We start from the raw sequence: 57,671 nt of genomic DNA on the forward strand, positions 1-57,671 counted from the left end.
GCAGAATCGTTCAATGCAAAAATAAAAGCTTTTAGGGCACAGTTCAGGGGTGTGAAAAATGTAGAATTCTTCCTTTATAGACTAACTACAATCTTTGCATAAACACAACAATTGGTCTTGATCCCTTGAAATGCCGATTAGTGGGCATTTTCAAGGTAACATTTCAGCAAATTATTCCTTTCACCATCCAGGGTTTTGGGTAAGGTTCGGATTTAATATCAACTCATCTTGAGGAATGGAGGACAGATAATCTTGATTCTCCCTGAACCCATAACCGTTAGGCAATTCATTTTGGAAAAAATCAATTAAACCATTACTATCTACTGGGGTATTATAATTGGGAAACTCCGATTGCAAAAAAGGATATCCCAGAGACCTTTTTCCTTTAAACAAAGCATGTGCTGCCCAACGTTTATAGTCATCAATTCGTTGGCCTTCCAATGCAAGTTCCACCCGTCTTTCATTCCGAATGGCATACAAGGCATCGTCTATGGCGTAACCATAGTCTAAAAGATTTGCACCGTAATTAGCCTGTGGTGTAACAGAGAATATTGGCATGCCAACTCGCTCCCTTAATAAGTTAAGTTGAGCAGAAGCTAAAGTACCATCCAATTCATACTTTGCCTCAGCATAATTCAATAAAACCTCACCATACCTAAATAATATATAGCCAGTTTCACTTCGTCCGCCAAAATCGGCACCTGCTGCCGGTGAATTAGGATTTGAAAACTTTTTCAATTGAAAGCCCGTTACCGCCGATTCCTCTACCCCACCATCTACAAATGGTTTGTTAAATAATTGATTTGCGCTGGCTACCCTAAGGTCACCTGGTATCCAAATTGTAGCGCTTAATCTAGGATCCACATCATCAGCTATTGTGGTAAGGAAGTCATTACCTTTCGTAGTTGCAGCCAACCCTAAATAATCATAGGCATTTCCATCCTTCCCCAAATAAGAAGATACCAACGACCATGTTAGGCTCATATCTCTTGTCCTTCTTGTTGTATAAAACTGTAGTTCGTGACCCATTTGTTCAGCGGCACTTGCAATTCTATAAAATAGGACTTCATCAATATTGGACATATTATCCATTCCAAACAAATTATAATAGTCCATATCAGGATTACCCGTATTGAAAATACCTTTTGTGTAGTTCCCATTTATCAACTCCTCTCCGGCGAATACCGCTTTTTGAAAATAGCTATTCGCATTCGCTCCAGGAGTTCCAAATACATCTCCTTCATGATACTTCTGCCAAGTACCCTCAAAAAGTGCTACGCGTAATTTAAAGGCAAGAGCCGTTTCTTTATTAAGCCTGGAATTTCCAGTACTGGATCGAAGCCCCAGGTTTTCATTGGCCTTATCCAAATCGGAGAGAATAAAGTCTACAACCTCCGTTCTAGGATTTCTTGGGTCCAACAATTTCTCATCATCAGGAAATAGTTGGGTATCGTATATGGGTAAATCCCCGTATGTTGTTAAAAGATTAAAATATAACCATGCCCTAAAAAAATGTGCTTCCCCTAAAAATTGTTGGTAGGAACTAAACTCATCACTGACATTATCTAAATTATCAAATAGAATATTAATACTCCTAATATCATCCCATGCATTAATCCACTGTCCGTTACTAGGTGCCCTAGTACCATTTAGTACTTGATTTGGGATACGTTGTATTAAGTTGTCAGAATTGTCCTCAGAGAGAGGTAAATTTGCACTACCATGGCTTGGGAATGAAGCATAATACTTTTTTACATAATTTTCTATGTCGTTGGAGGTCTTAAAGAACTCATTCACTGAAATTTGGTCTTCGGGTGGATTGTCAATAAAATCCTCACACGATATGTTGATGGCAATAACCAAAAGAATGCCTAATATATATATTATATTTTTCATGATTTTTTAGATTATATATTTGTCCCGTCCTGAAATAGTGATACACTAAAAACTTAGTGTAATGAAAACATCAGAAAATGTGGGGTATACCAGGCGTACCCAAAAAGATTACTCCATTTCTTTTAAGCTTCAATTAGTTGAAGAAATTGAGCAAGGACTTCTTACCAAAGCTCAAGCAAAGGCCAAATATGGTATTCAAGGAGACTCAACGGTGACCAAATGGCTGAAGAAATATGGTAACTTTGATTGGGAACATCGACCTTATTATGCTATGGCCAAAACACCTGAACAAAAAATACTTGAGTTAGAAGCAAAGGTAAGATTGCTCGAGAAACAGAAAGCTCGGGCAGAACACCTTGCCGAGCGAGCGGACAAGAAGGCTATCATCTTCGATATGCTCGTTGATATGGCAGAAAAAGAGTATGACATCCAAATCAGAAAAAATTACACACCCGGGTTATCGACCACTACAAAGAAAAATACAAAGAAACGTTAGTTTCTACCTGTGATTTACTCGGGGCGAACAGACAGGTTTACTACAGATCGATCAAATCAAGGGCCCACAAGCAATCTATTGCCCAAAAGGTTATAGTACTGGTGCGTAATATACGCGGGCTCATGCCTAAATTAGGTACAAGAAAGTTATACTACCTACTCAAGGAGGAACTCTCGATTCTAAATATAGGCAGGGATAAACTCTTTAGGATATTACGGGCCAACCATATGTTGATAAAACCAAAGCGGAGCTATCACATTACAACAGACTCCCATCACCGTTTTAGAAAACACAAGAACCTTGTCACAAATGTTGAAATAGAAAGGCCGGAAGCCATCTGGGTCAGTGATATAACTTATATAGGAAATAGAACCAACCCATCCTACCTGGCCTTGATCACAGATGCGTATTCAAAGAAAATAGTGGGCTATAACGTATCTAGCTCCTTAGGTCTAGAAGGTTCGCTGAAAGCCTTGGAAATGGCATTTACAAACAGGGTTCATAAAAACCGACTATTGATACACCATTCCGACAGGGGATTGCAATATTGCAGCAATGAATATCAACAACTCTTGAAAAACAACAATATAAGGTCAAGTATGACTGAAAAATACGACCCATACGAAAATGCCATCGCCGAAAGGGTCAACGGAATATTGAAACAAGAATTTGGAGTGGCAAAAAATATAAAGAACATAAAATTGAAAAAAGCACTGATTAAGAATGCCATAGAAATCTATAATGATCAAAGACCGCATTTATCCAACCATATGCTCACGCCAATACAAATGCACGCACAAAACAAATTGAAAAGAAAACAGTACAAATCAAAAAAGCTGAACAATGTTATCATTGTTCAGCCTTAATATTTAAATTTAATCCTTCAATAATCTGTATCGATTATTTAGGATGAGACAATTTGTTGTAAGAAATCAATTCCTATTTCCTAATAACGCTATTATTTCAACGCTACCTTCTCTGGATTTCCAGCAGTTTTTATCTCCAATTTCAGGCTTGCTTCCTCTTTGGTAGAAAAAGTACAGTTGACCTTTATTTTATGATCTCCACTACCAATAGCCAATATCTCTGAATCCACCTGGATGCCCTTTATTCTGTTCCAGGATTTGTCATATAGCACCGCCTCATTGCCGCCATCGTATTTAAGATTCTCGCCCTTATCAATGGATATGTCCAAGTCGATTTTTTTGAAATCATCAATCTCAATGGTTATTCCTGAAACCTTGGTGTTCTTGGTGGTTAAAATGAATTGCATCGGTTGTGTGGAAAAATTGTTTTTATACTGGAATAAGGACCAAACCGGTTCTCCAGGCTGCCTAATTTTCAACTCGTGCTCAAAACGTTGTACTGCATATGGGATTAAATTCCAACTATTCTCAGACACTTTTTCCAAGGAAAATTCATCCTTAATATTTTCCATCCTTTTCTTTTGTTCTACAGAAAAGGCTCCCCCTAATCTTGCTTTTTCCCATTCTTTTATTTTCTCCAAAATTTCATCTCCAAAGCCATTTTTATTCACTAAATCCACAGAGGTGACCAAGGCATAACCAGCATCAAATGCGGCACTTCTGGCCAACATCCATTCTATATCCTCCAAACTGGTATTGTCGCGCATACTGAACCATCCCAGCATGCAAGGAATGAAATTTCTTCGAAAATAATCCTGATTCAATAATCTATAGGAGGTCTGGCTCTCCCTGAATCCGGCATACCAAGGTTCACCCCAATTCATACGGGTAAACATATGCCAAAAATAATGGCCTGGCTTACTGGCATCCATAATATAATCGTTCTTTACTTCTGGTAATAAATTATTATACCAGGCATCTACAAATAATAATTCTCCATAACTACCCATTCCCGCTGAAGCATTTCCTTCCAGACCATCAAAGGATATTTGTCTTAAACCCGTCTTGTTATATAGATCCGCTATTAGTGTAGACATTTCCACACTCAGTTCCGTATTGGTTAAAAAGGTTTTGTAGGCATGGTCTGCCAATTTAGATATTTTATCTTCCTTTTTATGACTACTAGCTTGTGTCCCGAAGGCACCGCGTTGCGAATTAATCAAAATCCATGGGGCAGTTTCGGTAACACTTTCATACCTAATTATTTCATTACCGATTACAACCGCATGCAGACTATTGTTTCCCATTTGGTTAAAATAGGTCGGGTCTTTTATTTCAATATTTTTTTCTTGATCATTAATATCATTTACCAGTACGCTGGACCCTACCTTAGCCAGTCTTTCATCTGGAACAGGTGATACATATGGATCATTTGTAGTTATAAAGTTAGATAAGGTATGAGCTCCTAATTTAATCCCTTCCTGTTCGGCCTTGTCCACACATTCTTTCATGCTATCCCAATTCTCAGGAAACGCATCCTTATGCAAATCGAAATGGCCCCAATTTACAAAAGGCCCGGAATGATACAGGTATTGCAATCCTGCTTTTTTGGTCAACGCTATGGCATCATCTATGGTAGACGTTCCAAAATCCTGAATTAAGTATGCCGCGGTTGCGGTTGTGGCCCGTTTGCTCCATACCCCATCTATGGTAGGATGTGGGAGACCCTCTGAAAGTTCTAATTCTTCAAGCGTATTCAAAACTTCTTCCGGAGCGCAACCAAATAAGGCTATTTTAGAGCCTACTATTCCCTCGTCCTTAAATGCTGGGGCCACATAATGTTCATGGCCCATGGTCGCAATGACCCTTTCTTTATTCCTATTCCTTGTGTATGCCTGCAATGAACTCCCATAATCCTTGGGCAATGCGGTATGACCTCTATAAAGAATATTCAAAGAATCTGAAATATCTACCAAACTGGTAGTTCCAAATATATCGTACGAGGGTGTAGAATCATCTTCGTTGGTAGGATATCCCCCCAACGTTCTTTTGTTCAATGCCTGAATGCCTATAGAAAAATCCTTGTTGCGAACCACCCCTACAGTTTCTCCAATGGTTTCCTTAATATTGGTCTCGAATGGTCCCCACAACACCAATTCAATATCATTTTCTTTAGTAATCGAAGTTAGCTCAAAAGTAAGATATCGTTCCTTTTTATTGACTTTAACCTCGGCCTGGACCTCATTTTTTGGATAGCTTAACAAAATAACTTCCTTCCCTTCCTTAATTTCAAAAGCTGAAGGATATTCAATTTCCCCTTTAACCTTGATGGCCATAATGGATTTGGAATCTTTGTTCCCGTACAAATATTCTATATTATTCTTGCTGTCGGTCAAGGTTGTAAGTTGCCCTTGCTGGTCAAATCCAATATTTAGGTTTCCGGCAGAATAGATATTCTCATTACTATTTGTACATGACGAGAATACCACTAGTACATTTATTAATACAATTTTAAGATTTCTAACGATCATAGATGTTTTAAGAGGTTAAATAGGTTTGTCCTGTTTTATTTTTAATGTGCTTACGTACAAACATGCGAAATTTTCAAGTTAACCGACTTTAACATCTCCAACTCAAATACCGCATTATTTAAACTTAGGCGGTAACTGGTTCAATACCCTATTGTTCACATTTAAGTAATATTAAGCATTTCCAGCCTAAATTAACAAATAGTCAATAAATTTTACCACAAAAAATATAGACTCTTATACTATATTGGCAAAATTCAATACCTATTCCCCACCATTTTTTATACCGGAGCAAATGGCATTACATTAAATGACAAATATCATATTCTCCTAAAAATAACAGCGTGACTTTTGCTCCAATAATCAATCCAAGCTATTATGAAACTTAAGAACCACATAGGACTACTTTTTTTTACCCTCCTTATAATGCAAGTACAGGCACAGTTTACACTAGATGCCGAATTGCGCCCAAGGTTTGAATATAGACATGGTTATAAGACACTGTTCCCTGATAATGTAGACCCTGCTGCCTTTGTTTCACAACGGACCAGACTGAATACCGCTTATGAAATTGAAAAACTGTCTTTTTACCTAAGCTTACAGGATGTCCGGACTTGGGGCGATGTACCACAACTCAACACTGCCGATAAAAATGGATTTGGAATACATCAGGCCTGGGGGGAAATTCAGCTAGATCCACATTTCTTCCTGAAGGTAGGGCGACAGGAAATTATTTATGACGACCATCGAATTTTCGGAAATGTAGGTTGGGCCCAGCAAGCGAGAAGTCATGATGCGCTCTTAATAAATTACCAGGATTCGGAATACGCCATAAACCTTGGATTCGCCTTTAACCAAAATGAGGAAAATTTAACTGGCACTACCTTAACCACGCCTGGAACTTATAAGAGTATTCAATATTTGTGGACCCATAAGGAATGGAACAAATTATCGGCAAGTCTTCTTTTCTTAAACAATGGTCTGCAGTTTATTAATAATATCAATTCCAATAACAACGAAACCAGATATAGCCAAACCCTTGGAACCCATTTAAATTATAAGGCTAATAATCTGAAGTTGACCTCAAATCTTTATTACCAATTTGGAAAGGATATTGCCAACAATGATTTAAGTGCATATCTCCTATCCCTAGAGGGAAACTATACGGTTACAACCAAATCCACATTGGGACTTGGGGTAGAACTACTTAGCGGTAATGACAACGGATTAACTTCCAACCAAAAAAACAAGGCTTTTACCCCACTTTATGGCACTAATCATAAGTTTAACGGACTCATGGATTATTTCTATGTTGGCAACCATGCAAACAACGTAGGCCTATTAGATATATTTGCCAATGCCAAGGTAGGTTTAAATGAGAAATCTAATCTAAATTTTGCTATCCACAACTTCTCGGCGGCAGCAGAAATAGGCCCAGACAGCGAAAAGCAATTAGGGACAGAGCTTGATATCGTATATGGTTATAAGCTTCAAAAAGAAATTGGCATCAGTGCCGGATATTCGCATCTTTTTGCCTCCCAAGGCATGGAAACTATAAAAGGAAACTCCGACGGCAACACCAATAACTGGGGATGGATAATGATCACTATAAACCCAGTATTGTTTACATCCAGTAATTAATCATTAGGAGACCTTAACCCAAGTTCTAGGTTTCCTTGCAAAAATGGCCCAATTTCTACCAAGTTCAGCAATATGACAGTTGTCATGTTTTTATAGGATTTTCAAGACTATTTTTGCCCAATAAAGGACCAAAACATCCTTTATTTTTTCATTATGCAACCAAAACAAATCATTATGAATTCAAAATTGACAAAAAAAATATTCCTCTCCCTACTTATGGTAGCGGGAATAAGCAGCCTTATCCTCTCATGTGCTGAAAAAGAAAAGATCGTTTATGAAAGCACCGCGGATATACCTGCGAATCGCGAAATGACAGCAGAATTAACATCCCCGCCAAATGTACCCACACCTGTTGGCAAAAGAAAGGCCAAAAAACTTAAGGTAGATATGGAAATTTTGGAACAAGAAGGAGAAATGACCAACGGGGTACGATATATATATTGGACCTTCGGGGGTACGGTTCCTGGAAGTTTTATTAGGACAAGGGTTGGAGATGAGGTTGAATTTCACCTTAAAAATCACCCTGAAAATAAATTGCCCCACAATATTGACCTGCATGCCGTTACAGGTCCCGGTGGTGGTGCGGAGTCTTCTTTTGTAGCTCCTGGACACGAGAAAGTATTCTCCTTTAAAACCCTTAACCCAGGGCTGTATGTTTACCACTGTGCAACAGCACCAGTAGGGATGCATATTGCCAATGGCATGTATGGTTTAATTTTGGTAGAACCCGAAGGAGGATTGCCATTGGTGGATAAAGAATATTACATTATGCAGGGCGATTTTTACACCAAAGGAGCCAACGGAGAAAGAGGTTTGCAACCTTTTGACATGCAAAAAGCCGTGGATGAACGCGCCGACTACGTTGTTTTTAACGGTAAGATGGGTGCCTTAACCGGCGACAATGCCATAACTGCGAACGTTGGCGAAACAGTACGCCTGTTTGTTGGCAATGGCGGACCAAACCTGGTATCTTCCTTTCATGTTATTGGTGAAATCTTCGACAAGGTGCATGTAGAAGGTGGAGATTTGATCAATGAAAACGTTCAAACTACCCTTATCCCTGCTGGAGGGGCGGCCATAGTAGAATTTAAGGTAGATGTTCCCGGAACTTTTATCCTAGTAGACCATTCCATTTTTAGAGCATTTAACAAAGGGGCGTTGGGAATGTTGAAGGTCCAGGGTGAAAAAAATAAGACCATTTATTCCGGAGAATTGGAAGATGGTATCTACTTGCCTGAAGGAAGTGGTATTCAAAAAATGCCTTCAACTAATGATATTGTGGAAGCTGACATTCCCGCTAAATCTATGGCGGAAAAGATGGAATTCGGAAAGGCCGCCTATATGCAGACTTGTTTTGCTTGTCACCAAGCAGAGGGCCAAGGTATTGCCAATGCATTTCCCCCTTTGGCCAAATCTGACTATCTAAATGCCGATGTTAATCGTGCCATAGATATTATACTGCACGGAAAAACAGGTGAAATAACCGTAAACGGACAAAAATACAATAGTGTTATGACCGCGCAGACCTTAACCGACGAAGAGGTGGCCAATGTACTTACCTATGTGTACAATAGTTGGGGCAATTCCAAAAAGGACGTAACTCCAGCTATGGTTAAAAGTGTAAGAAATAAATAGAATCGGTACAAAACAAAAAAATGATATTAAGTCCCTCTTTTAAAATAGCCCTAACACTGATCGGCATCATTACCGTAAATATTGCTTCTGCCCAATCAGGAAATATGGCCGCCGTTAAAGGAGGGACTTATATTCCCCTATATGGGGTTGATTCAACTGCGGTTACCGTAGATCCTTTTACAATGGACGTTTACCCGGTAACCAATAAGGAGTATTTAAAGTTTGTACAGGAATATCCTGAATGGAAAAAAAGCAAGGTTAAACGATTATTTGCAGACGGTAATTATTTGGTTAATTGGGAGAGCGATGAATCCTATGGAAATTTATTAGGGGCCCAAGAAGCCGTTACCAACGTTTCTTGGTTTGCCGCCAAAAAATATTGTGAATGTCAAGGAAAAAGATTGCCCTCCGTTGATGAGTGGGAATATGCGGCAATGGCGGATGGTAATGATCCCGATGCCCGCAAAAAGGAATCCTACAATCAGCTTATTCTGGACTGGTACGAAGCGCCAAAAACATTTAACAATAGCATTGGCTCTACCTTCAAGAATTATTGGGGAATCTACGACCTCCACGGGCTTGTATGGGAGTGGACAATGGACTTTAATTCCGTTTTAATCTCCGGTGAATCCAGAAAGGATGTAGATAAGGATAGCAACCTTTTTTGCGGCAGTGCAGCGGTTGGAGCATCGGACTTAATGAATTATGCCGCCTTTATGCGCTACGCTTTTAGAGGTAGTCTTAAAGCGAATTATGCCATAAGGACTTTAGGGTTTAGGTGTGCACAGTCAAATGGATCAAATAATAAAAATCTAACCTATTAAGACAATGAAAAGAATTCTAAATGCCGGATTGTTATGCTTTTTAGTAATCAATCTTATAGGATGCAATACAAAAAAATCAAACAAAACAACCGCAGAAAAATACGAATGTCCCATGCACTGTGAAGGTGATAAGACCTATGACCAACCTGGCAATTGCGACATCTGTAAAATGGACCTGCAGCTACTGGCCCTAAACAACAAGAAAGAGGGCGAAATATCTGAGCTGTCCATCTATAATCTCCCCTCCAAATGGACCAATCAGAACAATGAGGAAATTCAACTAAAAGTTTTGAAAGGGGATGTATTGGTCATGGTTATGATCTACACCTCTTGTCAAACGGCATGCCCTAGATTGGTTGCAGACATGCGCGGTATAGAAGAGCAAATCCCCCTCGATAAGAAAGACAAGGTTACTTTTGTTTTTGTTAGCATAGACCCTGAAACCGATACACCACAGCGACTAAAAGAATTTGCAAAAGAAAACCAAATGGATTCGGAAAAATGGGTATTTCTAAGAGGTTCGGAAGGAGACACCCGTGAATTTTCAGCAGTATTGGCGGTCAACTACAAAAAAATATCCCCTATGGATTTTTCACACTCCAACATCATAAGCGTTTTTGACCAAGAAGGGGAATTGGCTTATCAGCAAGAAGGGCTCGGAGTCAACAATAGTGAAACGGTATCAAAAATTATAGAATTGGTTAATTAGACCAGATTGATTTTTTAAATCCCAACCATTCTTTGTAAAAAGAATTATCAAGGTTTATATTTGCAATAAAATTTACGGTTGACAAAATCTTCGATGTTACAACTGTTCGCACAGTCTCCCCAACTAGGGAAACTGAGGTCTCTTATTGCCGATTTTCAGGATAGCACCAATGCGACCATAACAAAAACCAATATTAAGGGTCTAACAGGATCCTCTTTATCCTTTGTAATAGCTGAAATATTTCACAAATCCGAATCGCCATTCCTGTTCATTTTAAATGACAAAGAAGAAGCTGCTTATTATTTGAACGACTTGGAGCAGCTGATTGGTGATAGCGACGTACTTTTTTACCCAGGAAGTTATAGAAGGCCCTACCAGATAGAGGAAACGGATAATGCCAATGTGCTTTTGCGCGCCGAAGTACTAAACCGTATAAATTCCAGAAAAAAACCTGCCATTATAGTTACCTATGCAGATGCCCTTTTTGAAAAAGTGGTAACCAGGAAGGAACTGGAGAAAAACACCCTAAAAATTAAACTGGAGGATACCCTTTCGATCGACTTTTTAAATGAGGTTTTGTTCGAATATAAATTTAAAAGGGTCGATTTTGTTACCGAACCAGGAGAATTTTCGGTTCGCGGCGGCATCATGGACGTATTTTCCTTTTCCCACGATGAACCTTACCGAATTGAATTTTTTGGAGACGAAGTGGAGAGTATCAGAACTTTTGACGTAGAAACACAGTTGTCCACACTAAAGGTTAAAAAGATTACCATCATCCCCAATGTAGAAAATAAATTTTTGGATGAGAACCGGGAAAGTTTCCTGAAATACATATCACCCAACACCCTTATTTTTAGCAAGACCCTAAGTTTGCTATATGCCAGATTGGATTCATTTTTTGAAAAGGCCGAAGAGGCCTTTACTAAATTGTCCAACGAAATACAGCATGCCAAACCCCAGGAACTGTTCACTACTTCCGAATTATTAAAACATCAGTTGGCTGATTTTGGTTTGATAGAGATCGATGGAGGCACAAAAGCTTCTAGTGATCCGGAAACCATCGTGTTCAATACAAAACCACAACCTTCCTTTAACAAAAAGTTCGATTTATTAATCGAAAACCTTAACGATAATTATAAAAATGGCTATACCAATTACCTGTTTTGTGCCACGGAGCAGCAGGCCAAGCGTTTCCATGATATTTTTGATGAGGTAGGAAAGGAAGTCCATTATAAAACCATTGTACTCCCGCTTTATCAAGGTTTTATAGACCAAGATTTAAAAATAGTCTGTTATACGGACCATCAAATCTTTGAACGATATCTGAAATTCCATTTAAAAAATGGCTATGCCAAAAAGCAGGCCATTACCCTAAAGGACCTGAACAAACTGGAAATTGGGGATTACGTGACCCATATAGACCATGGTATTGGAAAATTTGGCGGACTACAAAAAATCGATGTTGAAGGAAAGAAACAGGAAGCTATAAAGCTAATGTATGGGGAAAGGGACATCCTATACGTAAGCATTCATTCCTTGCACAAAATCTCCAAATTTAATGGGAAGGACGGGGCTCCCCCAAAAATATATAAACTGGGTTCTGGAGCTTGGAAAAAGATTAAGGACAAGGCCAAATCCCGTGTTAAAAAAATTGCTTTCGACCTTATACAGCTCTATGCCAAGCGCAGGCTGGAAAAAGGATTTCAATACGGCCCGGATAGCTATCTACAGCACGAGTTGGAGGCTTCCTTTATTTATGAGGATACTCCTGACCAAAGTAAATCTACCGAAGACATAAAGAAAGACATGGAAAGTGAAAGACCCATGGACCGACTTGTTTGCGGGGATGTTGGTTTTGGAAAAACGGAAGTGGCCATAAGGGCCGCCTTTAAGGCCGTAGACAACGGGAAACAGGTTGCCGTTTTGGTCCCTACTACTATTTTGGCCTTTCAACACCATAGGACTTTTACAGAACGGTTGAAAGAAATGCCAGTAACCGTAGATTATGTAAACCGTTTTAGGACTGCCAAGGAGAAAAAGGAAACCTTGGAAAATCTGGCCAGTGGCAAAGTAGATATCATTATAGGCACCCATCAGTTGGTGAACAAAAACGTGAAATTTAAGGATTTAGGATTGTTGGTCGTAGATGAGGAACAAAAGTTCGGCGTATCGGTCAAGGACAAATTAAAATCCATTAAAGAAAATGTAGATGTACTTACCCTTACCGCAACCCCGATCCCAAGAACCCTTCAATTTAGTTTAATGGCAGCTAGGGATCTTTCGGTCATCAATACGGCACCACCAAATAGATATCCCATAGAAAGCGAGGTAATCCGTTTTAGCGAGGAAATCATTCGCGATGCCATTTCCTATGAAATCCAACGAGGCGGGCAGATTTTCTTTATTCACAATAGAATTGAAAACATCAAGGAAGTTGCCGGAATGATACAGCGGTTGGTGCCAGATGCTAAAATAGGCATTGGACACGGGCAAATGGAAGGCAAAAAATTGGAGACCCTTATGTTGGCGTTTATGAATGGTGAGTTTGATGTTTTGGTATCTACTACTATAGTGGAAAGTGGCCTGGATGTCACCAATGCCAACACCATTTTTATTAATAATGCCAATAATTTTGGCCTAAGCGATCTGCATCAAATGCGGGGACGAGTAGGTAGAAGCAACAAAAAGGCTTTCTGTTACTTTATTACCCCTCCCTACGATGTAATGACCAATGATGCCCGTAAGAGAATTCAGGCCTTGGAGCAATTTACAGATTTGGGCAGCGGCTTTAATATTGCCATGAAGGATTTGGAAATAAGAGGTGCAGGAGACTTATTGGGAGGAGAGCAAAGTGGGTTTATAAACGAAATTGGTTTTGACGCCTATCAAAAAATATTGGCCGAAGCCATAGACGAACTAAAAGAAAACGAATTCAAGGATTTATACGAAGAAGTTGGAGGCAAACAAAAGATCTTTGTAAAAGAAACTCAGATCGATTCTGATTTTGAATTGCTTTTCCCTGATGATTACATCAACAATATCACCGAACGTTTAAATCTCTATACAGAACTGAACCTAGTTTCCGATGAGGTAGGTTTGCAAAAATTCGAGTCCCAATTGGTCGACAGATTTGGGGACCTCCCCACCCAAGCTGAGGATTTATTAAACTCGGTCCGTATCAAATGGATCGCCAATAGTATCGGCCTAGAAAAAATAGTAATGAAGAAAGGCAAAATGATCGGCTATTTTATAGCTGACCAGCAATCCGATTTTTATCAAAGCAGTTCCTTTACGTCCGTATTACAATTTGTACAGGCCCATCCCGACCTGGCGAAATTAAAAGAGAAACAAACCCGAAACGGGTTGCGATTATTATTGGTATTTGAACACATTAATTCCATTGATAAAGCCTATAAATCTATTCAACCCTTCGATTTACTTATCCCAAAAACAGGGATAACTGTTCCATAAAATATCCCATAACTAATGCCTTTAAAAAACATCCTATTCTTTTTCGCATTGTGTTTCGCTTTGGTACTGGAAGCCCAACATACCATTTCCGGGAATTTGTCCCCAGCGGAAGATTACAAATGGCTGATCGCCTATAAATTAAATCCTGACCATCAAAATTATATAGCCGATACGGCCGTTGAAAATGGTGCTTTTTCGCTGAACATTCCAGCGAATGCATCAACCGGCATGTATAGATTGGTATATGCCGCGCCACAAGAGGAATACTATTTTGACGTGATATACAATGGGAAAGAAGATATTGTGTTGTCCTTTGATTCCCAAAAAGGTTTATCCATTGTTAGCTCCAAAGAAAATTTACTTTACACCAAGTACTTTAAAGAGGTTCATGAGCTCGAGAAACAAATTGTTCAGTTTTATTCCGAACCAAATAGAGATCAAAGTGCGATCAACGCGCTTTTTAAAAAACTGGCAGTTGTCCAAAAATCATATGAAACCCAATCTGCAGGCTTGATCTGCGGGCATTTTATTTCGGCAAATAGCCCCTATATTCCTGTCGAATTCCAAGAAGTTGAAACCTATGTACAACAGAAAAAGCTACATTATTTTGATTCCCTAGACTTTAATGATCCATTTATATTGGGATCAGGTTTTTTAACGGACAAAGTCATAAATTATGTATTTACAGCGCTACCCCATCAACAGCTCTCCCTTGAGGGAAAAGAGTTGATAATGATAGATAATCTGCGAGCATTGGCAAGGGTGTTGGAAAAGGTAAGTGCAACTAATCGAGTGCTGTTATATAATGGTATTTGGACACAGGCCATTAGTAACGACTATAAATCCTTGGCCGATGTTGTTTATGGAAATTATCTTAAAAGTTTGGCTACGGAAACCAATAACACTGACATTCTAGATAATATTGAAACACACAATCGCCTGCGTCTTGGGGCAAAGGCCCCGGAAATTACTTGGAATGAAGAAGGTGCCATTAAAAAACTTTCGGACCTGACAGGGGCCAAAAATTATGTGATTATTTTTTGGAGTAGCACTTGTTCGCATTGTCTCCAGCAATTACCGGAATTCCATAAAAGAGTAAAGGACATTCCAGGTGTTCAGGTACTGGCTATTGGTCTGGAAGATGACGATGTAACTTGGAAATTGGAGTCGGCAAAATTACCGGCCTTTATTCATGGTATTGCCCTTGGGAAATGGGAAAGTCCATATACCACCTTATATGATATACATCAAACACCAACCTATTATATTTTGGACAGGGAAAAACGCATTGTTGGCAACCCAGAGGATTATGAAGAGGTTGTAAAATTTTTAAAAGAGCACCAATAACACATCTTAAGAAGAGTCACTGCGTTTTAAAAATTATCCCATTTTTACATTTAAACATTGCTCAATTAACATTTTGAAACATTAACAAATTGTTTCATTAATGCACTATTGTATTATAATGTTTTTAGATCCTTTATAGTTTTAAAGGCAACATCTACCTGTTCATCATTTACAATTATGGTAAATTCGTTGGTTGTGGAAATTACCTCATATAATACAATCCCTTCCCAAGCCAGGCGTTGAAAAATAAAGTAATAGATTCCCGGTACGGAAACGTTCTCGGCCGGTAATTTTACGGTAATGGAGGAAAGGTTATCTGCCTTCTGAGTGCACTTTTCATTCTTGAACAACTCTTCCACTGCCTCATCCAAAATATTACTGACAACAATATTGAGTTCGTTTACCCCTCTTGAAGAAGTATAGAAAACATCTTTATTTCTATTTACTTCTTTTAACAAAATAGTCTGATTCTCCAAAATGGATTCGGACACCAAAAAGGTAAAATCGGTCAATGAAGACCTTACTGTAATCTCCCCTATATTTTTTAAGACCTTAATAATCTTATGGGTCGCACGAAACTCCAGATCATCGGAAAGGCGTTTTAAAGCCATTACAATTGCACCATTGCGAATATCCTTGCCCAACTCACTTTCAATTTCTGGTTTTACTATCCTAGAAAGCGAAGTTAAATTTATAATACCTTGAGCTAAAGCACTCTGCAAAAATGGCTTCTTTTTAATGTAGTCTTCCACGACCGATGAAATAGTCTTCATTTTCTTAAACTTTTGGTAAAAATAACAAATTGTTACAAATAAAACAAATAATTAAAAATGATAAAATGCATTTTCCAAATGCTCTATATTGAAATTGGGGCCATTCTTATGTACTGTAACAATATCGAACCTAGCCTCCACATCAAGATCTTTACTAATTATATAATGATCAGCCGCCATTACCATTAACTTAATTTTCTTTTCCGTAACCGTTTCGGCAATGGACTGCATATAATCCGAACTCCTCGATTTTACCTCAACAATCGCCAAAATATCTCCTTTTTTTGCAATAATATCAATTTCTGCTTTTAAATACCTATAATTTCTATGAACTACCTTATAACCATTTCTCGTTAAATGATCCACCGCCAATTGCTCTCCCTTTTTGCCAAATTCATTGTGTTTTCCCATACTATTCCAATTCTATTTACCAAAAAACGTGCATTTGGTCGAAAAATCAAGCTCACTGTCGTCCAAATTTCAACAAACCACGTAATTTGTTATGCATTATAGCGAAAAATTTGTATTGGACATAATTTCCAATTTAAATGTGCGTTATGCAATGACCCCTTACTAGTAACCTATCAAATGCGGAATAAATTATGGAATATTTCATAAACTGTAATACTTCTAGTTTGGCCCCCTATTCCACCCCACTGGATTCACAAAGGGCCTCACATCTATATAGAAGATTGGGTTTTAGCGCCTCCGTGCAAACAATTGACCAAGCCACAGGGCAGACTGCCACAAACTTGGTAAACTCCCTTATCACCGAAGCTCAGAACATGCCCACATTGGCCGCCCCAACTTGGGCCAATTGGAACAACAGCAATTATCCGGAGGATGATGACCTACGTGGACCAATAATAAGGTCACAACAGGAAGAATTTAAACTGGCCTATACCAATTCACTATTGGACAATAATCTAAGAGATCGTTTAAGTTTCTTTTGGAGCAATCATTTTGTAACCGAATTGGACGTTTATAATTGTAATTCCTTCCTTTACCATTATATCAACTGTCTTCAGCGAAATGCGATTGGTAATTTTAAAACCTTTGTTAGTGAAATTGGCCTTACCAGTGCCATGCTTTACTATTTGGACGGGGTTTACAACAATGGTAACAACCCCAATGAGAATTATGCACGGGAACTGTACGAACTATTTACATTAGGGGAAGGCAACGGATATACGGAAGAGGATATCATTGAAACGGCCAAGGCTATTTCTGGCTATGTAGAAAGGGGAGAAATTGGCTGTGAGCAAGTAGTTTTTGATCCTACCAAATTCAACTCAGAGAATAAAACAATATTTGGAAGAACTGGAAACTGGGGTTATGATGATGTTATTGACATTCTTTTTGAAGAGAAAGGTGCCCAAATAGGCTATTTCATATGTAAAAAATTATATGAATTTTTTGTACACCCGGACTCCACGGATGAAGCAAATAATGCCAAAACTATTATTGACGGGTTAACCAACACCTTTGTAAGCAGTGGTTTTGAATTAGCACCTGTGTTAAGTCAACTTTTTAAAAGTCAGCACTTTTTTGACGATGAAGCTATTGGCGTTATTATTAAAAGTCCTTTCGACCTTTATCTAAATATTATTAACGAAACTAGCTTTTCCTATAATGACACTAGTATTGGTAGCCTAATAAATTATAGCGGTATGTTGGGTCAAGATTTATTTGACCCTTTTGATGTTGCTGGATGGCAACGCAATAGATCCTGGATCAATACCAATTTTTTAATTGGGCGTTGGCTAACCTTAGAGTCCATTATAGATGGCTTCTTTCAGGACAACACGGAACAATTCAGGACATTTGCTATGAATGCCGTTGGCCCTGCCAACAGCAATACAAGTAACCCAGAGATTGTAGTACGGGCCATAGTTGATAAGATAACCCCCAAAGGAATGTTCACTGAACAGGAATTTGAAAATGCCATGTCGTCATTTAAAATAGGGGATGTCCCGGAAGAATACTATGGACCTGATTATATTCCTGGAGGACAATCCTTATGGATTTTAAGTATTAGTCAAGAGGTTCCCTCACAAGTTCATCTTCTATTAAGACATCTTTCCAGACAACCTGAATTCCAACTCAAATAAAAAAGACAATTATGTGCGATACTCACCATAATTCACCCCATAAAGGCAAAGACCATGATGGTCACGATTTAGAACACAAGACTTGGAGCAGGCGTTCTTTTTTACAGGCCTTAGGAATTGCCGGTTCAGGCTCCATGATGCTGGGCAGTAATTTTCTGACCGCATCGGCCCCATCCCCTTTGACCTCGGCAATAGCCATGGCGGAAACCGATAATATTTTAATTTTAATTCGTTTATCGGGTGGAAATGACGGCCTTAGTACTATTATACCAATTAATCAGTACGACATTTATGCCAACGCACGCCCAAATATTTATCTGCCGGAAAGTAAAATTTTAAGATTGACCGATGAATATGGGGTTCCTACCTATATGAAGTCCTTGGAGCCCATGTGGGGCGAAGGTCAATTTAAAGCAGTTCATGGTGTAGGTTATGAAGGACAAAGTCTGTCACATTTTACCGGTTCTGATATTTTTGCCAATACCGATTTAACCACAACAGGATTCAGTGGACGTGATACCGGATGGATGGGAAGACATTTTGAAAACCTATATCCCGATTATTTATCGGATTTCCCGGGTAGTAGACCAGAAGGTCCAGCCGCCATACAAGTTGGAAACTACGGTAGTTTGGTTTTTGAAGGCGAAGAGACCAATTACGCCTTTGTAACCAATAATATAGATCAGTTGGAACAGATTGCGGAAACTGGTTTGCAATATTCAGTAGATGATGCCCTTTTTGATGATTGTATGTATAGCGATCAGATAAAATTTCTTAGAGGGGTATCCAACGTAACCAATGAGTACTCCGGAAAAATACATGAGGCCTATATGCGTGGCGCAAACCAAATAGAGTATCAAAACAACGGTTTTGCCAGACAATTGGCTTTGTTGGCACGATTGATAAAAGGTAATTTGGGTACCAAAGTGTATATGATTAGTTTGGGTGGTTTTGACACCCATGGAAATCAACCCTTGGTGCACGAACGTCTAATGTCCAATTTATCCATTGCGGTAGACAATTTTTATGATGACTTGGCCTTTACCCAGCAAGATGAAAAAGTATTGAGCATGACTTTTTCCGAATTTGGTAGAAGAATATATGAAAACGGATCTAATGGAACCGATCACGGTAAAGCAGCTCCTACCCTATTTTTTGGATCAGGATTAAACGGAAGTGCTTTTGTGGGCGAGCATCCAGCTTTGGACGAGCCCAATAGTAGAGGTAACCTGGAATACACTATGGACTTTAGAGACCTTTATGCCACCGTATTGACAGAATGGTTGTGTGTAGATATTCCTCTTGTGGAACAGCATTTAATGGACGGATACACCTATAAACCAGTAAATTTAGGATTTAATTGTAGCGGGGTAGATTTTCCTGAAATCACTTATAGTGATGGCAACCCTACACCACCTACACCAACAGATCCTACTGGGGAAAATCCAAATCCGGAATTGGTAGATGCCATTATTCACAAACCATTTTACCCTACGGATTCAACACCGCACATTTACCTTGAAATGCCATTTAGCGCCCACGTAAACATACAATTGTTCAACATTATGGGTCAATATTTGGGTTCCGTATTTAATGAAATGATGTTGGAAGGGTCTACAGAAATAAATATTAGGGAGGGATTACCGACCTATTTGGCCTCTGGAAAATACATTTATAGAATACAGGTTCAAAATCAAAATCTCAGCAAATCCATTATGGTAGCATAATATCACCCCCTACTTACTATGCAAGAAGGCCTTCGTAAATTCTGAATTGTTTTCAGAATAACGAAGGCTTATTTTTTGAAGGAATACCTCAGCTGCGCGTAAAAATCTTTATTTTTGCACCCTAATCCAAGAATTAATGTCGCAGAACCTTCAAAAGCCAGCAAGATATACTATTACCGCAGCACTACCATATACCAACGGACCTATACATATAGGGCATTTGGCCGGTGTTTATGTGCCCGCGGATATCTACGCAAGATACTTGAGATTAAATGGCAATGATGTAGCCTTCGTCTGTGGAAGTGACGAACATGGGGTCGCCATTTCTATGAAAGCAAAAAAAGAAGGTGTTACCCCTCAAAATATTATAGATAAATACCACGGAATTATTAAACAATCCTTTGAGGATTTCGGGATTACTTTCAATAACTATTCCAGAACCTCTGCCGAAGTCCACCATAAAACGGCCTCGGATTTCTTTGTAAAACTATATGAGCAGGGAGATTTTATTGAGGAAACCACAGAACAATTGTACGACCAAGAAGCCCAACAGTTCTTGGCCGATCGTTTTGTTGTTGGTACCTGCCCAAAATGTGGGTTCGAAGAGGCCTATGGCGATCAATGTGAAAACTGTGGTTCTACCTTAAACGCCACTGACCTTATTAATCCTAAATCTACCATATCTGGAGCAGTACCCTCGCTAAAAGAAACCAAACACTGGTTTTTACCCTTGGACCGATACGAGGATTTTCTTAAGAAATGGATTCTAGAGGGTCATAAAAACGACTGGAAGCCCAATGTCTACGGCCAATGTAAATCTTGGATCGATGATGGCCTAAAGCCACGGGCCGTAACCCGCGACTTGGATTGGGGTATCCCTGTCCCTGTTGAAGGCGGTGAAGGCAAGGTACTGTATGTTTGGTTCGATGCTCCTATAGGCTATATATCCTCTACCAAAGAATGGGCCGCTAGGGAAGGCAAGGATTGGGAACCTTACTGGAAGGCCAAGGACACCAAAATGGTACATTTTATTGGTAAGGATAATATTGTTTTTCATTGTATTATTTTCCCAAGTATGCTAAAGGCACATGGCGATTTTATATTACCGGAAAATGTCCCTGCCAACGAATTTTTAAATTTGGAAGGTAACAAACTGTCCACCTCCAAGAATTGGGCGGTATGGCTACATGAGTATTTGGAAGACTTCCCCAACATGCAAGATGTGCTAAGGTATACGCTAACTGCCACGGCCCCGGAAACAAAGGATAACGATTTCACTTGGAAAGATTTCCAAGCTAGGAACAATAACGAATTGGTGGCCATATACGGGAACTTTATCAATCGTGTAGTGGTGCTTACCAATAAATATTACAATGGTATTGTACCCACTCCTGGCGCCTTTAGCCAGGTAGATCGGGAAACTTTGGAAGCGCTAAAAAAATACCCTGAGATCATTGCCAATTCCATAGAAAGATACCGTTTCCGCGAAGCGGGCCAAGAAGTTATGAATTTAGGACGTTTGGGCAATAAGTATTTGGCCGATGAAGAACCTTGGAAAGTAATAAAACAGGATGAAGAAAGAGTAAAGACCATTATGTTCGTAGCCCTTCAAATAGCATCGGCCCTAGCAGTTTTGAGCGAACCATTTTTGCCCTTTACCTCTGAAAAACTAAAGACAATACTGGGGTTTGACACCCTGGACAACGACCTAAACTGGGAAAATGTAGCTAAAAATGAAGTGCTGCTTCCGGCCGGACATCAGGTTAAGCCTGCAGAATTATTATTCAGCAAAATTGAGGACGAAGCCATTCAGGCACAATTAGACAAATTGGAAGCTACCAAAAAAGCAAATGAAAATATGAACAAAGAAGTTAGCCCACAAAAAGACACTATTACTTTTGATGACTTTTCCAAGTTGGACATGAGGGTAGGCACCATTATTGAAGCAGAAAAAATGCCAAAGGCCAAAAAATTGTTGGTCTTAAAAGTGGATACGGGACTGGATGTAAGAACCATAGTCTCAGGAATTGCAGAAAGCTTTTCGCCAGAAGACATCCTAGGTAAAAAAGTGACCGTTTTGGTGAACCTAGCGCCGAGAGCCTTACGTGGAGTAGATAGCGAGGGCATGATTCTAATGACCGAAAACGCTGATGGCAAATTGGTATTTGTTAATCCGGATGAAGATGGAGTTGATAATGGCGGGACAATAAGTTAGGTCTCGAATACATTGAATCCTTCTGCCTTAAAATTAAAATACCCCATGAATCTCATTTCCTACATCACAAAAAACACCCAGCTTCCTGTAAAAGGCATAGAAAATACGGTGGCCTTATTGAACGAGGATTGTACCCTGCCCTTTATTTCCCGATACCGAAAAGAACGTACCGGAAATTTGGATGAGGTGCAAATTGGTGCCATAGTGCAGTTTAAAGCACAGTTTGAGACCTTGGAAAAACGCAAGTCGACCATCCTTAAATCTATAGAGGAACAAGATTCCCTTACCCCAGAATTAGGACAGAAGATTGCTAATGCCGAAGATCTTACCACTTTGGAAGATCTTTATCTCCCCTTTAAGAAAAAGCGTAAAACGAAGGCAGAAACAGCCATCAAAAACGGTCTGGAACCTCTGGCTAAAATTATTTTGGCCCAACGCACCGATGAAATAGATTTTGAAGCATCAAAATATGTTAGTGATAGCGTTCCCAATGAAGATGATGCGCTGGAGGGAGCTCGCCATATCATTTCTGAATGGATAAACGAACGTGCCGATATCCGAAATCAGATCAGGACACAATTGGATAAATTTGCAATAATAGCCACCAAGGTCATTTCAACCAAGAAAGAGGATGAGAAGGCCCAAAAGTTTAGGGACTATTTTGAATGGAGCGAACCTTTAAATCGTTGTCCCTCTCACCGACTATTGGCCATATTACGGGCTGAAAATGAAGGCTTTATATGGGTTAAGGTCGAAATTGATGACGAGAAAGCCGTCTCCAATATGGAACATAGGATCATTAAAAGCAATAATGCTACTACTCCACATCTTCAATTGGCCATTCAAGATGCCTATAAAAGATTGCTCTTCCCTTCACTTTCAAATGAAATTTTAAAAAGCGCCAAGGAAAAGGCAGATGAATCGGCTATTCAAGTATTTTCCAAAAACCTAAAGCAGCTATTGTTGGGGTCCCCTTTGGGCGAAAAAAGGATTTTAGCCATAGACCCAGGATTCAGAACAGGCTGTAAAGTAGTTTGCTTAAACGCTCAGGGCGATTTGGAGCACAATGAAACCATTTATCCACATGCACCGCAAAACGACAGCACTGGCGCTATAAAGAAAATAAGCTCCCTGGCCGATGCCCATAAGATTGAGGCGATAGCTATTGGTAACGGTACGGCCTCAAGGGAAACAGAGCAGTTGATCAAGCGCATTCAGTTCAAAAACAATATTGAGGTGTTTGTGGTTAGTGAAGCAGGAGCCTCCATTTATTCTGCTTCCAAAATTGCCCGTGACGAATTCCCCAATTACGATGTTACCGTTAGAGGTGCCGTATCCATAGGGCGAAGGTTGGCCGATCCCTTGGCCGAATTGGTAAAAATAGATGCCAAATCGATCGGGGTAGGTCAATACCAGCACGATGTAGATCAGAATCTTTTAAAAAATTCCCTAGATTCGGCCGTAGAAAGCTGTGTGAACACAGTGGGGGTCAATATAAATACTGCCAGTGTACCACTCCTAAGCTATGTTTCCGGAATAGGTCCAAAACTAGCTGAAAATATTGTAGCCTATAGAAACGAAAATGGTCCCTTTGCAAGCCGAAGCGAAATTAAAAAAGTGCCTCGTTTGGGAGCCAAAGCCTTTGAACAAGGAGCGGCATTTTTACGCATTAAACAGGCAAAAAACCCTTTGGATGATTCCGCGGTACATCCTGAAAGTTATTCTCTAGTGCAAAAAATGGTCAAAGATCAGGGCGTTCCCCTATCAGAAATTATTGGAAACAAGGAAGTCCTTAAAAAAATAGACCTTAAACATTATTGTACTGAAATGGTGGGATTACCCACTTTACAGGATATTGTAAAGGAATTGGAAAAACCGGGATTGGACGTACGGGAAAAAGCAAAGGTATTCACCTTCAACCAGAACATAAGAACCATTGCCGATCTTAATGCTGGGCAATTATTACCCGGAATTGTGAACAACATCACTAATTTTGGATGTTTTGTGGACGTGGGCATCAAAGAAAGTGGCCTGATCCATATCTCCAACCTTTCGGATAGTTTTGTAAAAGACGTAAACGAACACGTAAGTCTGCACCAGCAAATAATTGTAAAAGTTTTGGAAGTGGATATTCCCAGGAAACGGATTCAATTGGCCTTGCACAAATAACCTCAAAACTTAAGTTCTTACGCGGTAAAAGGTTCTTTTATTTGTAACTTTATTCAAAATTTAATAGTTATGTTGTCTGAAAAATTAGAAAAAGCATTGAACGAACAAGTTCGTATTGAGGCTGAGTCCTCGCAGGTATATTTATCAATGGCCTCATGGGCCGAAGGCAAAGGATTGGAGGGAATTGCACAATTTATGTATACCCAATCCGATGAGGAACGTTTACATATGCTCAAGTTGGTGAAATATATAAACGAGAGAGGTGGACATGCCTATGTCTCTGCACTCAATGCACCCAAATCCGACTTTGGCAGTTTTCAAAAAATGTTCCACGAATTATTGGACCATGAAATTTTTGTATCCGATAGCATTAACGAACTGGTACATGTAACCCTTCAGGAAAAGGATTATGCCACCCATAATTTTCTTCAATGGTATGTAGCGGAACAAATTGAGGAGGAGGCTTTGGCACGTAATATTTTGGACAAGATCAACCTTATTGGAAATGACAAGGGTGGCTTATACTTGTTCGACCGTGACATTCAACAGATTACAGCCAATAGTGCTGCAATTACTCCCAAGGCATAATTTTAACATTTAATCTTATTTAGATTGAATTAAAATAGATATTTTTGCCCAGTTGATTTAGATCAAAGGTGGGCAAGAAGAAAAAACAGGACAAGAAAATCGAAAAAAAGCTGAAAAAGGCTTTAAAAAAGGAGCAAAAAACGGCTCTAAAAGAAATGGTTCCCCATGGCTGCAAAACCAAGTGCTGCGACAAGTACAAAAAGGCGGAATCCAAGAGGTGCAGTCGTTGTCCTTGTTTTGATCTGATGCAGAAAGTTGCTTAATCTTTAATCACCTTGCACCTACCTGGCATTACGCATTTAATTGTATTCAGACAAGCACAGTGAAGTAATCTCATAGCCTTGTGGTAATAAAAAACTGAAGTAAATCCATTACAAACAGATTGCTTCGTCACTTGCGCTCCTCGCAATGACGTTTATAAGGATTAGTGAATACCCATGCTAATCTCAAGAGTTACCGTCATTGCGAACTTGGCTGTCCACAGGCAGGCATAGTGAAGCAATCTCATAGAAGTGAGCCCTAATTTAACAGATTGCCACCTCACTAAAGTTCCTCGCAATGACGTCTCATTAGGCATAGTTAAACAGAAAGCCTTAACGACCATAGTTGCACATCATTGCCAACTTGGCTGTCCGCAGGTAGACAAAGTGAAGCAATCCCTTAGTAGGGTGTTCTTATGTTTACCTCAAATACTGTTCAATCAAAGTAAAACAACCATCCTATAGCCAAATCTTCCCAATTGGGATTATCTCTGTTAACTAATTGTTCCTTTCGCCTCCTATTTCCAGCCTTTATCTGCTTTTCTCTTTCAATAGCTTTACGAATGTCACTGAATTCCTCGAAGTAAATTAATTTATTACAATTATAACGAGAAGTAAAACCATGAAATATACCAATTTTATGCTCATAAATACGCTTAACTAGATTGCTGGTAACCCCCACATATATAACCGTATTATTCTTATTAGTAAGTAAATAAACATATGACTTTTTCATTCTTATCAGTTTCGTTATCGAAAAATTGAATGCGGCAAGGAATGGTGCTGTGAGAACAGAGAGATTGCCACGTCACTAACGTTCCTAGCAATGACGGCTAATTTAGAGTCATGAGATACAGTCTGAACACCTTGGTAGTCCGTCATTGCGAACTTGGCTGTCCGTAGGCAGACATAGTGAAGCAACCTCATTGCTTTGAACCCAAATATAACAGATTGCCACGTCCCTTACGCTTCTCGCAATGACGTTTCATTAAAACAACCTAAGAAGCAAAAGAAGCAACCCAATAGACCCATAAGGGACCCAACAGATTACTTCTTAATACTGTAATATACTCGGTAAATCTTCCCAAGTCGGGAGGCCTGAACTACTTCCCTAACATCAGGAGTTCATTACAGCGAATTTCGGTAATATACCGCTTTTCCCCTTCCTTGGTTTCATAGGACCTAGTGGTCAATTTTCCTTCAATGGCGACTTCTTTGCCTTTGTTGAGATAGTTTTCCACGATTTCAGCGGTCTTGCCCCAGGCTACCACATTGTGCCACTGGGTATCCGTTACCTTTTCGCCTTTGGCATTTTTGTAAGTCTCATTAGTTGCAATGGCAAACTTAGCCAACTTGCTGCCGCCGTCTAGATTAATAATTTCTGGATCGTTACCCAAATTTCCAATCAACTGTACTCTGTTTCTAAGTGCGTTCATAATACATAATTTTTAAATCCCGAAGCCAGTCCGGGAATGGTTAAACAGTTAATGACTTTTTATGGGACAAACTTAGCAACCCATGCAAATGTTATTCGGTTGAAAAGTATTTAATTTCGTTTGTTATCGTTTGTAGTCGTTTACAAACGCATATAGATGCCCTAAATCAGGCATTTTACATATAAATTGAACTAGAATTCAATAATATCCTTAAATTTAATGGGAACATAATCCAATAACCTAAGACTCATATATGCAGACCTTTATAAAAATACTTATTGGCATTATAGCCCTTGAACACCTATATATTTTATACATGGAAATGTTTGCCTGGGAAACCTTGGGCAAAAAGACCTTTAGAAAAGCACTGCCTGAAGAAATGTTTAAACCCACAAAAGGACTGGCCGCAAACCAAGGGCTCTATAACGGTTTTTTGGCGGCAGGACTGCTATGGACCTTTTTTATTCAAGACCCAGCCTGGAGCACCAACATCGCCATATTCTTTTTAAGTTGTGTGGCCATAGCAGGTATTTATGGGGCCTTGTCTGCGAGCAAAAAAATATTTGTGGTGCAAGCTCTACCCGCCCTCATAGCATTACTCCTGCTACTTCTGACTTCTTCCACTATTCTATAATTTAAAGTGCTCAAATAATTTTACCTTGAATAGATATTACTTCCTTTGCCCATCACCGCGATATGGAACATTAAATAGACAAAAATTAGTATCCCCAAATGAGTAACCCTTTTATTATCGATCGATCCTTTAAAGGAATCGACTTTACCGCCAAACCTTTATCCAAAGCCGAATATGAGAATTGCTTATTTGACTCCTGCATATTTTCCAACTCGAATTTATCCAACATTGTTTTTATGGAATGTGAGTTTACTGATTGTGATCTGAGCAATGTAAACCTTACCAATACCACCTTTAAGGAAACCGACTTTAAAAGGAGCAAATTATTGGGAATCCGTTTTGATCATTGCAATGATTTTCTACTTTCATTTAATTTCTACGACTGTATCTTAAACCTATCCTCCTTTTATAAGTTAAAAATCAAGAACACTATATTCCAGAACTGCAAAATGCTTTCCGTCGATTTTACAGAAACCCAACTTATAGAAACTGTATTCGAATCCTGTAATCTTCAAAGTGCCATCTTTGAAAATTCCAACCTAGAAAAAACAGATTTTAGAACTGCTATTAACTATACCCTAGATCCTGAGAGAAACAGAATTACCAAGGCACAATTTTCTAAAGACGGTGTTATCGGCTTGTTGTCGAAATTTGATATCCGAATCGAATAGCTTCATAGACGTCATTATATACGTTTGTAATCGGATAATTTGTACCTTATTGGTTCTAAAACAAATTTCCATTGTCAAATAATGACTTTAAACAAAATACACCATATTGCCCTCATCTGCACCGATTATAATAAATCCAAAAATTTTTATGTGGAAGATTTGGGTCTACAACCAATCAGAGAAGAATTCAGGGAAGAGCGCAATTCCTACAAATTGGATTTGGCATTGAACGGAGAATACATCATTGAACTCTTTTCATTTCCAAATCCCCCAACAAGACCAACAAGACCGGAAGCAACCGGCCTAAGACATTTGGCTTTTGAAGTGGACGATTTAGACAAAAGCGTCTCTGTATTAGCTGAAAAAGGTATTAAAGCAGAACCCATTCGCATTGATGCAAATACTCAAAAACAGTTCACTTTTATATTTGATCCAGACGATTTACCCATAGAACTTTATCAAAAATGATTTCCATAAATGATTACATAGAAAACTTCTACACCTATTTCCCCAATCTTAAGGGGGTTTCTCCTTGGGGTGTAACCCAGTCCATAACATCAATAATACAAAAGATGATTTCTGAACTTCATCCAGATGACTACTCCATTGAAGATAATATCGCCATCCATAAAACTGCTGTTATCGAAAAAGGGGCTATTCTAAAAGGACCTCTAATTATTTCAAAAAACAGCTTTGTAGCAAGCCATGCCTACTTACGTGGAGGGGTGTTTCTGGGCCAAGGGGTTCGTATAGGCCCCGGAAGTGAAATAAAGACAAGTATAATTGGCCATAACACAGCACTTGCCCACTTTAACTTTATAGGGGATAGCATTATAGGCAACCATGTAAATTTTGAGGCGGGTTCGCTTATTGCCAACCATTATAACGAAAGAATCGACAAAACCATTTGGGCAGTACTAAATGGGAACAGCGTAAATACGGGAGCCACCAAATTTGGAGCGTTAGTAGGAGATCATTCCAAAATTGGAGGCAATGCCGTACTTTCCCCTGGCACCATATTAAGTAAGGGTTATATAGTGAAGAGATTGGAACTTATTGAACAAAATAAATAACCAAACAATGGAAAAGAAATGCTTGGAATGTGGAGATAAGATTTTAGGCAGAGTGGACAAAAAATTCTGCTCGGACTATTGCAGAAACGCCTATAATAACAAACTGAATAAGGACAGTAAAAATTTAGTGCGGAATATTAACAACCGCTTACGTAAAAATTACAGAATATTGGACAGTTACCCACTAACCGAGGGCAAAACCAAAACTACCAAGACCCGATTAATGGACAAAGGTTTCGATTTTGAGTACCTCACCAATTTATATACCACCAAAAAGGGAACCACCTATTATTTTGTATATGATCTAGGCTATTTACCATTGGACAATGACTACTATATGATCGTGAAGAGGGAATAGCTCCATGCCATTAAAATAAGGTTATCCACATCAATACCTCCCCCCCGAAGGGAAGGTTGTGGTTTAGTGGCTTATATTTATTTTTAGAATACAACCTTACTTTGAAGAAACTAGTGTGGATAATAGAAGCAGACTATTATTTCCAGTTATGTCCGCTTAATTTCAAAGCGGCAATCACTATATCCTTACGGCTTATTTGACCTACCAAGATCCCATTTTTCATAACAGGCAATCTTCTTCTTTTGTGCTTATCAAATATACCCGCCGCATCAAAAATAGACATATCAGAAGGAATAGTCTCTACATCCTTAGTCATAAATCGCTCTACACTCTTGTCCAATATAGGCTGATTAAAATATCGGCTTTCCGAAATCTGTTTCATACAATCGGCTTCGGAGATTATTCCCACCAAAAATCCGTTGCTATCCAAAACAGGACCCCCAGAAATATGGTATTTCGCCAAATGCTCCATAACCGTTAAAATAGATTGATCGGGACTAAAGGTGACTAACTTTTTAGTCATATAGTCCTCTACTAGAATGGGAGCATCAAATTCCTTTTTAACGACCTTTCGAACTCCCTGAAAACTTTTTATTCCCATACCGTTTATTTTTAGGTTAATTTGAAAGATAGCATTTTTCAACACATTACACAACTAATTAAGATTTAATCAGTTAAATGGTCAAGTTTTTGACTAAATCATTGAATATAATTTAATTTAGTATAAAGCAAGACTCACCAATTTAAAGACAAAACCAAACTCTCCAAGGTAATCCACGGATAATTTCTTAATTTTAAGTTTTTACACATACTATGAAGCAATATTCTTCTGCCTTTACCCTCCTTATTCTTTTGCTTGCCATTTATTTGAGTTTCGATGCATCTATGCCGGGCTACCATCCAGATGCTAAAGTTGATGATACTTCGTTTTCCACCGATAGGGCACTTGTTCATGTAAAAAGCATATCCAAAAAACCTCATGGCGTTGGATTTCCAGCGCATTCCGAGGTAAGGAATTATATTATTTCGGAATTGAACAAGCTGGGATTGCAAACAACGACCCAACAAGGATATACCGCCGGGGATTGGGGCAATTTTAGTAGCGCTACCAATATTTTGGCCAGAATTAAAGGGACTGAGAAGGGGAAAGCCCTGCTTTTACTCTCACATTATGACAGCCATCCACATTCTTCCTTGGGCGCCAGTGATGCTGCCAGTGGAGTAGCTACTATATTGGAAGGTGTACGGGCTTTCCTAAAACAAAACCAGGCTCCAAAAAATGACATTATTATTCTCATTTCCGATGCCGAGGAATTAGGATTAAATGGGGCTGATCTCTTTGTAAACAAACACCCTTGGGTAAAGGAGGTAGGACTGGTTTTAAATTTTGAAGCCAGGGGCAGTGGGGGACCCTCTTATATGTTATTGGAAACCAATAGGGGGAATGCCAAGGTCATTGAAGAATTTATTAAGGCCAATCCCAAATACCCTGTGGCCAATTCCTTGGTCTATAGTATTTATAAAATGTTGCCCAATGATACCGATCTTACCGTGTTCCGGGAAGACATGGATATAGAAGGGTTAAACTTTGCCTTTATTGACGACCATTATGACTACCATACTGTACGGGACAATTACGAGCGATTGGACCGTAATACCCTTGCCCATCAGGGTAGTTACTTAATGCCATTGCTAAAGCACTTTAGCAATTCTAATCTCACCGACTTAGAAAGCCTAAACGATTCTATTTATTTCAACATACCTTTCTTCAGATTGGTATCCTATCCTTTTGATTGGATCTTTCCTATGCTGGGGCTTGCCATAATATCCTTCTTAATCTTAATGATTTTAGGTCTCAGGAACGGCTCCTTGGAAATTAAGGAAATAGGGAGAGGTTTTATTCCCCTACTTTTAGTTCTGGCCATAAATGGCCTTATAGGCTATTTTGGGTGGTCTGCACTAACCAATATCTACCCACAATACCAGGATATTCTTCATGGGTTCACCTATAATGGTTATTCCTATATCCTTGCTTTTGTCCTATTTTCAGTGGCCGTCGGTTTTTGGGCCTATCATAAATTTGAAACTACAAAGACCCAAAATTTAATAATAGCCCCATTATTGCTCTGGTTAATAATTTGCACGCTTGTTGCCATTTATTTAAAAGGAGCCAGTTTTTTAGTAATTCCCGTTTTTGCATTGTTGGCATCGCTATTGATAACGACCCATCAAAAATGGCCCAGTCCCTTTCTCTTGCTATTTTTGGCTTTACCGGCAATTTGGATATATGCCCCTTTGATTAAAATGTTCCCTGTAGGTCTTGGCCTTAAGATGATGATCACCTCTACCCTTTTAACATCATTAACCTTTTTCTTATTGCTCCCAGTTTTTGGTTCGATAAAAAACAAAAACGGATTGGCCTTTTTGTTTCTAATACTTTGCTTCGGGTTTCTTCTTTCCGCACATCTTGATTCGGACTTTAGCCATGAAAATGCCAAACCCACCAGTTTGGTTTATATGCTCGATGCTGATAAGGGGACTGCTGAATGGGCTACCTATGACAAAGTATTGTCTGGTTGGACCTCGCAGTACGTTGATAATAATAAAGAACAACTAATAGGTTCAGAATATGAATCTCTAGCCAGTAAATATGGCACAGGGTTTAGTTATAAGTCACCTGCTCCTATTAAAAATATTCCTCAACCAAAAATCGAAACCACTAAGGACACCATTGTGGGAAACAGTCGTAAATTGGAAATATGTATTACTCCCCAACGAACTATCAATCGCGTGGAAATATTCACCAATGAGGTAGAAATCTTGGAGGCCAGTATAAATAATATTCCGCTATCCCAATACTATCTACAAAATAGAACAACCCCAAAATTGGTGACCCACTATGTCAGCAAAAACGATTATACCGAATTACAAATTTCGATTCCCAAGGATGGCGAATTGGAACTAACCCTATATGAGGCCTCCAACGACCTGTTAAGCAATCCAATGTTTACTGTACCACCAAGGCCAGAGGACAACATACCTATGCCATTTGTTCTAAATGATGCTATATTGATTACTAAAAAAATAAAATTTTGAATCAGAAAGTAGGTATTCTAGGTTGTGGTTGGCTCGGTCTACCCTTGGCCAAAACTTTAGTTGATGATAGACTTACCGTATATGGAACTACTACATCGCCCTCTAAAATGGATTCCTTGAGGAAAGCCAATATCATCCCTTTCACTATTGTTCTAACAGAGCATGGAATTGAAGGCAACATCAAGGAATTTTTAGACGAATTAGATTTATTGATCATAAATGTTCCACCAAGGCTGCGATCTGCACCCAGGGAAAGCTATGTGGAAAGAATGCTTCATTTACATGGTGAAATAAAAAATTCGCCCTTAAGAAAAATTATTTTTATCAGCAGCACCTCTGTATATGGGAACAATGAGGGATTGATTACTGAAGACTCCCCAGCCCATCCAAATACCGAATCCGGAAAGCAACTGTTAGTCTCGGAAAATATTTTCTTAAAGGACGGGGAGCTAAATACCAGTATTATCCGATTTGCAGGCCTAATTGGACCTAAAAGGCATCCTATAACATCTCTTGCTGGAAAAACCAATCTTACCAATGGTGATGATGCAGTAAACCTTATACATCTGAACGATTGTATTGGAATTATTAAGACCGTTATACATGGGAATTACAAAAATCAAATACTTAACGGGGTATTTCCCTATCACCCTAAGAAAAAAGAGTATTATACCTCGGAAGCAGCAAAAAGAGGCCTTTTAGCACCAATTTACACGAAGAATTTAGATAAAATAGGAAATAAAATCATTGAAAGTAAGTGTTTAAATGTTAAAAAATACCAATATATCACTTCAATTGTAAGTTAATACACCACACCTTTATACACTTTCACAACAAACATAGCCGTTTTAGGTTAAATTATATCCCTGATTGTTAACCGTTTATCGATTTGTATGTACCTTTAAGTAAACGAATAAATTCAATTATCATGGAAAATTCAGGTCTAAAAAGAAGAGTACTTTACGAAATTGAAAATTTAATTTCCAAAAGCTGTTCAAAAAGCAAAATGTCCCAAAAAATTCAAAATCTGCATATTGCAATATTGAAAAAATATTACAATGCTACAGACGTATCCATAGACTATCACAGAAAGAGGGTTATTATGGATATAGTTATGGACGACAGCTGTTATGACCCAAAGAAAGTGAATTCTTCCCTGCCAATTTTAAGGGCAAATTTACTTTTTAAGAATTTAAAGGAATTTTTAAGTTCTAGTTTGGACAAAGACAATGTGAGTATTGCATTTTATGCTAGACTCATTAGGTCCTATGAAAATAGGAACGTAAAGCTCACCACTGCTTAAAAAAGACCCCAATCAACCATATTAAAAAAGGATGCCCGTCGGCATCCTTTTTTATTGCCTATCAAAGGTTTAAGGCTTTCCTTAACAATAGGATAGAAATAATTTACTAGTTTTGGCACACTAAAAAATTGAACAATGAAGAAAATAGTTTTAATCCTTCTTTTTATCGTAGGATTTACGGCCAATGCGCAGACAAAAAGCGACTTGCTTAAACATTATGAAGCCTTTTATGACCAAATGAGGCAACAGGGTGATATAAATGGTGTGATCAATGCTATAACTCACCTAAACCTACTTGCCCCAAGTAAAGAGCGCAACGATACCTTGGCGTACATTTACACCACGGACAATCAACATCTACAGGCTCTAAACACTATAGGGATTGAAAAAAACGAAACGGACTCCGATTTGGCAGTACAGGTAAAGGCCATTTCCTTAAAAGCTTTAAACCAACCTAAAAGGGCATTGGAGCAATTTGAAATTCTAAACAAAAGAGGTCCAAACCCATATTTGGCCTACGAATTGGCCGACCTAAAGATTCAAACTGGCGACAATGATGGTGCAGCCATCAATATTGAATATGGCATTGCCAATGCGAAAGAGGATATGAAATACGCCTTCTATGAAAGGCAGCAACCTTACGAAGTTATCCTAAAAGCAGCCTTTATCCATTTGAAAGCGTTGGTAGAATTTAACAAAGACCAAACAAATATAGATGGCGCCTTAGCAACAATTGATGAAGCCCTAAAAATAGACCCCAATTTTAACTTGGCAAGTCTAAGCAGACAGGCTTTACAGTCCAGAAAGGACAAACAGGAGAATAAGGAACCGGAACCAAAGCAATAATCAAAATATTGCAGGACCCAACCACATAGTTTCCTCAATATGGAACTCAACAAAAAAACCACTGCAGGGCAGTGGTTTTTTTGTTTTACCAAGTCGGCGGACTTAAACCCAATGAAAAACAAGGATCCATTAACCGACACTTCTAGGGAATGGAACCTTATTGTTTACTTAGCTTTTCGATAATCCTATCGTCCTTTTCCTGTTTTATTAGAATTACTTCGGAAACATTTTCATTGGGAATAACAATGGACAATACGTAGTGGGCAATTTTCCATTCTCCTGATTCTTTCCGTAGCACCCCTGATCCACGACATAGTTTCATTTGGGTATTCAGTAACTCATCGAACCAAGCTAAGTTGGCATTTTTATTAATATAAACATTTCGTTGCACTGGGGTAAAGTCCCACGCCTTTCCTTTATCAAAATGAGGCTTTGCATAAGCCTTAAAGTCCGCTATTTCCCAATTTTCGGAAGCATCCGTACCAATAAAAATGGCATCGGAGGTCATTAAGTCAAAATAGCCCACAAAATCAGCTGCTCCTGCCGCTCTGTGCCAACTATCAAGCGTATGCTGTATTTGGATTTTATCCGTTACTTCTTGAGACCTCAGCTGTGAAGCCATAATAAAAACCGATATCCATATAAAGTATCTATTCACTTAAAATTAGAATGGTGTCCAGCTTGCTATTGACAACAACGTTGAACTGATTCCTAAAAGCATTATATGCGTTGATCATTTCGATAGTAGATCCTTTTGTACCAACCCTGTATTCTAAATTTCCTTTTGTTTTAAGAATGTAGGTCTTAAATACCTTTTGTCTGCTTTTAATCTGTGCCTTGTCAAATGTTTCGGGATAGGCAGATGCTTCCAGCGTTTTTTGTTTTTCGATCAAATCTTCTATAACCAACACCAAATCTTCCCTATTGGCAACCCTATAAAGCGATTCAAATGTTGTTTCCAAACCATTGAACTCTTGCCATTCTTTGAGCACAGTTAAGGCCTGTGCATTTATTGCAGTGGGTTTTGGAAGTGAGTCCACACTAAAAAAAACCTCTGCCTTTTCCTTTGGCGCCTCTATGATCGCCCCTTGTTTACAGGCACCCATCAATACGAATACCAGGCCATAAAACACTATTTTTCCCATAGGACGAAGTTACAAATTATAATAAAGGCCATGTTAAATTGATATTTAATTTAACTAGTTTTTAATGCAAAATCAAGCTTTGCCATTTGATATATCGTCAAATAGGAGCTTACTATACCTTGGCCTAATGGAAATATTTATAAATAATAAGGTGTTTGCCACTGCATAATAGAAAGAAGTAATTACAAAGGCTTGCCCCCGAAAGCAACCAAGTTGGATCGCATTTAAATATTATCCCATATTAAAGGAGATTTATAAATTAGAAAACAAAAATATACCTTTGTAGGTTTTTTCCCGTTAAGAGGGATATGCAAAATGTAAATTACTTAAAATCAAATCTTATGAAACCTACAAGACTATTATTATTGACCATCTTCGCCATGGCCTCTTCGGCACTTACAAGCTGTAGCAATGATGAGGATGATGTTATGGCCCAAGTTAGGGTGAATGGCACGGTGTTAATTGAAAACGGCGATGATTACAATGGCGATGTGGATGGTGATTTTACAGGTAACGGAGGAACGTCTTCCAAGACTTTCTCATGGAACAATGCACTAACCACAGCCGAATACAATGCAGATATCACCTCTTCTATTGGCGGGGGATTCAAAATGACTGTAATGGATGCGGATGGCAAATCGGTATTGGATCGCTCATTAAATAGTGGTACTGAACCGGATTCCTTCTCAGGTGTAACCTCAGCTGGAGCAGCTGGTATATGGTCTGTGACTATTAGCTTAACAACATTTAACGGCGAAGGAAGCTTTTCAATAAGCGAAGGAAATTAATCCTCAAAAATTTAAAATATTGTAAGGCCCAAAAGAATAATCTTTTGGGCCTTTTCTTTTTTATAAAATATGGAATCCTATCAAGCCCATAATTGGGGAACTTGTTGTGAACTTTGACATCAGATGCATCCTCTGCCCCAACTACATATTCCTACCGTTAAGACCCTGAAGGATTAGTTAAAGAACTAGACTGTAAATTTTATTTTACTTTCTATAGCCCTGATCATGATATTGGCAATATCCTTTCCCGTGGCATTCTCAATTCCCTCTAATCCAGGAGAAGAATTTACCTCTAGAAGTAATGGACCTTTATTGGAACGAATGATATCCACCCCGGCAACGGCCAGATTTAGCACTTTGGCTGCCTTTACGGCCAACTTCCTTTCTTCGGATGTAATTTTTACAATAGAGGCCTTGCCCCCTTGATGCAAGTTTGCACGGAATTCCCCCTTTTCCGCTTGACGCTGCATAGATGCCACGACTTTTCCATTCACCACGAAACAGCGTATATCCTGACCGTTTGCTTCTTTAATGAACTCCTGCACCAAAATATTGGTCTGCACGCTCTTAAATGCATTAATAACGCTTTCTGCGGCCTTGTTGGTTTCTGCCAAAACAACACCCTTACCTTGGGTACTTTCCAATAATTTTATTATCAATGGGGCACCGTTCACCATCCTAATAAGATCCTTTGTATCCATTGGAGATTTTGCAAATCCGGTTATAGGGATATGTATATCATTTTTGGAAAAAAGTTGCGATGCAAATAATTTATCCCTGGACTGCGTTATTGCTTCGGCCGAATTTAAGCAATACACCCCAAGATTGTCAAACTGCCTGATCAAAGCACAACCGTAAAATGTCACCGCCGGCTTTATTCTGGGTATAATGGCGTCAAACTCGTTTAGGATATTTCCTCCCCTGTATCTTATCTCGGGCGAATTGGCATCCAATTTCATATAGGCATGCTCTACATTTAAAAACACCATGTCGTGCCCCAAAGCCTCTCCGGCTTCCATTATTCTTTTATTACTATACAACAATGGGTTACTGGCCAACAAGGCTATTTTTAGTCCTGTCTTTTCTTTAAAATGAGAGGCATATTTATCATTAATTTCTTTGACGGTAAACTCCTTTAAATTAAAACTTACCGCTGGGTTAACCACAAAACGTTCATTTAGGGCTTCCCGGCCCAAAAGCATACGATATTCCATGGTATCCCTATTGGCCAAAGTAAGTTCTATCTCAAAGGTAAGTTCCCCCACACGAACAGGTGTCCTAACCACATACCGCTCCTCTGATATCCCCGAAGAGCTCTTTACTATCCTACGATCAACCAGTCTTGCCTTACATTCTATATTTATGCCCCTATTATCCTGGAGCGGGTTAACCTCAAACCTTACCCATTCGTGGGCCCCTTTGGTATACACTTTAATATTATTCGCCTGTATGGATGATGTTTTTGCCCCGGAATCTACCCTAGCTTTGATGGCTGGGATTTCCAAATCTTCAAATACACACCATTCTTCACTTCCAATAATATCCAGGTTCTTATACTTCATCTATTTTAAATAATTTTGTTTTTAAACAATTGCAAAATAAAACACTTAACCCCTTGTAATCAAAATTAAGGGATTACTAATTTATTAAATTTATAAAGGTCATCTAGAAATGGACAAGACCATTACGACAAAAACATCTCCTTTTGCTTTTTGAAACATTTAAATTCTACCATGTGCCCATTGGGATCTTGAATAAAAAAGGACCTATGCTCACCTATCTTATCCTTTAAAAACACCACCTCAGTTGTTAGTTCATATTCGGATTTCCTCAACTTGCCATGCAATTTATTCCAAGTGGCTTCATCCACAACAACGCCAAAGTGAAAAGATGGCAGTACCGTATCTTCAAACTTATAGGTCTTAAAAGTAAAATTAAAATTACCGGCTTTGGTGAACGTAATTTGGTTTCCAAACAAATTAATATCTAACCAACGGGAAGAGTGCCTTCCCAATTCGGCTCCGATGACGTCTACGTAAAAATCTTCTGTTTTGCTTATGCTTAAGCAGGGCAGGGACATATGGAAAGGCGCATTTTTCATAAGGCTTTAATTTAATATTGATAGTTTATCTAAGGTAATAAAAAGAACAATTACAAATTACCTCCACAACCTAAACACAAACAGATCTAAAACCTCTACCAAAATTAGGATTATGATTACCCATTCCAACTTACTGCTTTCCCTATGATCCCATATATCCTTAAATAACTCTAAATTTTCCTTGATGATTCCTATTCGCTCGTAAATATTCCTATACCTGATTTTTAAGTCGAAAGTGCGTTTAAGTTCCAGGTTCAACTTGTTCAATTGTTCGTTTTCCCATGTACTATCGGGCTCATCAAAAATATATAAGTTTTCGGATATCTGATTTTTAATGTTCATAATCTTCCCTATAAACCGCTTGAGCCTAATACCCGTAATATTCAGCTTCCCTTTCCTTTCTAAATACTGGGTATGTCCGTTGGTTTCTTCCAACAGCTGCTGCGTAATTTCGGAATACCTATCCAGGGCAACGGATTGGGAAGTATTCAACATTACCAATCTAATAAACTCTGAATCAAAACTGGGCAAGATTACTTTATCGAAAGCCACCTGTTGGTGGCCTTCGATTATTTCTACTTGAATTGTTTCTGTAAGTTGGGGAGAATTGTTCCCTTTCGTAATCTTGGATAGGGCGTTAAGAATCTTCCCTTTTTCATCATCAGAATGATTAAAAAAGGATACTAGACCATATTGAAAGATGTAAACGAACTTTTTTTCGCCATTCTTCAAATAAAGCTCATCGCTGTCCGAAAACAATATTTCCAAAGGCAAAAGTGTTTTACACTGCCTAATATTAATGGAAGATGCAATATGAACCGCAACAACCTCAAACATTGCTGTTAGTCATCATCGTCATCACCCTCTACTCCTTCGATATCTACATCTGGAATTGCTTCTGGATCATCGTCGTCGAAATCTTCGTAATCATCCTCATCGTAATTAGCCATCGTCTTTTCGAGTTTGGCGCTAATTTTAACCAGATATTTGGTGTCCTCAGTAGTTACCTCAACGGCCTCTATACGTTCCCCTTGTGCGTTCTTAAAGGAGATGATATTAAGGTCGTCGTACCCATCTGGATACTTCTCTACCAAAAGTTTTAAAACTTCGGGCGTAAGTTTTTTAAAGTCAACAATAACTCTTTTTAAATTGTCCATAAATTACATGTCTAATAGGTAAGCAAAAATTAAGGGCGCTACAATGGTTGCATCACTTTCAATAATAAATTTAGGGGTATTGATATCCAATTTCCCCCAGGTTATTTTCTCGTTCGGCACTGCGCCAGAGTAGGAACCATAACTTGTGGTCGAATCACTTATTTGGCAAAAATAACTCCAAAACGGGGTGTCTGTCCTTTCAAGATCCTGGTACAACATAGGCACAACACAAATTGGGAAATCTCCAGCGATTCCGCCACCTATTTGAAAAAATCCGATTCCCTTTTCAGAATTATCCGTATACCAATCTGCCAGAAAGGTCATATATTCTATCCCAGACTTCATGGTAGTGGCCTTTAATTCTCCTTTTACTACATAGGAAGCAAATATATTTCCCATAGTACTGTCTTCCCAACCCGGACATACAATAGGTAAATTTTTCTCCGCAGCCGCATACATCCAAGAATCCTTAAGATCTATTTCATAATATTCCTCCAAAACACCTGAAAGTAAGAGCTTGTACATAAACTCATGTGGCAAATATCTTTCTCCAGCGTCTTCAGCCTTTTTCCAAATTTCAAAAATATGTTTTTGCAGCCTTCGGAATGCCTCATGCTCCGGAATACAGGTGTCCGTTACCCTATTTAAACCTTTTTCTAACAAATCCCACTCATCTTGCGGTGTTAGATCTCGATAATTGGGCACTCGTTTATAATGTGAATGGGCTACCAAGTTCATGATATCCTCCTCCAAGTTAGCTCCCGTACAGGAAATGATATGCACTTTATCCTGGCGAATAACTTCAGCAAAGATCTTTCCTATTTCTGCGGTACTCATGGCACCTGCCAATGAGACCAGCATCTTGGAGCCTTGCTTTAGTTGATCTTCATAACCCTTGGCGGCATCTACTAAAGCGGCCGAATTAAAATGTAAATAATACTTCTCAATAAAATTGGAGATTTCTCCTTTAGTCTTCGTCATCGTCGAATTTTGAATTGTTATTGCCCCCTAATTTGGAATCAACATCATAAGTGTTATCGTATTCGTCCTCTACGGCTTCACCCATAAATTTATAGCTTAGCATTTTATAATATAATTTGGCGGCAAGAAAATCTGAAGATTTATCGACCTTGTTCGGACAAAGTTCAACAATATCAAAGCCTACAACATTCTTATCTTGAAATACCTGTTTTAGAAACTCCAAGGTCTCATAGTAAAACAGGCCACCCGGCTCCGGTGTTCCGGTAGACGGCATTATAGACGGATCCAACGCGTCCAAGTCAAAGGTTATAAAGACATTCTCCGTCATAAGATCAATGACCTTATCCGTCCAATACTCATCATTTACCATATCATGTGCGAAGAATGTTTTTTCTTCATCCATAAAGGTTTTTTCAATGGCGTCCATACTACGTATCCCTACTTGTATTAGATTGGTCGTCTGACTTGCCTCGTGAACTGCACAAGCGTGATTAAATTTAGTGCCGTCGTACGACTTCCTTAAATCTGCATGTGCATCTATATGCAACACCGTAAGGTTGTCAAAGCACTCATTAAAGGCTCTTATGGTACCAATAGAAATGGAATGCTCTCCTCCAAAAATGGTTACGAACTTATTTCTTTTAATGTATTCTTTGGTATCCTTGTGCACGGCATTTACCATGGCTTCCGGAGTACTGTTCTCTTCGATGGAATTGGCTAAATATATTCCTTGTAGATAGACCTCCGAATTGGTTTCAATATCATACAATTCCATATTTTCCGATGCTTTTAAAAAAGCCTCAGGACCTTTGTCCGCTCCTTTACCCCAAGTACTGGTTCCATCATAAGGCACTGGTATTAAAACTACCTTTGCCTTTTCCAATTGCGCAAACTCGTCTGGTATGCCAGCGTAATTGTTAGTTGTGTTCATTTGTTTAAAGTTTATTGATTTTTATAGGTCAGTTTTAAGTTTCTTCCCAACGCCGTCACTAACTTTAGTGTTGGCAGTGGGCTTCATCTCATATCCTAAAATTTTAAGCAAGTCTTCTGCCTTTTGTTGTTCACTAAATAAATTGGTTGTTATATTTCCATTTTCATCCTTATCTATTAAAATATGTTTCGGATGCGGTATTAAACAGTGCTGTAATCCTCCATAACCCCCTATAGTTTCCTGATAGGCACCCGTATTAAAGAAACCAATATACAAAGGCTTATCCTTTCTATATTTAGGCAAATAAATTGCATTCATGTTTTGTTCACTATTGTAATAATCATCACTATCACAAGTTAGACCGCCCAACAAAACCCGTTCATATTCGTCTTGCCAACGATTTATTGCCAACATAATAAAACGTTTGTTAATGGCCCAAGTATCCGGTAATGTGGTAATAAATGATGAGTCGATCATATTCCACTTTTCACGATCGTTCTGCTGCTTTTGATATAGTATTTCATATATGGCCCCACCACTTTCGCCTACCGTAAAACTTCCAAATTCAGTAAAAATATTTGGAACGGCAACCTCTGCTTCCTGACATGCAATGTTTATTTGGTTTATGATCTCATCTATCATATATTGATAGTCGTAATCAAAAGCCAAAGAATTCTTTATAGGAAAACCTCCACCAATATTTAGACTGTCCAAAGAGGGACATATTTTTTTAAGCCTAACATATACCTTTAAACACTTTACAAGTTCGTTCCAATAATAGGCGTTGTCACGAATACCCGTATTAATGAAAAAGTGTAGCATTTTGAGCTCTACCTTGTCATTGTCTTTAATTTGATTCTCATAAAAAGGTACAATATTTTTGTATCCGATTCCCAAACGTGAGGTATAAAATTCGAACTTTGGTTCCTCTTCGGAAGCAATTCTGATCCCTACCTTAAAAGTATCATCTATAACATCTGACAATAGATCTATTTCCTCATAATTATCTATGATAGGAATACAATTCTGATGTCCTCCATTTATGAGATTAGCAATATTGGTAATATATTGATCCCTTTTAAATCCGTTACAAATTATATAGGTATTGTCCTTTATTTTTCCCTTTTCCTTTAATTTTTCGACGATGTTAATATCAAAGGCAGAAGAAGTTTCTATATGAATGTCGTTATTTAAAGCCTCATTTAAAACGGGTTTAAAATGGGAACTTTTAGTACAATAGCAATAGTGATATTTCCCCTTGTAGTTATTCTTTTCCATGGCTATTTTAAACCATTCCTTTGCCTTGTTTATATTTTCGGAAATTTTTGGCAAATAGGTGAATTTCAAAGGACTTCCATATTCCTCTACCAAATCCATTAGATGAATTCCATGGAACTTTAGGTTTTCACCTTCCAAAGTAAACTCCTCTTGTGGAAAATAATAGGTCTGATCAATAAGATTAATATATTTCGTGTTCATTAAATTAAATATATGAATTGTAAATAAGTAAATAGCATCGGCAAATGCAAATAATATGAGGAATTATAACTAAATCTCTAAACAACTATCTGCTTTTCGGTGGTCGGTATAAAAAAATAGTCGTGCTGACTTCGCACGATAGAAGAAAAATTTGGAATGCCAATTAAATATTGGCAACCTGTACCTATAAATTTCAGTGGTCTGAATCTTTCTGTTTCCAGAATCCCAAAATTATAATTATGGTTCATTGTACTCAACAAGTTGCTATTATGCAAACAAAATTTAAAGCTAATTTGACGTGACAAATGAAAACAAAAAAAATGAAAAAACAAGCGTTTTAAAAAATTTTACGTTTAAGTTAAAAATGAATTTAATCAATTGTAAAAAATTAACTAAAAATTAAACTTAATGTATTGATTTTTAACCTTTTCTTGATTATTTTTAAATAAAAACTAAGTATCCATGAAGCTTAAGAAATTCAGTGTTTTTGTAGGCCTTGTAGTATTGCTGATCTTTTCTGGTAAAATTGAGGCTCAAATACCAGCTAGTGTCTATCATTATGAGGAAAAAAGCAGTGAAGGAACCCTTCATCACGAGCTTAAACTGGACGAGGATTATTTTGTCCATACCATTTACAGACAATCTCCTGCAGAATTTATAAAGACCTACGGGGGATACTTCACAATCGCCGACAATAACCTTATAATACAATTGGAATTTAATTCCGACTATATAAAGGATAAAATCACCAATTTAAAAATACCATTTAAATTAAAAAATAAGACGCTGATTCTTGAGAAACCTACACAAATGACCTTTAGCCCAACAACCCATAGCGCCCAGGTATTGGACGGAAAATGGTTAATTACGGGCAGGGTAACGGACCAAGGAGAAGAAAGAAGGGATACTTCGCGCCCAAGAAAGACCATGAAATATTTATTGAATGGCCATTTTCAATGGATTGCATTCAATACCGAAACCTTCGAATTTTTTGGATGTGGAGGAGGAACCTATGAAGCATCCAACGGAAAATATATAGAAAATATAGTCTACTTTTCTAGGGACAATTCCCGTGTTGGGGCAACCCTATCCTTTAATTATGAAATAAATGGCAACGATTGGTACCATACCGGTAAAAGTAGTAAGGGAGATCCTTTAAATGAAATATGGACGAGAAGGGTGCATAATTAACCTTCCAAGAACAGAGATATATAAGTAAATAGCCAAAAGACCTTATAAATAAGACTTTTGGCTATTTACTATTTTTTATTTATTTAAAGCAGTTATGCCACTTTAGCACTTTTAAAGGATGTTGCCACTGTCCCATTGATGGCGGCATTCCATTTTTCGGCTCTTCTAAGTTCATAGTCCTCCATATAAATACTGTCTAAATCGTAAAAATTAAGGATCTTATGGGCCTTTTGTTCGTCTAAAAAGCTAATTTCCAAATCCAATTTCTCTAAAACAGTCTCCTTTTTATTTTTGGACTTTACCACATGGGTCTTCTTAACAATCTTCGCGTTCAGCACATCATTAAGATCTATATTATCCAGTGCCACTACTCCATCGAATACCTTGGAAAAGACAAGCATTTTATTATTTGCATCCAGACCAATAAACGAATTGCCCCAGCTTTCCTTCAAATTAAATTTTAGTTTGGATTCAGTCACTAAATTTTTCACTTCTTTGGACATTATTTTTAAATCTCCTTTTCCTGATTTATTAAGTATCACAAAAGGTAAAACGGTACACAGTACCAATAAACCGGATACTATCCACATTGATAAATTCATTTTATTTATATTTTAATTATTCTATTTATTAATTACTTTCCGCTTACCAAAGACAATGTTGGGAACGGAAAAACTTCCAAAATTGGTTATTTTGGAATCATATGTTAACTAATAGAATAATTTACAAAAAGGTATGAAAGGGATAAATCATGGTAAGTCCATCCAAACTTGGAGTAATATGGACACCCCCATTTAGGAATAAATGCACTTTTCCGCTTACCTCAACTAGGCAACTTGTACTGCTGGAATAAGATGAATTAAAATTGGGCCTTAGTTCATTTACGGAAGGTATTTGGTAATTACCTTCCTCCATGACCATGTCATGGGAAGAAGACTGTCCATCATAATTCAAATGATGGTCCACCTGAATTTCCCCAACCAACTCCACCTTAGCTTCTAAGCTATGATCGGGACTAGCCAAAGAGATTTGGCCTATACTTAAGAAAAGTATAAGAACAAGTACCTTAAAAAAAAGCAAGTAACTTGTTTTTTTCATACCACAAAGATATAAACAGATTCTCTTAATAAGCTGTTAAATTTTATATAAAGGGACTATTGCGGGTTTCCTATATCGGACTTCCCTCCTGTTTTACTCAATAATTTAATATTTCGTATTTCAATGCCTTTGTCAATAGGCTTTAGCATATCGTACATATTAAGGGCTACTATACTGGCACCATGCATAGCCTCTACCTCTACACCAGTTTTGTAAATGGTCTTTACCGTAACTAAAACAGTAATCTGCAGGCCATCAATAGCATAAGAAATATCGGTGTATTCTATAGGCAAGGGATGGCAGTCCGGCAAAAGGTCTGCAGTCTTTTTTACCCCCAATAAACCAGCAGCTTTACTCATGGCAAACACATCCCCCTTGGGCACGGTTTTATTTTTTATCGCCGTAATGGTATCTTCCGAACTGACTTGTACAATAGCCTGGGCGATCGCTGTTCGTAAAGTGGATTTTTTATGGGTAATATCTACCATCTCTATTTATTTACTTTCCATTGATAGGAATCGTCTTTAAAAAGCTCCTTCCCAAAAATAGGAACCTGATTCTTAATTTCCTCTACAACGTGCTGCAGGGCATCAAAAACTTCTTTTCTATGTGCCGATGACACAAAAACAAACAAACATATTTCCCCAACTTTCACCCTTCCCAAACTGTGATAAATGTGCATGCAGCTTAAGTTAAACCTGGTAAAAGTAGCCTCCCTAATTTCGTGGAATTTCTGATTGGCCATTTCCTCATAAGCAGAATATTCTATGGCAGTTACTTCCTGCCCCTCAATAATATCTGCCCTGACCTGACCTAAAAAGATATCATGGGCACCAATGGTGGTTTTGGACTGATGCTTTGCAATGGAATTGGCTATAAACTCTGGGCTTATTGCTCCTGGTACAAATACATTTTTGATTTTGTTCTTTTCCATAAGCAGTAAATTTAAGACATTCTATACCCTTAGCAGGAATCAATGGACAACTTTGTTCAGCTCCAAAGTACATTGAATAAATCACAAGCTAAGACTAATTTTGAGGTTCATAGCTTGCACTACTAGCTTGGATACGAGGTGAAAATCTTTCGATTCCAACAATGACAAACTCAATTCAAAAGCCAACGCTTTTTGTGCTGCGCACATTTAGCTCATCTACTTCGTGACCTCATCAAGAATCGAACCTAATTCTCTGGGCACCCTATTTATAAGGGTTTCGCATTTTTTTCAGTTTCAAATGTTACCGATTTGTGAACTTTTTTTAGGATTTTTCTTCCGTCATGACAAATGTAATCAAATGGATATAAAGGGTAATATATGAAATGGAAATAATAGTTAAATACCAATGCCTTTCAATTAAAGTATGATGTGTTTGGGCAAACTGGACATTGTCCCCCAATTCTTACAATGACCAACCTTGAGCCGGATCCTGTTTCAATTTTATAGTGTTCAGGCAAATAAGCAATCAGTAAAATCGAAATAGGGCGATATATGCTAGGACCCTTAATTACATAGAAACATTTAAACAACATATCTACAGGACATTTTAATTCTTATCCTTCTTTTTCTTCTTCCTCCAAAGAATATAAAAGATGATCATTAGTACAGGCAGAATGATGTATACAATGACATCAAATGCGCTTGTAAGATCAATAGGATCATTGTCATCTGGGTTTCGTGTGCCTATAGGCAATTGTAGTAGTAAAGGATATAGTATGTTTAGCATTATTATTGTTTTTGAATGGCTGATAAGCAATTTACGAAATTAAGTAGACTGTCCATTTCAGTTTCATCGCTTTTTCCCATCTATGGTTATCCTAGCGTAGAAAGGCGCCAGATTGTTCTTGGTTCTTTTAGCATATATCCAGAATAGGATAGAGAATGTTGTGGTATATCAAAAAATCCCTAAAACACTGATAAGACAGCTTAATTTACAATAAATTAGGCTCCTTTACATGTTAAAAAGTGCCCTCACCAAGAATCACTTCGGCTCCGCTCAGCACGGGCTTCGATTTAAAAGCTGATGCTTTTGGTGCTGCGCACCTTTGGTTCGTGACCTCACCAAGAATCGAACTTGGATCTAAAGTTTAGGAAACTTCTATTCTATCCGTTGAACTATGAGGCCATTTGCAGTTCCTTAATTTGAATCCGCGGCTGCAAAAGTAAAATTTATTTGATAAAAAAACTCGATACTGTAAGTATTGTTTTTTAATAATTCGCCAAACGCGCCACATTTCCAGCCAAATTAAATAGGAAGGCGTGGACAACACCGTTTTATTGCAACAAAAACAATGTCTTGACAGTAAACCTCCTTAATCGTTAAAAAAATAATATTATTTATGCATAATGAATTTATTTTTTTAAATTGCTTGCTTAAACGTTTAAATTCCTTTTAATAAGATTATGAAGAATCGGAAATATACCATTGGAATTGACTTTGGAACAGATTCAGTAAGGACCATAGTAACAGATTCCAGTAATGGCCATATTGTTGGCAATGCCATTGCCAAATATGAAAGATGGGCAAAGGGGATGTACTGTAACCCTACCGCCAATCAATTTAGACAACATCCTTTGGATTATATTGAAAGCTTAAAACAAGCTGTCAAAGAAGTAATCGCTACACTTTCATCAGAAATCGTAAATGGAATAGCTGCAATTTCAGTAGCCACTACTGGCTCTACTCCTGTTGCGGTCAATAAAAATGGAGTCCCCCTGGCACTGCTTCCTGGTTTCGAGGAAAATCCACATGGAATGTTTATCCTATGGAAAGATCATACTGCTATCGGAGAGGCTAAGGAAATAAATGAATTGGCACATAATGGAAGTAGCATTGACTATACCAAATACAGCGGTGGTGAATATTCCTCGGAATGGTTCTGGGCCAAAATCCTGCATACCCTTCGCGTAGATAATAAGGTGCGTGAAGCAGCTCATTCCTGGGTGGAGCATTGTGACTGGATTCCAGCCTTGCTTACCGGAAATACTGATCTTACTAGCCTAAAAAGGAGTAGATGCGCAGCTGGACATAAGGCCATGTGGCATCCTGATTGGAAGGGTCTACCGGCAGACGACTTTTGGACACAATTAGACCCCTTATTGTCTGGTTTAAGAGACAGGCTTTATACAGACACCTATACTTCCGACCATATTGCTGGAAACATTTCAGAGGAATGGTCGCAACTACTGGGCCTACCTAAGGATGTGGTGATTGGCGTAGGCTCCTTTGATGCCCACATTGGTGCCATTGGAGGTGCCATTAAGCCTTATCATATGGTGAAAGTGATTGGCACCTCTACCTGTGACATGATCGTTGCCCCCAAGACTGAAATAGGCAACAAGGCAATTCACGGAATATGTGGGCAGGTCGATGGTTCGATCCTTCCAAACATGATCGGCCTTGAAGCCGGTCAATCTGCTTTTGGCGATCTATATGCATGGTTTAGGGATATTCTGATGTGGCCCGCAAACAAAATTATTAGAGACAGTAAGTTATTGGACGAAGCTACCAAAGGGGCCTTATTGGAGGAAATGACTGAGGGGATTCTTTCTGAACTATCCCATGCTGCAAGTAAAATAACGATCGAGGAGTCGGGAATAATTGCCTTGGACTGGATGAACGGCAGAAGAACGCCCAATTCCAACCAAAATCTCAAAGGAGCTCTTCAAGGCCTTACATTGGGTACGACCGCTCCTAATATTTTTAGGGCATTGGTAGAAGCCACAGCTTTTGGCTCCAAAAAAATAATTGACCAATTCCAAGAAGAAGGTGTTCGCATAGATGGTGTTATTGCCATTGGTGGGGTTGCCCAAAAATCGGAATTCGTGATGCAAATTTTAGCGGATGTCTTAAATTTTCCGATCAGGATCATTAAATCAGAACAAACATGTGCCCTAGGTGCCGCAATGGCAGCTGCAGTAGTAGCTGGCCTCTACGATTCTATTATGGACGCGCAAGATGCTATGGGCAGCGGATTTCAAAAAGAATACTACCCCGTACCCGAAAATGTAGAAAAATATAAAACCCTATATACCCAATACTCAACCTTGGCAGACTTTGTAGAAGCCCAACAATTACAGAAAGATTAAGGTCTCCATTTGACCAACAATTGCAGTAAAATAGAAAACAATAATCGACATAAAAATTAAGTAATGCAGAACAAACACAACCATTTAGGAGCGACCCCAAAAATTGGAATAAGACCAGTAATCGATGCCCGTTTGGGCGGTATAAGGGAGTCATTGGAGCAAACCACCATGGCCATGGCACAACGAGTAGCCGATTTTCTTTCCGCCAACCTTAAGAACTATAACGGAACAAATGTAGAATGCGTCATTGCGGACACCACCATTGGCCGGGTACCTGAAGCTCAAAAATGTGAGGAAAAATTTCTTAGGGAGGGGGTAGGGCTTTCTATAACAGTCACTTCATGTTGGTGTTATGGAACGGAAACCATAGATATGAATCCAACTCGCCCAAAAGCCATATGGGGATTTAACGGAACGGAAAGACCAGGGGCAGTTTACTTAGCGGCCGCCTTGGCCGGACATGCTCAAAAAGGGGTTCCTGCCTTTAGTATTTACGGCAAGGAAGTACAGGATAGCGATGACGAGAACATCCCAGAGGATGTTCAAAAACTGTTATTGCAATTTACCAAGGCCGGACTTGCCGTTGCCACGATGAACGGTAAATCGTACCTATCCATAGGTTCTGTTTCCATGGGGATAGCTGGTTCCATTGTCAATGAAAGTTTTTTTCAGGATTATCTTGGGATGCGGAACGAATATGTGGACATGAGCGAAGTAAACCGTAGGATGCAATACAATATATTTGATCCGGAAGAATTTGAAAAAGCATTAAAATGGACCAAAGAGCATTGCAAGGAAGGTAAAAACTACAACGCCAAAGACCTACAGAAATCCAGGGAACGTATGGATGAAGAGTGGGAGACCGTTGTTAAAATGACATTGATTTCACGAGATTTAATGATTGGTAATCCTAAACTGGCAGCATTGGGCTTTGGAGAGGAAGCCTTGGGCCACGGTGCCATTGCAGCAGGATTCCAAGGTCAAAGACAATGGAACGATTACATGCCCAATGGCGATTTTATGGAAGCGATCCTCAACTCTTCTTTCGATTGGAGCGGAATTCGTCCTCCTTACATGATGGCCACCGAAAATGACAGCCTTAACGGCATCTCCATGCTATTTGGCTACCTATTGACGAACCGGGCGCAAATGTTTTCTGATGTAAGAACCTTCTGGAGTCCGGCTTCCATAGAAAGGGTAACCGGTCATAAACTCCAGGGCAAAGCGGCCAATGGAATAATCCATTTGATCAATTCGGGTTCTTCAACCCTGGATGGTACTGGACAACAGGAAATAAATGGGAAACCAGCCATGAAACCTTTCTGGGAAATTTCGGAATCGGAAGCTGCAAAATGCTTGGAAGCCACAGACTGGCCACCAGCTATGTATGAATATTTTGGAGGAGGAGGGTACTCCTCCCATTTTGTCACCAAAGGTGAAATGCCCGTAACCATGTGTAGGATCAATGTAATAAAAGGATTGGGACCCGTAATGCAAATTGTTGAGGGTTGGACGGTAGCGCTACCTGAAGAAGTACATAAAACTTTGGATGAGAGGACTAATCCTACCTGGCCCACAACTTGGTTCGCCCCAAGACTAAACAATGACCAAGCATTTAAGGATGTCTATAGTGTAATGAACAATTGGGGAGCCAACCATGGGGCTTTCAGCTATGGTCATTTTGGAGACGAAATAATAACACTTTGTTCCATGCTTAGGATTCCGGTCAATATGCACAATGTTGAACCTGAAAGAATATTTAGACCCAAGGATTGGGCTTCTTTTGGAATGGACCAAGAAGCCGCTGATTACAGGGCATGTGAGAATTACGGACCCCTCTACTAAGAAAATTAGGAGGTAATAAGTCCGGTAGGAAAATCTTTAGATTAAAAACATGATGAAAATTAAATATACCTTGGTCATAACACTTATGTCCATATTCTGCACAGCAAATTTCTATGGTCAGGTTGACCAGGAAAATGTTAAGCATGTAAAAGTATACTATGAACCGGGCATGTTCGGCGGCTGGCCGGCAAATCATGGTGTATGGAATTGGGGCAATGAAATTTTGGTAGGATTTTCCAAGGGACACTATAAGGATTTGGGACCAGACCGACATAATTTCGACAAAGAAAATCCAGAGCTTCATGTGCTGGCCCGAAGTCTTGATGGCGGGGAGAATTGGACTGTAGAAGACCCTGGGGCATTAGACGGAGATCTCGTAGTTCCTGATAATGGGAGTTATCATGGGCAAATGAGAAAGGACGTAAAAGCTCCTGAACCAGTTTCTGTGAAACCCATAAACTTTAATGACCCCAATCTGGCATTTACGGTACGCATGACGGACCACCACGGTGCCGAATCCCGCATTTGGTATTCCTACGACAGGGGACGTGATTGGGAAGGCCCATATAACTTGCCCAATTTTAATACGCCTGGAATTGGAGCACGAACCGACTATATTATTGATGGTAAAAATGAGTGCATGCTATTTCTTACCGCGGCCAAAGCCAACGGGAAAGAGGGTCGCGTTTTGTGTGTAAAAACAACTGATGGTGGTAAAAATTGGGACTTCGTTTCATGGATCGGACCTGAACCCGCTGGATTTTCCATCATGCCTGCCTCCGTAAGATTATCCAACAAAGAAATTTTGGTAACCACTCGCAGAAGAGAGGAATCAGGACAATTTATCGATGCCTACCTTTCCCAGGATAATGGATTAACTTGGAGCGCCTTGGCCAACCCAGTAGAAAATTGCGGACAGGGAAATCCTCCCGCCATGGTAAAAATGAAAGATGGAAGAATATGTTTGATCTATGGTTACAGGGCATTGGAAGTAGATATCAAAAACAACCGGGACAAGAGTGAAATTAGGGCAAAAATTAGCAATGACAATGGAAGAACCTGGAGCAAAGATTATGTGCTCCGTGATGACGGTTCTGGAAAAGATCTTGGCTATCCCAGGGTAGTGCAACGAGCAGACGGTAAAATTGTAGCCCTCTATTATTATATGGACATGGAAACAGGTCCGGAAAGATATATCGCCGCTACCATTTGGAACCCTCCAGCTTATTAATACGCCTTATTTTAATAACGTACAAATAACAAAAGTTCCCATTTATTGAATACAACTAAGTAAAACAACAGATAACTATGAAACGTATTGTTTATTTCCTTCCAGTACTGACATTTATGATTTTCTCCTGTAAGAATAAAGCGGAGAAAAACATCATAACCGAAGAAACCAAAAGCAGCAACGACATTACAGGTAATTTCACATTACCTCCATTATCCCAACCAGGGCAAGGTGCCTACCTTAGTGGGGAGCTGATCTACCCCTTGGACAACAAACCCACCCCGGAATGCCACGCCTCTACCATAGTGGAAACGCCATCCGGTCTCGTGAGTGCATTTTTTGCGGGCAGCCATGAGAAAAATCCGGATGTTGGTATTTGGGTGTCAAGAATGGAGAATGGAAAATGGTCATGGCCGGTAGAAGTAGTCAATGGCGTACAAGATGACACACTTCGCTATCCAACCTGGAACCCTGTTCTTTTTCAGCCTGCTGAAGGCCCCCTTATGTTGTTTTACAAGGTGGGTCCTGACCCCCGGACTTGGTGGGGAATGGTAATGACTTCTCCCGATGGTGGAAAAACATGGTCCAAACCGGAAAAAATGGGAACTGACGAAAAAATTGGTCACCTATTGGGCCCCATCAAAAACAAGCCCATCCAGTTGGCAGACGGAACCATAATCTCACCCACAAGTGCCGAATATAAATTGGAAGATGGGGATGTAGATTGGATGGTGCACTTTGAAATAAGCAAGGATAATGGCAAGACATGGGAAGTTGTAGGCCCTATTAACGACGGAAAGGAATTTGATGCCATACAGCCCAGCATACTTACCTATCCCAATGGTAAAATGCAGGTGCTATGCAGAACAAGACAAAATGTAATCTCCCAGAGTTGGTCCGAGGATCAAGGCAAGACTTGGAGTAAAATGACCGCTACCGAACTTCCAAACCCAAATTCGGGAACCGATGCCGTGACCCTAAAGGATAACAGGCAGTTGCTTATTTACAATCACACCACAAAGGAGGGCAAAGAACCTAAGGGGAGAAACATGATAAATCTGGCCATATCCGATGATGGCATTAATTGGAAGCCCGTCATGACCTTGGAAAATGTTCCTGCCGAATCGGGATATTCCTACCCGGCCATAATTCAAACAACCGATGGCTTGGTGCATATCACCTATACCTATGTAAGGCAATCCGTAAAACATGTAGTTATAGATCCAAAGCAGTTATAATATGTACATAGTTATTGGACCAAAGAACAACTTCCAAGGAATCTAATAGCCATCTAGAACTTAAATATGTCCAGCAATAAAGTAAGTAGACGAAATTTTATGGTGAAAACCAGTTTTATTTCAGCTTCTGTTACTCTATTCCCAAGCTTAATTCCAGTAAAATTATTTGGTAAAGGACAAAATGATGATCGGAAAATATTTGTTTCAACTGATTTTGTCAGCGGGGGCGGAAAAGTTACTATCCAGGATGAAGAATCGAATACTATTCGAATTAGTGCCCATGATGAAGGTGGTGGGGGTTGGAGTAAAATCTGGTGGCACTTTATGGTTGAGGGAATTAATCTAAAAGATGAAATTATTCTGGAGTTGGAATTGGGGGCAGGGGCTAATAATCAATTGTTTTTTAGTTATGACCAAAAAAATTGGGGACTTACCAATTCTGGGATTATAAAAACTATAGACGGCAAAGACTTTATTGTTGTTAAACATATCATTAGAGGGGAAAAAACATGGTTTTCCTATGATTTGCCTTATACGCCCGAGCACATTAACGCTATTCTGGCCGAAAAGGTAAAGACTTATCCGGACATCAAAACTCTAGATTTTTGCAGAACAAAAAAAGGAAGACAGGTCAGCGCATTTTTACTCAAAAATACAGGGCCTGATTCAGATTTTAAGTATGGTATTTGGCTGCAGGCCAGAGCACATGCCTTTGAATCGGGAAGTAGTTGGGTCTTACATGAACTTATGTGCTGGTTAATGTCCAATGGCACAGAGGCCAAAGCATTAAGACGAATTTCACAAATATTTATTTTGCCCATTGTAGATGTAGATTCTGTTGTAGAGGGTAGAACCGGAAAGAATCAGAAACCACACGACCATAACCGTGGATGGGACAAGGAACCCTCATTCTGGCCTGAAATGACCGAATCTAAGTTACAACTAGCGCAATGGGCCAAAAATGGAAAAATGGATTTATTCATTGATTTTCATGGTCCTGGAAATTCTAGCCACCCCTACTTTATTGTGCCTTTAGCAAAGGATTTGTCCAGTGCAAAACAACGACAAAATAGGTTGAAATTTTTTCAAATCTTGGACGCAAAGCCATTCAATGAAATGGCCAAGTTGACACAGTCTATGACCCATTTTCATTTCAGTGAGCGAAGCGAGGTAACAGGAAAAGAAAATGCGGTTAAATGGGTAAATAATAATACGACAGACAATGTTGTCTCATTGACATTGGAGGTAAACATGGGCACTCCCTTAAGTACACAATCCGGTTATCGGGCGGAGGCCATTACACTTGGAGAGGCAATTTCAGCATATTTTGTAAATAACTACCATCAAAAATGAAAAACAGAAAACAGAACCTATTAACCTGCAGCCAATTTATAGCTCAATCGATCATGGTCATCGGTGTATTTTTGGTAATGATTTTGGGTTGTAAAAGTCAACAAAATTATCCCGACCCAAACACCAATCCTACTTCAGGTTTGATGTTGCAAGGCGACTGGTTTAAAAGTCCACATGATATTAATTTTAGTGATCTACCCAAGATTCCTTATGAACATGTGGTAGTGAGCAATGTACAGGAGGAAGGCAATAGCGCAGAATATATCTTTTCAGGTAAAACCTTTAAAGGAGGTGTAAATCAGCATAGTTATTTGATATTCCATGCGAATAAATTTTGGCTAATGTGGAGTGAGGGTCCAGGTGTGGAGGACCGAGTGGGGCAAGTGGTAAAATATGCCACAAGTCCGGACGGAATCGAATGGACCGAGCCTAAAATAATGACTCCATATCTAGCGAACTCAAGCCCTACCTCAGAATTTTATAATACTAGAAACCCTAAAGGAATGCGCTGGATTGCAAGAGGTTTTTGGCAATATAAGGGAGAACTTCTGGCGTTGGCGGCCTCAGATGAGGCAGCAGGATTTTTTGGACCCAGCCTTGAGTTAAGGGCTTTTAAATGGGATGAAACTGCCCAAATGTGGAAAGATGATGGTATTATTATGGATGACGCAATAAATAACTTCCCTCCAAAAAAAATTCCATCTGGAGAATGGATGATGTCAAGAAGATCCCATGACTATAAAGTTAAAGGAGTAGACTTTATGGTTGGTGGAATCGACGGAAAAGATAGTTGGAAAGTTTTTCCAGTTTTGGGCACGACTAGTGAATTAGCCGCAGAAGAGCCCTATTGGTGGGTTCTTCCGGATGAAAAAAGTCTCATGGCGCTGTTTCGCGATAATCGGCAAAGCGGATATTTATATAGGGCATTTTCCACAGATAACGGCCGTACTTGGTCGAAACCTGTTCAAACTAATTTTCCCGATGCAAGATCCAAATTTCATGGTATGAGATTGAGCAATGGTAAGTACATATTGGTTTCCAACCCTCACCCAACAAAACGAGATCCAATTGCCCTGTCAATTAGCGATGATGGCATGGTATTTACAAAAATGGGCTACTTAATGGGGGGGCGACAAATAGATTACCCCAATGTAATTGAGCATGAAGGATATATTTTGATTGCCTTCTCTGGAACCAAACAGAAAATAGAAGTGTTGAAAATTAAGATTACGGATTTGAACGACTTAAAGATGAAGTAGATTGTAAAACCCTACGAGGAAAAAATAAATACGTACTATGACAACATTAATAGACTTATTTAAGATGAGGAATATTGGCAAGTAAGACCGACACTTATTATTCCCCTCATTTACGCTCGCCCGCAAGGTCAGCTCTAATAACAGAAAAATTTCCACTATAAATACTTGTAACAATTAACCAAAATGAAAGAAATCACATTAATTCTAATTTACCTTTTTAGCAGTGTTTCCTTAACTGCCCAGCAATACGACGATTCAAAAGTGCCAGGAAAAGTCGTGGCCTATAGCCCTGCATCTTCAGGAAAATATATTGGCTCCCCTAGTTTGGCGATTCTACCAAATGGGAATTATGTTGCTTCTCATGATTTTTTTGGACCTGAGTCCAATGAACATCTGAGAGCAACTTCCAAAATTTACACGTCTAAAAATAAAGGTAAATCCTGGAGCCAGATGGCCGAGATTGATGGCGCATTTTGGTCTAAGCTTTTTGTCAATCAAGGAAAGCTTTGGTTTTTAGGCACTGACAGACATCATGGAAATACGCTTGTCAGACTTTCAGAAGATGGAGGGAACACCTGGACCAACCCAAGCAATGCTACAAACGGTTTAATCTTAAAAGGGGAATATCATTGTGCACCTATGGCAATTCTTACGTATAATGGCAGAATTTGGAGAGCTATGGAAAGTGCTATGGGCCCAATTAAAAAATGGGGAAAAAGATATGGCGCATTTATGCTTTCAGCTCCTATAGATTCCGATTTGTTGAATGCTGATAGTTGGACGTCCAGTAACATTCTATACTATGACCCAACTTACCTTGATGGAAATTTTGGCGGCTGGTTAGAAGGCAATGCTGTCGTAGATAAGGATGGACAGATGTGGGATATATTGCGTGTTGATGATCGCTCTACATTAGAGGAAAAAGCAGCATTTGTTAAAATTAGTGCTGATGGTAAAAATGCTTCTTTTGATATCAATACCGGCTTTAAGGATTTCCCAGGAGGCAGCAAAAAATTTATCATCAAATACGATGAGCCTTCTGGACTGTATTGGACATTAGCCAATGTAATCCCTGAAGGGATAAAAAAGGATAATGAAGGCACAAATCCTGCTA

At 38.9% G+C, this 57,671-nt stretch carries 52 protein-coding genes and 1 tRNA gene (1 of these 53 running past the window's edge); 31 read left to right on the plus strand and 22 right to left on the minus strand.

Annotated features, from left to right (window positions below):
- Positions 1-180 precede the first annotated feature (180 nt).
- A complete protein-coding gene (locus CWD90_RS08310) occupies positions 181-1,896 on the minus strand; it encodes a RagB/SusD family nutrient uptake outer membrane protein (RefSeq protein ID WP_103475487.1) in 1,716 nt (571 codons plus the stop codon).
- A 61-nt stretch (positions 1,897-1,957) separates the two neighbouring features.
- Between CWD90_RS08310 and CWD90_RS23255 the strand changes: the two genes are divergently transcribed.
- Positions 1,958-2,392 (plus strand): transposase, encoded by a 435-nt coding sequence (locus tag CWD90_RS23255; protein WP_205161218.1) that lies wholly within the window; start codon positions 1,958-1,960, stop codon positions 2,390-2,392.
- On the plus strand, positions 2,356-3,258 hold the full coding sequence (locus CWD90_RS08315) for an IS3 family transposase (RefSeq protein ID WP_205161225.1): 903 nt from the start codon (positions 2,356-2,358) through the stop codon (positions 3,256-3,258). The genes CWD90_RS23255 and CWD90_RS08315 overlap by 37 nt, the downstream gene beginning before the upstream one ends.
- 92 nt (positions 3,259-3,350) lie before the next feature.
- Here CWD90_RS08315 and CWD90_RS08320 read toward each other — a convergent pair whose 3' ends face one another.
- A complete protein-coding gene (locus tag CWD90_RS08320; protein WP_103475488.1) occupies positions 3,351-5,789 on the minus strand; it encodes a hypothetical protein in 2,439 nt (812 codons plus the stop codon).
- Between the two features lie 375 nt (positions 5,790-6,164).
- Here CWD90_RS08320 and CWD90_RS08325 point away from each other — a divergent pair, with 375 nt between their 5' ends.
- The 6 genes from CWD90_RS08325 (at position 6,165) to CWD90_RS08350 (ending at position 15,416) form a co-directional block, all read left to right on the plus strand.
- Entirely contained in the window at positions 6,165-7,427 is a 1,263-nt protein-coding gene (locus CWD90_RS08325; RefSeq protein ID WP_103475489.1) for an alginate export family protein, read from the plus strand.
- A 174-nt stretch (positions 7,428-7,601) separates the two neighbouring features.
- Positions 7,602-9,062 (plus strand): copper-containing nitrite reductase, encoded by a 1,461-nt coding sequence (gene nirK / locus CWD90_RS08330; RefSeq protein WP_192878002.1) that lies wholly within the window; start codon positions 7,602-7,604, stop codon positions 9,060-9,062.
- A 20-nt stretch (positions 9,063-9,082) separates the two neighbouring features.
- Entirely contained in the window at positions 9,083-9,886 is an 804-nt protein-coding gene (locus CWD90_RS08335) for a formylglycine-generating enzyme family protein (RefSeq protein ID WP_103475491.1), read from the plus strand.
- 4 nt (positions 9,887-9,890) lie between these two features.
- Positions 9,891-10,595 (plus strand): SCO family protein, encoded by a 705-nt coding sequence (locus CWD90_RS08340; RefSeq protein WP_239986490.1) that lies wholly within the window; start codon positions 9,891-9,893, stop codon positions 10,593-10,595.
- A 93-nt stretch (positions 10,596-10,688) separates the two neighbouring features.
- Positions 10,689-14,069, plus strand: a complete 3,381-nt coding sequence (mfd, locus tag CWD90_RS08345) for a transcription-repair coupling factor (RefSeq protein ID WP_394335821.1) — start codon at positions 10,689-10,691, stop codon at positions 14,067-14,069.
- Between the two features lie 15 nt (positions 14,070-14,084).
- A complete protein-coding gene (locus CWD90_RS08350; RefSeq protein WP_103475493.1) occupies positions 14,085-15,416 on the plus strand; it encodes a TlpA disulfide reductase family protein in 1,332 nt (443 codons plus the stop codon).
- Positions 15,417-15,529: 113 nt separating this feature from the next.
- On the opposite strand, the gene CWD90_RS08355 is transcribed toward CWD90_RS08350, so the two are convergent.
- Together CWD90_RS08355 and CWD90_RS08360 are read right to left on the minus strand one after the other, a co-directional pair.
- Positions 15,530-16,189, minus strand: coding sequence for an aspartate kinase (locus CWD90_RS08355; RefSeq protein ID WP_103475494.1), 660 nt, complete (start codon positions 16,187-16,189; stop codon positions 15,530-15,532).
- Positions 16,190-16,240: 51 nt separating this feature from the next.
- Positions 16,241-16,600, minus strand: coding sequence for a YraN family protein (locus CWD90_RS08360; protein ID WP_103475495.1), 360 nt, complete (start codon positions 16,598-16,600; stop codon positions 16,241-16,243).
- Positions 16,601-16,791: 191 nt separating this feature from the next.
- Between CWD90_RS08360 and CWD90_RS08365 the strand changes: the two genes are divergently transcribed.
- From CWD90_RS08365 to CWD90_RS08385, 5 genes are all read left to right on the plus strand, one after another.
- Positions 16,792-18,300, plus strand: a complete 1,509-nt coding sequence (locus tag CWD90_RS08365; RefSeq protein WP_103475496.1) for a DUF1800 domain-containing protein — start codon at positions 16,792-16,794, stop codon at positions 18,298-18,300.
- A gap of 11 nt (positions 18,301-18,311) precedes the next feature.
- The gene (locus CWD90_RS08370; RefSeq protein ID WP_103475497.1) at positions 18,312-20,027 is read left to right on the plus strand and encodes a DUF1501 domain-containing protein; all 1,716 of its coding nucleotides are present in this window, start codon (positions 18,312-18,314) and stop codon (positions 20,025-20,027) included.
- A gap of 136 nt (positions 20,028-20,163) precedes the next feature.
- Entirely contained in the window at positions 20,164-22,242 is a 2,079-nt protein-coding gene (gene metG, locus CWD90_RS08375) for a methionine--tRNA ligase (protein WP_103475498.1), read from the plus strand.
- A gap of 45 nt (positions 22,243-22,287) precedes the next feature.
- Positions 22,288-24,411, plus strand: coding sequence for a Tex family protein (locus CWD90_RS08380; protein ID WP_103475499.1), 2,124 nt, complete (start codon positions 22,288-22,290; stop codon positions 24,409-24,411).
- Positions 24,412-24,480: 69 nt separating this feature from the next.
- Positions 24,481-24,999 (plus strand): ferritin, encoded by a 519-nt coding sequence (locus CWD90_RS08385; RefSeq protein WP_103475500.1) that lies wholly within the window; start codon positions 24,481-24,483, stop codon positions 24,997-24,999.
- Positions 25,000-25,695: 696 nt separating this feature from the next.
- On the opposite strand, the gene CWD90_RS08395 is transcribed toward CWD90_RS08385, so the two are convergent.
- Positions 25,696-25,995 (minus strand): GIY-YIG nuclease family protein, encoded by a 300-nt coding sequence (locus tag CWD90_RS08395; RefSeq protein WP_103475502.1) that lies wholly within the window; start codon positions 25,993-25,995, stop codon positions 25,696-25,698.
- A gap of 367 nt (positions 25,996-26,362) precedes the next feature.
- Positions 26,363-26,695 carry a single-stranded DNA-binding protein gene (locus tag CWD90_RS08400; RefSeq protein ID WP_103475503.1) on the minus strand — a complete coding sequence of 111 codons (333 nt, stop codon included), beginning with the start codon at positions 26,693-26,695 and terminating at the stop codon, positions 26,363-26,365.
- Between the two features lie 253 nt (positions 26,696-26,948).
- On the opposite strand from CWD90_RS08400, the gene CWD90_RS08405 reads away from it, so the two are divergent.
- The 5 genes from CWD90_RS08405 (at position 26,949) to CWD90_RS08425 (ending at position 29,431) form a co-directional block, all read left to right on the plus strand.
- Positions 26,949-27,329, plus strand: coding sequence for a DUF1304 domain-containing protein (locus CWD90_RS08405; RefSeq protein WP_103475504.1), 381 nt, complete (start codon positions 26,949-26,951; stop codon positions 27,327-27,329).
- Positions 27,330-27,427: 98 nt separating this feature from the next.
- Positions 27,428-28,000 carry a pentapeptide repeat-containing protein gene (locus CWD90_RS08410; protein WP_103475505.1) on the plus strand — a complete coding sequence of 191 codons (573 nt, stop codon included), beginning with the start codon at positions 27,428-27,430 and terminating at the stop codon, positions 27,998-28,000.
- A 78-nt stretch (positions 28,001-28,078) separates the two neighbouring features.
- The gene (gene gloA2, locus CWD90_RS08415; protein WP_205161226.1) at positions 28,079-28,468 is read left to right on the plus strand and encodes an SMU1112c/YaeR family gloxylase I-like metalloprotein; all 390 of its coding nucleotides are present in this window, start codon (positions 28,079-28,081) and stop codon (positions 28,466-28,468) included.
- The gene (locus tag CWD90_RS08420) at positions 28,465-29,073 is read left to right on the plus strand and encodes an LbetaH domain-containing protein (RefSeq protein WP_103475507.1); all 609 of its coding nucleotides are present in this window, start codon (positions 28,465-28,467) and stop codon (positions 29,071-29,073) included. The genes gloA2 and CWD90_RS08420 overlap by 4 nt, the downstream gene beginning before the upstream one ends.
- A 7-nt stretch (positions 29,074-29,080) precedes the next feature.
- Positions 29,081-29,431 carry a hypothetical protein gene (locus CWD90_RS08425; protein ID WP_103475594.1) on the plus strand — a complete coding sequence of 117 codons (351 nt, stop codon included), beginning with the start codon at positions 29,081-29,083 and terminating at the stop codon, positions 29,429-29,431.
- 136 nt (positions 29,432-29,567) lie between these two features.
- On the opposite strand, the gene CWD90_RS08430 is transcribed toward CWD90_RS08425, so the two are convergent.
- Positions 29,568-30,032 carry a CBS domain-containing protein gene (locus CWD90_RS08430; RefSeq protein ID WP_103475595.1) on the minus strand — a complete coding sequence of 155 codons (465 nt, stop codon included), beginning with the start codon at positions 30,030-30,032 and terminating at the stop codon, positions 29,568-29,570.
- Positions 30,033-30,244: 212 nt separating this feature from the next.
- Between CWD90_RS08430 and CWD90_RS08435 the strand changes: the two genes are divergently transcribed.
- The 4 genes from CWD90_RS08435 (at position 30,245) to CWD90_RS08450 (ending at position 34,676) form a co-directional block, all read left to right on the plus strand.
- The gene (locus CWD90_RS08435; protein ID WP_103475508.1) at positions 30,245-32,527 is read left to right on the plus strand and encodes a M28 family peptidase; all 2,283 of its coding nucleotides are present in this window, start codon (positions 30,245-30,247) and stop codon (positions 32,525-32,527) included.
- On the plus strand, positions 32,524-33,333 hold the full coding sequence (locus tag CWD90_RS08440) for an SDR family oxidoreductase (RefSeq protein ID WP_103475509.1): 810 nt from the start codon (positions 32,524-32,526) through the stop codon (positions 33,331-33,333). The genes CWD90_RS08435 and CWD90_RS08440 overlap by 4 nt, the downstream gene beginning before the upstream one ends.
- Before the next feature lie 122 nt (positions 33,334-33,455).
- Entirely contained in the window at positions 33,456-33,830 is a 375-nt protein-coding gene (locus CWD90_RS08445) for a hypothetical protein (protein WP_103475510.1), read from the plus strand.
- 135 nt (positions 33,831-33,965) lie between these two features.
- Positions 33,966-34,676 (plus strand): hypothetical protein, encoded by a 711-nt coding sequence (locus CWD90_RS08450; protein ID WP_103475511.1) that lies wholly within the window; start codon positions 33,966-33,968, stop codon positions 34,674-34,676.
- A gap of 157 nt (positions 34,677-34,833) precedes the next feature.
- Here CWD90_RS08450 and CWD90_RS08455 read toward each other — a convergent pair whose 3' ends face one another.
- Both CWD90_RS08455 and CWD90_RS08460 read right to left on the minus strand, forming a co-directional pair.
- Positions 34,834-35,298 (minus strand): nuclear transport factor 2 family protein, encoded by a 465-nt coding sequence (locus tag CWD90_RS08455; protein ID WP_103475512.1) that lies wholly within the window; start codon positions 35,296-35,298, stop codon positions 34,834-34,836.
- A gap of 28 nt (positions 35,299-35,326) precedes the next feature.
- The gene (locus tag CWD90_RS08460) at positions 35,327-35,821 is read right to left on the minus strand and encodes a hypothetical protein (protein WP_103475513.1); all 495 of its coding nucleotides are present in this window, start codon (positions 35,819-35,821) and stop codon (positions 35,327-35,329) included.
- Positions 35,822-36,162: 341 nt separating this feature from the next.
- On the opposite strand from CWD90_RS08460, the gene CWD90_RS08465 reads away from it, so the two are divergent.
- Positions 36,163-36,609: a hypothetical protein gene (locus tag CWD90_RS08465; protein ID WP_103475596.1), complete on the plus strand. Its 447-nt coding sequence runs from the start codon at positions 36,163-36,165 to the stop codon at positions 36,607-36,609.
- Positions 36,610-36,794: 185 nt separating this feature from the next.
- On the opposite strand, the gene rimK is transcribed toward CWD90_RS08465, so the two are convergent.
- The 7 genes from rimK to CWD90_RS08500 form a co-directional block, all read right to left on the minus strand.
- Positions 36,795-38,171: a 30S ribosomal protein S6--L-glutamate ligase gene (gene rimK / locus CWD90_RS08470; RefSeq protein ID WP_103475514.1), complete on the minus strand. Its 1,377-nt coding sequence runs from the start codon at positions 38,169-38,171 to the stop codon at positions 36,795-36,797.
- A gap of 122 nt (positions 38,172-38,293) precedes the next feature.
- Positions 38,294-38,710 carry a VOC family protein gene (locus CWD90_RS08475; protein WP_103475515.1) on the minus strand — a complete coding sequence of 139 codons (417 nt, stop codon included), beginning with the start codon at positions 38,708-38,710 and terminating at the stop codon, positions 38,294-38,296.
- Between the two features lie 57 nt (positions 38,711-38,767).
- On the minus strand, positions 38,768-39,547 hold the full coding sequence (locus CWD90_RS08480) for an RMD1 family protein (protein ID WP_103475516.1): 780 nt from the start codon (positions 39,545-39,547) through the stop codon (positions 38,768-38,770).
- 5 nt (positions 39,548-39,552) lie between these two features.
- Positions 39,553-39,867 (minus strand): hypothetical protein, encoded by a 315-nt coding sequence (locus tag CWD90_RS08485; protein ID WP_103475517.1) that lies wholly within the window; start codon positions 39,865-39,867, stop codon positions 39,553-39,555.
- 3 nt (positions 39,868-39,870) lie between these two features.
- Entirely contained in the window at positions 39,871-40,848 is a 978-nt protein-coding gene (locus CWD90_RS08490) for a deoxyhypusine synthase family protein (protein WP_103475518.1), read from the minus strand.
- Positions 40,835-41,779, minus strand: a complete 945-nt coding sequence (gene speB / locus CWD90_RS08495) for an agmatinase (protein WP_103475519.1) — start codon at positions 41,777-41,779, stop codon at positions 40,835-40,837. Before speB ends, CWD90_RS08490 begins: the two co-directional genes overlap by 14 nt.
- A 21-nt stretch (positions 41,780-41,800) precedes the next feature.
- Positions 41,801-43,258 (minus strand): type III PLP-dependent enzyme domain-containing protein, encoded by a 1,458-nt coding sequence (locus CWD90_RS08500; RefSeq protein ID WP_103475520.1) that lies wholly within the window; start codon positions 43,256-43,258, stop codon positions 41,801-41,803.
- A 462-nt stretch (positions 43,259-43,720) separates the two neighbouring features.
- On the opposite strand from CWD90_RS08500, the gene CWD90_RS08505 reads away from it, so the two are divergent.
- Positions 43,721-44,449, plus strand: a complete 729-nt coding sequence (locus CWD90_RS08505; protein WP_103475521.1) for a hypothetical protein — start codon at positions 43,721-43,723, stop codon at positions 44,447-44,449.
- Positions 44,450-44,541: 92 nt separating this feature from the next.
- On the opposite strand, the gene CWD90_RS08510 is transcribed toward CWD90_RS08505, so the two are convergent.
- The 6 genes from CWD90_RS08510 to CWD90_RS08535 form a co-directional block, all read right to left on the minus strand.
- Entirely contained in the window at positions 44,542-45,051 is a 510-nt protein-coding gene (locus CWD90_RS08510; RefSeq protein ID WP_157941180.1) for a hypothetical protein, read from the minus strand.
- 121 nt (positions 45,052-45,172) lie between these two features.
- Positions 45,173-45,547, minus strand: a complete 375-nt coding sequence (locus CWD90_RS08515; RefSeq protein ID WP_103475523.1) for a hypothetical protein — start codon at positions 45,545-45,547, stop codon at positions 45,173-45,175.
- Positions 45,548-45,603: 56 nt separating this feature from the next.
- Positions 45,604-46,035, minus strand: coding sequence for a cyclic pyranopterin monophosphate synthase MoaC (moaC, locus tag CWD90_RS08520; RefSeq protein WP_103475524.1), 432 nt, complete (start codon positions 46,033-46,035; stop codon positions 45,604-45,606).
- 2 nt (positions 46,036-46,037) lie between these two features.
- The gene (locus CWD90_RS08525; protein ID WP_103475525.1) at positions 46,038-46,481 is read right to left on the minus strand and encodes a molybdenum cofactor biosynthesis protein MoaE; all 444 of its coding nucleotides are present in this window, start codon (positions 46,479-46,481) and stop codon (positions 46,038-46,040) included.
- Positions 46,482-47,088: 607 nt separating this feature from the next.
- Complete coding sequence (locus tag CWD90_RS08530) at positions 47,089-47,268, minus strand: adenylosuccinate synthetase (RefSeq protein ID WP_103475526.1); 180 nt, start codon at positions 47,266-47,268, stop codon at positions 47,089-47,091.
- 327 nt (positions 47,269-47,595) lie between these two features.
- Positions 47,596-47,667 (minus strand) — tRNA-Arg (locus tag CWD90_RS08535).
- A 278-nt stretch (positions 47,668-47,945) separates the two neighbouring features.
- Between CWD90_RS08535 and CWD90_RS08540 the strand changes: the two genes are divergently transcribed.
- The 7 genes from CWD90_RS08540 to CWD90_RS08570 all read left to right on the plus strand — a co-directional run.
- A complete protein-coding gene (locus CWD90_RS08540; protein WP_103475527.1) occupies positions 47,946-49,631 on the plus strand; it encodes a ribulokinase in 1,686 nt (561 codons plus the stop codon).
- Positions 49,632-49,694: 63 nt separating this feature from the next.
- Positions 49,695-51,476, plus strand: a complete 1,782-nt coding sequence (locus tag CWD90_RS08545; RefSeq protein ID WP_103475528.1) for an L-fucose isomerase — start codon at positions 49,695-49,697, stop codon at positions 51,474-51,476.
- Between the two features lie 49 nt (positions 51,477-51,525).
- Positions 51,526-52,707, plus strand: coding sequence for a sialidase family protein (locus CWD90_RS08550; protein ID WP_103475529.1), 1,182 nt, complete (start codon positions 51,526-51,528; stop codon positions 52,705-52,707).
- Positions 52,708-52,784: 77 nt separating this feature from the next.
- Positions 52,785-53,945 (plus strand): sialidase family protein, encoded by a 1,161-nt coding sequence (locus CWD90_RS08555; protein WP_205161219.1) that lies wholly within the window; start codon positions 52,785-52,787, stop codon positions 53,943-53,945.
- Between the two features lie 66 nt (positions 53,946-54,011).
- Positions 54,012-55,298, plus strand: coding sequence for a M14 family zinc carboxypeptidase (locus CWD90_RS08560; RefSeq protein WP_103475530.1), 1,287 nt, complete (start codon positions 54,012-54,014; stop codon positions 55,296-55,298).
- Positions 55,295-56,557 carry an exo-alpha-sialidase gene (locus CWD90_RS08565; protein ID WP_205161220.1) on the plus strand — a complete coding sequence of 421 codons (1,263 nt, stop codon included), beginning with the start codon at positions 55,295-55,297 and terminating at the stop codon, positions 56,555-56,557. Before CWD90_RS08560 ends, CWD90_RS08565 begins: the two co-directional genes overlap by 4 nt.
- A 183-nt stretch (positions 56,558-56,740) precedes the next feature.
- Positions 56,741-57,671: the 5' portion of a sialidase family protein gene (locus tag CWD90_RS08570; RefSeq protein ID WP_103475531.1), read on the plus strand. The gene runs 248 nt beyond the window's last position; 931 of the gene's 1,179 nt are visible here — the first part of the coding sequence; it begins with the start codon at positions 56,741-56,743; its stop codon lies beyond the right edge, outside the window.

This window comes from Arenibacter catalasegens, from assembly GCF_002909235.1.
In the GTDB taxonomy this organism is placed as follows: Bacteria; Bacteroidota; Bacteroidia; order Flavobacteriales; family Flavobacteriaceae; genus Arenibacter; species Arenibacter catalasegens.

Bases quoted from the DNA above. Each gene is read 5' to 3' on its own strand.
- CWD90_RS08355 (WP_103475494.1), bottom strand. From the start codon at position 16,189: ATGAAGACTATTTCATCGGTCGTGGAAGACTACATTAAAAAGAAGCCA.
- CWD90_RS08480 (WP_103475516.1), bottom strand. From the start codon at position 39,547: ATGTTTGAGGTTGTTGCGGTTCATATTGCATCTTCCATTAATATTAGG.
- CWD90_RS08365 (WP_103475496.1), top strand. From the start codon at position 16,792: ATGGAATATTTCATAAACTGTAATACTTCTAGTTTGGCCCCCTATTCC.
- CWD90_RS08485 (WP_103475517.1), bottom strand. From the start codon at position 39,867: ATGGACAATTTAAAAAGAGTTATTGTTGACTTTAAAAAACTTACGCCC.
- CWD90_RS08475 (WP_103475515.1), bottom strand. From the start codon at position 38,710: ATGAAAAATGCGCCTTTCCATATGTCCCTGCCCTGCTTAAGCATAAGC.
- CWD90_RS08410 (WP_103475505.1), top strand. From the start codon at position 27,428: ATGAGTAACCCTTTTATTATCGATCGATCCTTTAAAGGAATCGACTTT.
- CWD90_RS08380 (WP_103475499.1), top strand. From the start codon at position 22,288: ATGAATCTCATTTCCTACATCACAAAAAACACCCAGCTTCCTGTAAAA.
- metG (WP_103475498.1), top strand. From the start codon at position 20,164: ATGTCGCAGAACCTTCAAAAGCCAGCAAGATATACTATTACCGCAGCA.
- CWD90_RS08500 (WP_103475520.1), bottom strand. From the start codon at position 43,258: ATGAACACGAAATATATTAATCTTATTGATCAGACCTATTATTTTCCA.
- CWD90_RS08560 (WP_103475530.1), top strand. From the start codon at position 54,012: ATGTCCAGCAATAAAGTAAGTAGACGAAATTTTATGGTGAAAACCAGT.
- CWD90_RS08555 (WP_205161219.1), top strand. From the start codon at position 52,785: ATGAAACGTATTGTTTATTTCCTTCCAGTACTGACATTTATGATTTTC.
- CWD90_RS08420 (WP_103475507.1), top strand. From the start codon at position 28,465: ATGATTTCCATAAATGATTACATAGAAAACTTCTACACCTATTTCCCC.
- CWD90_RS08540 (WP_103475527.1), top strand. From the start codon at position 47,946: ATGAAGAATCGGAAATATACCATTGGAATTGACTTTGGAACAGATTCA.
- CWD90_RS08370 (WP_103475497.1), top strand. From the start codon at position 18,312: ATGTGCGATACTCACCATAATTCACCCCATAAAGGCAAAGACCATGAT.
- CWD90_RS08565 (WP_205161220.1), top strand. From the start codon at position 55,295: ATGAAAAACAGAAAACAGAACCTATTAACCTGCAGCCAATTTATAGCT.
- CWD90_RS08360 (WP_103475495.1), bottom strand. From the start codon at position 16,600: ATGGGAAAACACAATGAATTTGGCAAAAAGGGAGAGCAATTGGCGGTG.
- CWD90_RS08515 (WP_103475523.1), bottom strand. From the start codon at position 45,547: ATGAAAAAAACAAGTTACTTGCTTTTTTTTAAGGTACTTGTTCTTATA.
- CWD90_RS08435 (WP_103475508.1), top strand. From the start codon at position 30,245: ATGAAGCAATATTCTTCTGCCTTTACCCTCCTTATTCTTTTGCTTGCC.
- CWD90_RS08335 (WP_103475491.1), top strand. From the start codon at position 9,083: ATGATATTAAGTCCCTCTTTTAAAATAGCCCTAACACTGATCGGCATC.
- CWD90_RS08310 (WP_103475487.1), bottom strand. From the start codon at position 1,896: ATGAAAAATATAATATATATATTAGGCATTCTTTTGGTTATTGCCATC.
- nirK (WP_192878002.1), top strand. From the start codon at position 7,602: ATGAATTCAAAATTGACAAAAAAAATATTCCTCTCCCTACTTATGGTA.
- CWD90_RS08510 (WP_157941180.1), bottom strand. From the start codon at position 45,051: ATGAATTTATCAATGTGGATAGTATCCGGTTTATTGGTACTGTGTACC.
- CWD90_RS08550 (WP_103475529.1), top strand. From the start codon at position 51,526: ATGATGAAAATTAAATATACCTTGGTCATAACACTTATGTCCATATTC.
- CWD90_RS08340 (WP_239986490.1), top strand. From the start codon at position 9,891: ATGAAAAGAATTCTAAATGCCGGATTGTTATGCTTTTTAGTAATCAAT.
- CWD90_RS08525 (WP_103475525.1), bottom strand. From the start codon at position 46,481: ATGGAAAAGAACAAAATCAAAAATGTATTTGTACCAGGAGCAATAAGC.
- CWD90_RS08545 (WP_103475528.1), top strand. From the start codon at position 49,695: ATGCAGAACAAACACAACCATTTAGGAGCGACCCCAAAAATTGGAATA.
- CWD90_RS08320 (WP_103475488.1), bottom strand. From the start codon at position 5,789: ATGATCGTTAGAAATCTTAAAATTGTATTAATAAATGTACTAGTGGTA.
- CWD90_RS08465 (WP_103475596.1), top strand. From the start codon at position 36,163: ATGAAACCTACAAGACTATTATTATTGACCATCTTCGCCATGGCCTCT.
- speB (WP_103475519.1), bottom strand. From the start codon at position 41,779: ATGAACACAACTAACAATTACGCTGGCATACCAGACGAGTTTGCGCAA.
- CWD90_RS08450 (WP_103475511.1), top strand. From the start codon at position 33,966: ATGAAGAAAATAGTTTTAATCCTTCTTTTTATCGTAGGATTTACGGCC.
- CWD90_RS08325 (WP_103475489.1), top strand. From the start codon at position 6,165: ATGAAACTTAAGAACCACATAGGACTACTTTTTTTTACCCTCCTTATA.
- CWD90_RS08490 (WP_103475518.1), bottom strand. From the start codon at position 40,848: ATGACGAAGACTAAAGGAGAAATCTCCAATTTTATTGAGAAGTATTAT.
- CWD90_RS08405 (WP_103475504.1), top strand. From the start codon at position 26,949: ATGCAGACCTTTATAAAAATACTTATTGGCATTATAGCCCTTGAACAC.
- CWD90_RS08445 (WP_103475510.1), top strand. From the start codon at position 33,456: ATGGAAAATTCAGGTCTAAAAAGAAGAGTACTTTACGAAATTGAAAAT.
- CWD90_RS08460 (WP_103475513.1), bottom strand. From the start codon at position 35,821: ATGGGAAAAATAGTGTTTTATGGCCTGGTATTCGTATTGATGGGTGCC.
- CWD90_RS08400 (WP_103475503.1), bottom strand. From the start codon at position 26,695: ATGAACGCACTTAGAAACAGAGTACAGTTGATTGGAAATTTGGGTAAC.
- CWD90_RS08350 (WP_103475493.1), top strand. From the start codon at position 14,085: ATGCCTTTAAAAAACATCCTATTCTTTTTCGCATTGTGTTTCGCTTTG.
- rimK (WP_103475514.1), bottom strand. From the start codon at position 38,171: ATGAAGTATAAGAACCTGGATATTATTGGAAGTGAAGAATGGTGTGTA.
- CWD90_RS08385 (WP_103475500.1), top strand. From the start codon at position 24,481: ATGTTGTCTGAAAAATTAGAAAAAGCATTGAACGAACAAGTTCGTATT.
- CWD90_RS23255 (WP_205161218.1), top strand. From the start codon at position 1,958: ATGAAAACATCAGAAAATGTGGGGTATACCAGGCGTACCCAAAAAGAT.
- CWD90_RS08455 (WP_103475512.1), bottom strand. From the start codon at position 35,298: ATGGCTTCACAGCTGAGGTCTCAAGAAGTAACGGATAAAATCCAAATA.
- CWD90_RS08530 (WP_103475526.1), bottom strand. From the start codon at position 47,268: ATGCTAAACATACTATATCCTTTACTACTACAATTGCCTATAGGCACA.
- CWD90_RS08395 (WP_103475502.1), bottom strand. From the start codon at position 25,995: ATGAAAAAGTCATATGTTTATTTACTTACTAATAAGAATAATACGGTT.
- CWD90_RS08505 (WP_103475521.1), top strand. From the start codon at position 43,721: ATGAAGCTTAAGAAATTCAGTGTTTTTGTAGGCCTTGTAGTATTGCTG.
- mfd (WP_394335821.1), top strand. From the start codon at position 10,689: ATGTTACAACTGTTCGCACAGTCTCCCCAACTAGGGAAACTGAGGTCT.
- CWD90_RS08425 (WP_103475594.1), top strand. From the start codon at position 29,081: ATGGAAAAGAAATGCTTGGAATGTGGAGATAAGATTTTAGGCAGAGTG.
- CWD90_RS08430 (WP_103475595.1), bottom strand. From the start codon at position 30,032: ATGGGAATAAAAAGTTTTCAGGGAGTTCGAAAGGTCGTTAAAAAGGAA.
- moaC (WP_103475524.1), bottom strand. From the start codon at position 46,035: ATGGTAGATATTACCCATAAAAAATCCACTTTACGAACAGCGATCGCC.